This is a genomic window from Pseudomonas kilonensis, assembly GCF_001269885.1.
GTDB lineage: Bacteria > Pseudomonadota > Gammaproteobacteria > Pseudomonadales > Pseudomonadaceae > Aquipseudomonas > Aquipseudomonas kilonensis.
Map to the genome: position 1 here is coordinate 1 of NZ_LHVH01000025.1, position 57671 is coordinate 57671.

General features: G+C 63.9%; 18 protein-coding genes (1 of these 18 running past the window's edge). 10 read left to right on the forward strand and 8 right to left on the reverse strand.

Features of this window, described 5'->3' with window-relative positions:
- The first annotated feature begins 573 nt into the window (after positions 1 to 573).
- Positions 574 to 777 carry a DUF6124 family protein gene (locus tag AD662_RS30195; protein ID WP_408003942.1) on the forward strand — a complete coding sequence of 68 codons (204 nt, stop codon included), beginning with the start codon at positions 574 to 576 and terminating at the stop codon, positions 775 to 777.
- 186 nt (positions 778 to 963) lie between these two features.
- Here AD662_RS30195 and pvdP read toward each other — a convergent pair whose 3' ends face one another.
- On the reverse strand, positions 964 to 2580 hold the full coding sequence (gene pvdP, locus AD662_RS19565; RefSeq protein WP_074849746.1) for a pyoverdine maturation tyrosinase PvdP: 1617 nt from the start codon (positions 2578 to 2580) through the stop codon (positions 964 to 966).
- 326 nt (positions 2581 to 2906) lie between these two features.
- Between pvdP and pvdM the strand changes: the two genes are divergently transcribed.
- The 3 genes from pvdM to pvdO are packed head-to-tail and all read left to right on the forward strand — an operon-like array spanning position 2907 to position 6453.
- On the forward strand, positions 2907 to 4277 hold the full coding sequence (pvdM, locus tag AD662_RS19570; protein WP_053189519.1) for a pyoverdine-tailoring dipeptidase-like protein PvdM: 1371 nt from the start codon (positions 2907 to 2909) through the stop codon (positions 4275 to 4277).
- Positions 4274 to 5554 carry a pyoverdine-tailoring periplasmic protein PvdN gene (pvdN, locus tag AD662_RS19575; RefSeq protein WP_053189521.1) on the forward strand — a complete coding sequence of 427 codons (1281 nt, stop codon included), beginning with the start codon at positions 4274 to 4276 and terminating at the stop codon, positions 5552 to 5554. Before pvdM ends, pvdN begins: the two co-directional genes overlap by 4 nt.
- Positions 5555 to 5577: 23 nt before the next feature.
- Positions 5578 to 6453: a dihydropyoverdine dehydrogenase gene (gene pvdO / locus AD662_RS19580; protein WP_018613070.1), complete on the forward strand. Its 876-nt coding sequence runs from the start codon at positions 5578 to 5580 to the stop codon at positions 6451 to 6453.
- 1072 nt (positions 6454 to 7525) lie between these two features.
- On the opposite strand, the gene AD662_RS29365 is transcribed toward pvdO, so the two are convergent.
- Both AD662_RS29365 and AD662_RS19590 read right to left on the reverse strand, forming a co-directional pair.
- On the reverse strand, positions 7526 to 7690 hold the full coding sequence (locus tag AD662_RS29365; RefSeq protein ID WP_156334923.1) for a hypothetical protein: 165 nt from the start codon (positions 7688 to 7690) through the stop codon (positions 7526 to 7528).
- A 239-nt stretch (positions 7691 to 7929) separates the two neighbouring features.
- On the reverse strand, positions 7930 to 10404 hold the full coding sequence (locus AD662_RS19590; protein WP_053189525.1) for a TonB-dependent siderophore receptor: 2475 nt from the start codon (positions 10402 to 10404) through the stop codon (positions 7930 to 7932).
- Positions 10405 to 10948: 544 nt separating this feature from the next.
- Between AD662_RS19590 and AD662_RS19600 the strand changes: the two genes are divergently transcribed.
- Complete coding sequence (locus AD662_RS19600) at positions 10949 to 12598, forward strand: cyclic peptide export ABC transporter (protein ID WP_018613079.1); 1650 nt, start codon at positions 10949 to 10951, stop codon at positions 12596 to 12598.
- 103 nt (positions 12599 to 12701) lie between these two features.
- Positions 12702 to 15137 carry a TonB-dependent siderophore receptor gene (locus AD662_RS19605; protein WP_053189530.1) on the forward strand — a complete coding sequence of 812 codons (2436 nt, stop codon included), beginning with the start codon at positions 12702 to 12704 and terminating at the stop codon, positions 15135 to 15137.
- Positions 15138 to 15475: 338 nt separating this feature from the next.
- Here the strand turns inward: AD662_RS19605 and AD662_RS19610 are convergent, their stop codons facing one another.
- The 5 genes from AD662_RS19610 to AD662_RS19630 form a co-directional block, all read right to left on the reverse strand.
- Positions 15476 to 16438 (reverse strand): alpha/beta hydrolase, encoded by a 963-nt coding sequence (locus AD662_RS19610; RefSeq protein WP_053189532.1) that lies wholly within the window; start codon positions 16436 to 16438, stop codon positions 15476 to 15478.
- 213 nt (positions 16439 to 16651) lie between these two features.
- Complete coding sequence (locus AD662_RS19615) at positions 16652 to 29230, reverse strand: non-ribosomal peptide synthase/polyketide synthase (RefSeq protein WP_053189534.1); 12579 nt, start codon at positions 29228 to 29230, stop codon at positions 16652 to 16654.
- Positions 29230 to 40317 (reverse strand): non-ribosomal peptide synthetase, encoded by an 11088-nt coding sequence (locus AD662_RS19620; RefSeq protein ID WP_053189536.1) that lies wholly within the window; start codon positions 40315 to 40317, stop codon positions 29230 to 29232. Before AD662_RS19620 ends, AD662_RS19615 begins: the two co-directional genes overlap by 1 nt.
- Positions 40318 to 52902 carry a non-ribosomal peptide synthase/polyketide synthase gene (locus AD662_RS19625; protein WP_053189538.1) on the reverse strand — a complete coding sequence of 4195 codons (12585 nt, stop codon included), beginning with the start codon at positions 52900 to 52902 and terminating at the stop codon, positions 40318 to 40320. It abuts the gene before it with no gap.
- Between the two features lie 197 nt (positions 52903 to 53099).
- Positions 53100 to 53882 (reverse strand): thioesterase II family protein, encoded by a 783-nt coding sequence (locus AD662_RS19630; RefSeq protein WP_074849748.1) that lies wholly within the window; start codon positions 53880 to 53882, stop codon positions 53100 to 53102.
- Positions 53883 to 54098: 216 nt separating this feature from the next.
- Here AD662_RS19630 and tam point away from each other — a divergent pair, with 216 nt between their 5' ends.
- From tam to AD662_RS19650, 4 genes are all read left to right on the forward strand, one after another.
- Positions 54099 to 54869 carry a trans-aconitate 2-methyltransferase gene (gene tam / locus AD662_RS19635; protein WP_053180754.1) on the forward strand — a complete coding sequence of 257 codons (771 nt, stop codon included), beginning with the start codon at positions 54099 to 54101 and terminating at the stop codon, positions 54867 to 54869.
- Between the two features lie 91 nt (positions 54870 to 54960).
- The gene (locus AD662_RS19640; RefSeq protein ID WP_053189540.1) at positions 54961 to 56094 is read left to right on the forward strand and encodes a cupin-like domain-containing protein; all 1134 of its coding nucleotides are present in this window, start codon (positions 54961 to 54963) and stop codon (positions 56092 to 56094) included.
- A 242-nt stretch (positions 56095 to 56336) separates the two neighbouring features.
- Entirely contained in the window at positions 56337 to 57137 is an 801-nt protein-coding gene (locus AD662_RS19645) for an SDR family oxidoreductase (RefSeq protein ID WP_053189541.1), read from the forward strand.
- Positions 57130 to 57671 carry the 5' end (the start) of a glycoside hydrolase family 15 protein gene (locus AD662_RS19650; protein WP_053189543.1) on the forward strand. It continues 1282 nt past the right edge of the window, so only the first 542 of its 1824 coding nucleotides appear in the window; it begins with the start codon at positions 57130 to 57132; its stop codon lies off the right edge, out of view. Before AD662_RS19645 ends, AD662_RS19650 begins: the two co-directional genes overlap by 8 nt.

Here is a 57671-nt window from a genome sequence, read left to right on the forward strand (position 1 = left end):
CGCGATGCAGGCGACGCGGTTTCAGGGGGACCGAGGTGCCTGCATCGCGGGCAAGCCTTGCTCCCACAGATAAGTCCCACACTTCATAAACGGTGTCCGGCTTGGGCTCTGTTTATCGGGCCATGTAGGACTCCCGAGCGAGGCTACGCTGCCTTGCGTCATTGCCTACAACTACGCCAGAATCCGCCGGCTTGTGCGCTTGGCACCCCATCGATAACTTGTTTCCCGTCACTGCCCATCAGTGATCGGGTCTGCAAGCCCGACGAAATACCAGGCGCATAGCCACAAGCCAATCGACACACCCGTGTCGCTCAATGGCGGCTGTGTGCGGGAGACCTTCGGGTCTGCCGGGTTCCTGGTTTCCCGGTCTTGCAGACCCGCGCATAGCTGCCACCCATCATCTGCAAGTGATGTCTGGCAGCGCCTCATAAATAACCAGGAGCTGCACAATGTTCAAGATCACCCCCAATCCCCCCCGAAGACGAATCCAAAAAACTCAACGAAGCCGCCGACCGCGCCCTCGCCTTTTACCTCGATCCAAAGCCTGAAAAACCCACTCCACCACCGGGCCAGTTGTTCACTGTCGCGCAAGACGCGGACCTGGAATGCCTGCTGGCCAACCTCAGCGAAACCCTCGCCTCGGTCAATGTCATGGCCAACGAACTGGCCTTTGATTTGGAAGGCGCGCAACGGAGTTTTGCCCTGGGGATCCAGCAGATGGTCGAGCTGAGTGAGTTGCTGGCGAACCGCGCCCTGGACATCGCTGCGCCGCGATAAGCGCTCCCCTCCCTTCAAGCCAAGTGACAAATGAAGGAGAGGGAAACTTATCCCCTGTGGGAGCAAGGCTTGCCCGCGATGAAGGCGACACGGTTTCAGGGGGACCGAGGTGCCTGCATCGCGGGCAAGCCTTGCTCCCACAAATAAATCCCCTCGCCACAATGATGTTCATCCAGCTAGGAAGGGTTAAACCGGCTTGGATTTGAGATTACGCGCATACCACGGCCGCTGCGGCACGCGGCGGAACAGTTCGGAGAGCTTTTTGTCATCGCTGCCGAAGGTGATGCGCAGGGCCAGTTTCATGGTTTCCGGGTCCATCTCCACCGAGCGCCCAACCTGCAGCCCCGGCGTGGTGCTGCAACCGTGGGTGTCCGGGCCCAGCCAGGGGTCGCCGATTTCGACCCAGCGGCCCGGGGCGTACCAGGGCACGCCGTTGACGTCGAGCCGGCTCACTTCGCCCGGGTGGAAACGTTCGTGGGCGCGGAACCAGTCTTCGAGGCGGTCGTCGATCCAGCCGTGGAACGCCCAGAACACCGGGCTCACGTGGGAGGAAAACGGATCACCGAGGAAGTCGTTTTCCGCGGCGTACCAGCGCGCGGCGAAGTCGTCCGGGTCACGGGCGAACGGCACCGGGTGACCGTTGGAAGGGTCACGCGGCACCGAGGCCCAGCGCATGTGCAGCCAGTCGTGCAGGCCCAACTCCACTTCCGAACCGAACTGGCCCAAGGTCAATTTCGACAGGTAGCGCGGGTCGCGGTAGCGCGATTCCCAGACCTGGAAATTGCTGTGGTAGGTCTCGGCGGTCTTGATGTCGCTGACCCACTGGGCGTACTGCTCGTCGCCATCGGCCAACCAGGTCGGCGGCAAGGCCGTGCCATCGTGGTTATCGAGGTAGCGGGCAAACCCAAGGCGATCGCGTTCCAGCTCCGGTTGCGGCAAGGGAAAGCGCGGCCACGACGGCAGCGGCTGGAACGAACGGGCCGTGCCGAGCATGTGCCGGTGCATGAAAAAGAAGTCCACGCCCGAGCCGTTGCGATCCTTGCGCGGGCCGCGGGCATCACGCTCCTGGTCCCGTGGGCCGGGCTGCCAACCGATGCCGCGCAGGGCATTGCGTTTGTCCTCGTCCAGGGTGTGCCATTTGTCCCGCGTGGCGTGCCAGAGCTGGTGGAACAGCCGATGCTCGGGCGACACCAGCCAGGCCAGCAACGGCGGGCTCAGCGGCGTGCGCTCCCGGGCCTCGGGGAAGCGTTGCTTGAGGGCGATGAAATGATTGTCCTGTTCAGGCAGTGCCATGGGGCGGTCCAGGCGCAACACACGACCGCTGAGGGTGGCGCTGCCGGCATTGCCGAAACCGGCCCAGACTTCGTCCAGGGTCATGATGAACTCGTAGTCCGGCGCGTCCTGGCGAGCACTCATCAGCCGCCAGCTCAGTTGCTTCGGGTCGGTGCCGGCCAGGTCGCCCAACACCCGATAACGCGGCTCATCGGTAGCGCGCAAGCCTTCGGCGCTGTCGAGGTAGCCCACCAGGCCACGGCCCCTTTGGCCGATATCGAGCAATAGTTGCAGACCGTCCTGGGGCAAGCCTTCGAGACCGGCGTCGCGGCCGGTGAAACGGATCGTCCAGATGCCCCGCAACGTATCGGCCCGGCGCTGGCCCTCTACGTCAGCCACGTCGAACGAGGCCTCGCCGGGGGTAATGGTCGGGTCCGGCCGGGTCAGTTCGCGATGCCCGTAATACACCGCAGGCACGGCGGCACCGGTCAGCGCCAGGCCTGCCATGAACCATCGTCGAGAAATCGTCATTGCCTTACCTGTGTCCAGCCCTGGAGCGGGCTTTATCCAAGCTAGAACGATGGGTGGGCTGACAAATTTATAGGCAGATGTGAGGGCCTCATCGCGAGCAAGCTTTGCTCCCACAGGGGATCTGAATACATTCGCAAGAGATGGGTTGGTTTCAAGCAAGCTTTGCTCCCACAGGTGGAGCCCATTGCAGTTGCACTGTGGGAGCAAAGCTTGCTCGCGATGGCGGCCTCGAGAACACCTAAATTTCCCCGCCGATCACTCGTTCTCCCCAGATAGCAAAGGCCCCCGCGCCTGTCCTTCCAAGGCGAACCTGACTGAGATCGGCAATGACAACACCTCGTTCGAAAAAGGCTCTTTTCATCGGCCTGCCCCTGGCCCTGGCGTTGGCCGTCGGTGCTGGCGTCGCGGCTTGGGATCACTGGTGGCGGGACAATCCCGGCTACCCGGTCAAAGTCATGAACGAAGCCAGGGAGCTGCACGAACGCCTGCTGTCCTTCGACAGCCACATCACCGTACCGCTGGATTTCGGCACCGCGGGCAATGAAGCCTACAAGGACGGCAGCGGCCAGTTCGACCTGGTGAAAGCCAACCGCGGGCAGTTGTCCGGCGCGGCCCTGACGGTGTTTGGCTGGCCGGAGTTGTGGAACGGCCCCAACGCGCCGCACAAGCCCACCGCCGGCTTCGTCGAGGAAGCGCGCAACCAGCAGGAAGTGCGCTACAAAATCATCACCGGCCTGGTCCGCGACTTCCCCAACCAGGTCGCCATCGCCTACACCCCGGATGATTTCCGCCGCCTGCACGGCGAAGGCAAGTTCGCGATCTTCATCAGCATGCTCAACGCCTATCCCCTCGGCCACGACCTGAGCCTGTTGGACCTGTGGACCGCGCGAGGCATGCGCATGTTCGGCTTCAGCTACATCGGCAACAACGACTGGGCCGACTCCTCCCGTCCGCTGCCGTTCTTCAACGACTCGCCCGACGCCCTCGGCGGCCTGTCGGACATCGGCAAGCAAGCGGTGACGCGCCTGAACGACCTAGGCGTGATCATCGACGTGTCGCAGATGTCGACCCAGGCCCTGGAACAAGTCGCGCAACTGAGCCGCACGCCGCTGGTGGCCTCCCATTCGGCGCCACGGGCGATGGTCGACATTCCACGCAACCTCAGCGACAAGGAAATGCAACTGATCAAGGCCAGCGGCGGCGTGGTGCAGGTCGTCGGTTTCTCTCAATACCTGCGGCCGCTGACGCAAAAGACCCAGGACAAGCTCAACGCCCTGCGCGAACGCTTCGACCTGCCGCCGCTGCCCAACCTGGCGATGGCGCTGATGCCCGGCGACCCGATCATCGCCGCCTGGCCGGAACAGAAATTCGGCGAATACGCCGGCCAGCTCTACGGCATCCTCGAAGAAGAGCCCAAGGCCAGCCTCAAGGACCTGGGCGATGCCATCGACTACACCGTGCGCAAGATCGGCATCGACCACGTCGGCATCAGCTCGGACTTCAACGAAGGCGGCGGTGTGGAAGGCTGGGAGAACGTCGGCGACATCCGCAACGTCACCGCCGAACTGCTGACCCGCGGCTACTCCGAAGCCGACATCGCCAAACTGTGGGGCGGCAATTTCCTGCGGGTCTGGGACCAGGTCCAGAAAGCCGCCCGCCCCGCCCTCGCCTCGACCCAGAAGGCCGTCCAGCCATGAACGAGCGTCGCACCTTCCTGAAGCAGGCCGGGATCCTCGCCGCCGGCCTGCCGCTCGCTGCCAGCCTGCCCGTCACGGCCAGCGCCGATCCACTGCCACCGCTGTCCAAGGACAAATGGGTACAGTTGCGCTCGCTGTTCAACCAGGACCCGGACTATCTGCACTTCTCCAATTTCCTGGTCACCACCCACCCGCGCCCGGTGCGCGAGGCCATCGACCGGCACCGCGCCGCCCTGGATAAAAACCCGGGGCTGTTGATGGACTGGGACCTGGGTGTCACCGAAGAACGCGAGGAAAACGTCCGCACCTGGGCCGGCCGTTACCTGCAAGCGAGCCCGAAGCAGATCGCCCTCACCGGCAGCACCACCGAAGGCCTGTCGATGATTTACGGCGGCGCCCATGTCGCGGCCGACCAGGAAATCCTCACCACCGTCCACGAACACTACGCCACCCACACCATTCTCGACCTGCGCACCCAACGGACGGAAACACGGGTGCGCAAGATCAAGCTGTTCGACAACGCCCACGACGCCAGCCATGAACAGATCCTCACGGCCATCGACCGCAACATCCGCCCCGAGACCCGGGTGCTGGGCATGACCTGGGTGCACTCGGGCAGCGGTGTGAAACTGCCGATCGACAAGATCGGCGCCCTGGTGGACAAGTACAACCAGGGCCGCAGCGATGAACAGCGGATCATTTATGTGGTGGACGGCGTGCACGGCTTCGGCGTCGAAGACCTCAGTTTCCCCGCCATGAATTGCGACTTTTTCATCGCCGGCACCCACAAGTGGATGTTCGGCCCACGCGGCACGGGCCTGGTGTGCAGCCGCAGCGAAGAGCTCAAGTACGTCACGCCAATCATCCCGACCTTCTCCGAAGCCACGGCGTTTTCCACCACCATGACCCCAGGTGGTTATCACGCTTTCGAGCATCGCTGGGCGGCGGACGAGGCGTTCAAGTTGCACCTGCAATTGGGCAAGGCCGAGGTGCAGGCGCGCATCCATGCCCTCAATAGCTATTTGAAAAAACAGCTGCTGGCACAGCCGCAGATCGAACTGGTCACCCCGCTGAGCCCAGACCTGTCCGCCGGTTTCACCTTCTTCCGGGTCAAGGACCGCGACAGCGACGAGGTCGCCGCTTACCTGATGAAGAACCGCGTAATCGCCGACGCCGTGCATCGCGATGCGGGGCCGGTGGTCCGCACCGCGCCGGGGCTGCTCAACACCGAAGCCGAGATCGATCGCTTCATGGGCTTGCTGGGCAAGACACTCTGAACCTGACTTATCGAGAGAGATGGATGAACAGTTTTTTGTTGAAGCTATTCCCGGCACTGGCCGTCGCCGCCCTGCTGCCCTCCGGCGCCCAGGCGTCTCAAGCGGGCCAGGTCTTTCGCGACTGCAAGGACTGCCCGGAAATGGTCGTGCTGCCCACCGGCACCTTCCAGATGGGCACCCCGGAAGACGAAGTAGGCCGCGAGCCCGACGAAGGCCCGATGCACCCGGTGACGTTCGCCAAACCGCTGGCGATCAGTCGCTTCCAGGTGCTCAAGGGCGAATGGTTCGCCTACCTGCGCGATACCGGCTACACAATGCCCGACGGCGATGAGCGCCCCGGCCGGGCCTGCAAGGCCGGCATCCCCGACTACCAGGGCAGCGACCCACGCAAGCAATACACCGACCGGCACCCGGCGGTGTGCATGGACTTCGCCGAGGCCAATGCCTACGTCGCGTGGTTGTCGAAAAAAACCGGCAAGCAATACCGATTGGTCAGCGAATCCCTGCGCGAGTACGCAGCACGCGGCGGCAGCACCGGGCCGTTCCCCTTCCCGTTCGACGAGGGCAAGGAATACAGCATCGCCCAGCACGCCAACACCTACGGCGCGGCCGACGGCTACAACTTCACCGCCCCGGCCGGCAGCTTCGCACCCAACGCCTTCGGCGTGTATGACATGCACGGCAACATCTACGAATGGACCGCCGATTGCTACAACGAAAACTACGTGGGCGCCCCGAGCGACGGCAGCGCCTGGCTGACCGGCAAGTGCGAATTCAAACGCATCCGCGGCAACGACTGGGGCGAGGCGCCAGTGTTCTCCCGCTCCGGCAACCGCAACGCACTGGTGCCAGGCGACCGCGGCGACTGGATCGGTTTTCGGGTGGCGCGGGATATGTAGGCGCCCCCTGTGAGAGCAAAGCTTGCTCGCGAAGAGGCCGGCACATCCACCCTCTTCATCGACTGTAACCCCGCCTTCGCGAGCAAGCCCGCTCCCACATTGGATCTTCAGCAGCCACAAACTCCGTGTACACCCGGAGTCCTTCTGTGCGAGCTTGCTCGCGATGAGGCCGGCACATCCAATATCTTCATCGACTGTAACCCCGCCTTCGCGAGCAAGCCCGCTCCCACATTGGATCTTCAGCAGCCACAAACTCCGTGTACACCCGGAGTCCTTCTGTGCGAGCTTGCTCGCGATGAGGCCGGCACATCCAACATCTTCATCGACTGTAACCGCGCCTTCGCGAGCAGGCTCGCTCCCACATTGGATCTCCAGCAGCCACAATATCCGTGTGCACCCGGAGTCCTTCTGTGGGAGCGAGCTTGCTCGCGATGAGGCCAGCACATCCAACATCGTCGTTGACTGTAACCCCGCCTTCGCGAGCAAGCCCGCTCCCACATTGGATCTTCAGCAGCCACAATATCCGTGTGCACCCGGAGTCCTTCTGTGGGAGCGAGCTTGCTCGCGAAGAGGCCGGCCATCCACCCTCTTCATCGACTGTAACCCCGCCTTCGCGAGCAAGCCCGCTCCCACATTGGATCTTCAGCAGCCACAAACTCCGTGTACACCCGGAGTCCTTCTGTGCGAGCTTGCTCGCGATGAGGCCGGCACATCCAACATCTTCATCGACTGTAACTCCGCCTTCGCGAGCAAGCCCGCTCCCACATTGGATCTCCAGCAGCCACAAACTCCATGTGCACCCGGAGTCCTTCTGTGGGAGCGAGCTTGCTCGCGATGAGGCCAGCACATCCAACATCGTCGTTGACTGTAACCGCGCCTTCGCGAGCAGGCTCGCTCCCACATTGGATCTCCAGCAGCCACAATATCCGTGTGCACCCGGAGTCCTTCTGTGGTGGAGCTTGCTCGCGAAGAGGCAGGCACATCCACCCTCTTCATTGACTGTAACGCCGCCTTCGCGAGCAAGCCCGCTCCCACAGAAAAAACGCGATACCACTAAGAACCAGGTCGGCTATCAGGCCGCCTCGTTTCGGACGTTGATCTCGGGCGCCCCGTTAACCACGATGGCCGAATGCAGGCATTGCGCAGTGGGCATCCCGGCATGGATGCCGGGATAGCCGCGCTGGGCCATGGATGGCCCTTCGCGGCGGCCCACGGAGCAATGCCGGAGTGAGGGCATGCCGAGCCTAAGCGAGGCACCAAGTGGTGGGGCAGAAGCGCTTTGGTTACTTTCGCGCTTTTCGAAAGTGACTCGCCGTAAGGGCGAAACCATAAGCCGCCGTTACCGCAGCAACGGATATACACACCCCCCCATCCCAAAAAAACCCAAAAAAAACGGCGCGTCCCATTTCTGAAGAAGCACCGTTTTTGAGTGACCAACACTACCCACAAGGCGGGTCTCTTTCATTCCCGCAAGAATCAGAACTCCGGGGTGTACTTCACCGAGAACATCAGGTTCCGCGGATCACCGAAGTTATTGTTGCCATCGAGCTGGTTGTAAGCGGACGTTATGTACGTCTTGTCAAACAGGTTGTTGGCATTGAGCGCCAAAGCAATTTCCGGCGTCAGCTGGTAGCCAATACGAGCATTCCACACGGTATAACCCGGTATGTCGGTCTTTTCTTGGTAAACCAGTGTGTGGCTTTGGGTGGTAAAGCCCAGGCCAGCGCTGACGCGGCTCCAATCGCCGGTCAGTTGGTAGTTACCCCACACCCGCAGCATGTGTTTCGGCGTCCAGCTACTGAAGACAACACCTTCCTTCCCCGGCTCCTCCAGGTACTTGGTGGTGTTGTAGGTGTAGCCCGCGAACAACTGCAGATTGTCTACCACTTCACCACTGATTTCGGCATCGAAACCCTGGCTGCGCACTTTCCCCGAGGCAGCCGAGCAATACCCGCCCTCACATACCATCCCTCCGGCGGTGTCTTCGATAGCACGGTTCTCGTGATCGTAACGGAAGATGGCCAGGGAGGTATTGACCCGACCGTCCATCAGCTCACCCTTGAGGCCGACTTCGTAGTTGGTGCCAACGATGGGCTTGAGCACCGAACCGCTGGTATCGACCTCGGTCTGGGGCTGGAACACATCAGTGTAGCTGGCGTACACCGCCCACTCACGGCTCAGGTCATAGATGATACCGCCGTAGGGCGTGACCACTCCGGTTTCAGTTCCGGTGCTTGCCGTGTATGGGGTAATACCGGCTGAGTCTTCGGTTCTCGATTTGTAGCTGAAGTCATACCAGCTGACCCGGGAACCCAGCACCAGCGTCAGATCATCGATAGGCTTCACGCGCCAGGTGCCATACACACCCTTCTGGCGGATATCGTATTTGCTGAGGGTGCCCCGCCCGCCCGCAGCGATCAGACTCTCGTAGCTGATGTCCGGCCGGTCATTGTTCAGGTCGAAGATGGAGTCGCTGGTGGGGTTGAATGTACGGGCGAATTTATCATCCGTCTCCAACTGCGAGAAGTTGCCGCCGAGCATGACTTCCTGCTCCATCGACAAGGCTTCGAACTTGCCGGTCAGGTTCATGTCCAGACCGGACTTCGTGGACTGGAAATCAGTCACGAAGTCGGCATATTGCACGCCACTGCCATCAGGGTTGAGACCGCCAAGCCTTTGCACTCGCTGGTTTTTCGCCTGGTTGTCTTCGGTCATGTACACGGCACCCACCTTGAACGCCCAGTCCTCGTTGAACCGATGCTCCAGGTCGGTGTAGTAGGTAGTGACCTCGATTTCCGAACGGTTCCAACGCGCGCCCGTATAGGTCGAACGCGACACGTCCGGCATCGAACCGTTGGCGTAGCGTGGCAGGCCACGGATGTTGCCGCGCGATTCGCCATTCGATTGGCTGACCGCGAAGCCCAGGGTGGTGTCTTCGCTCAGATCGACGTCCAACGCACCGTACAGCGAGTGGGTCTTGTTCCACGCATAGTCGACAAACGAGTTGCTCTGGTCTTCATCGATGACGACGCGGCCGCGGATGTTGCCGGCCTGGTTCAGTGGGCCGCCAGCGTCCAATTGCAGACCGTAGTGATCCCAGGAACCGGCCTTGCCGGTCAGGGTAACGGTCGGTGCATGCTGGCCACGCTTGCGCACCAGGTTGACGGCACCACCGGGGCTGCCAGTGCCTTGCAGCAGGCCGGCCGCGCCGCGCATGATTTCCAGGCGGTCGAAGAAGATCAGGTCCTGGGTCGCCCAGTTGCCCAGCGAATAGTTGTTACGCAGGATCGGCACACCATCGTATTGCCAATCGTCGATCTGGAAACCGCGTGACGACAGGATCATGCCTTGGCCGACGCCCTGCAGACCGACGATGCCGGTGGTCTGGTTGACGGCGTCCTTGAGGCTGACCAGGTTCTGGTCATCCATCTGCTTGCGCGTCATCACGGTGATCGACTGGGGAATTTCCTTGAGGGTGTGAGTCCCCTTGCCAATGGTCACGGCGTTGCTGGTGTATGAGTTGCTGCCTTCGGTGGTCGCGTCCACCGACGCGGCACTGATGGTGGTCGCACCCAGCTCAAGGCCTCCCGTGGCAGGGCCGCGCATCAGCATCAGGGTATTGCCCTCGAGGCTGTAGCGCACGCCAGTGCCCTTGAGCAATTCGGCGATGGCCGCCTGCGGGCTCATTGTGCCGCTGACGCGGGTGCTTTTCAGCCCGGCCACGTCGCCAGCGTTGTAGATCACTTGCTGGTTAGTCTGCTGACCGAACGCTTGCAGTGCCTGCGGCAGCGGTTGCGCAGGAATGTTGATGCTGACGTCTTCTGCCATCACCTGAGCGCTGAGGGGCAGTACGCAGACCAACCCCAGACCGGCCAACACCCGCCGCGAGCGCAGGCCGCGGGACATGACGAGTGCCTTGAACAGAGGTTTCAACTCATGAATGGATGACATCGTGCTCTCTATTATTGGTCGAAGTAAAAGTCCATGGGGCCTAAGGGCCCGCCGCTCGCCAGCACCTGTGAACCCGAACGGTCGATTGCCTCAGGGCAATGTGTCAGTGCGTGGCCGACCCGATTTGCCCACATACCTAAGTAAGACGCAGCGTCTGCCAAAACCGGAATGACTTTACTTATCATTCGCGAAAAAGATAAAAAAAGGCCGGCTCTGTTAGGCGCCGGCCTTTTTAATCCTGGATTCCATGAACACAGCCAATACCAGGGTTGCGAACACAACGGTGGCGAGGGAGCTTGCTCCCGCTGGGCCGGTCCGACGCTTCGGGCGAAGCGGCCCCAAGATTTTGCGGTCGCTGCGCAACCGAGCGGGAGCAAGCTCCCCCGCCACAATAATGTGTGTCAGGCAGCTCCTCGCTAAATCCCCTTCCCATCCAATCGTTCTACAGGTGGGCGCGCTCCAACCCGGCGTGCCGCCGTCCTCCAGCCCATGCGGTGAATGCCCCGCGATGGCGTTCGCCCTTTTCATCTAGCAGGAAACCTCCATGAGCCAACCAAAACGCGGGGTGATCAATGAATTGTTCACCCTGCTCAAACCCTTCCGGCTGATTGTCATCGGCGCCATCCTGCTGGGCATGGTCGGTGGCCTCAGCGTGACCGTGCTGCTGGCGACCATCAACAAGGTGCTGCATGCCGAAAGCGGGCTGAGCCACACCGTGGTGGGGGTGTTCGCCGGGTTGTGCCTGCTGGCTCTGGTCAGTTCCATCTGTTCCGACATCGGCACCAACTACGTCGGCCAGAAGATCATCGCCAAGCTGCGCAAGGAGCTGGGGGAAAAAGTCCTGTCGGCGCCCATCCAGCAGATCGAACGCTACCGCAGCCATCGCCTGATCCCGGTGCTGACCCACGACGTCGACACCATCAGCGACTTCGCCTTCGCCTTCGCCCCGCTCGCCATTTCTCTGACCGTCACCCTCGGTTGCATGGGTTACCTGGCGATGCTGTCGTGGCCGATGTTCCTGATGATGGTCGTGGCAATCATCATCGGCACCGTGGTGCAGTACATCGCCCGCGGTCGTGGGATCAAGGGCTTCATGGAGGCTCGCGATTCCGAGGACGAATTGCAGAAGCACTACAACGCCATCGCCGAAGGCGCCAAGGAGCTGCGCATCCATCGCCCCCGTCGGCACCGCATGTTCGTCTCGGGCATCGAGCACACCGCCAACAAGATCTGCGACACGCAGATCCGCTCGGTGAACATTTTCGTGATCGCCAAGACCTTCGGCTCGATGCTGTTCTTCGTGGTGATCGGCCTGGCCCTGGCCCTGCAGTCGCTGTGGCCGAGCGCCGACAAAGCGGTGATGAGCGGTTTCGTGCTGGTGTTGCTGTACATGAAAGGCCCGCTGGAACACCTGATCGGCACCCTGCCCATCGTCAGTCGTGCGCAGATCGCCTTCCGTCGCATCGCCGAATTGTCGGAACAGTTTTCATCCCCGGAACCGCACTTGCTACTCAACGACCAGGGCCAGCCGAAAACGCCGGTGCAGACGCTGGAACTGAGCAATGTGGCCTACAGCTTCCCGGCGGTGGAAGGCGCCACGCCGTTCCGCCTGGGGCCGGTGAACCTGAAGATCAACCAGGGCGACATCGTCTTCATCGTCGGTGAAAACGGCTGTGGCAAGACCACGCTGATCAAGCTGCTGTTGGGCCTCTACGCGCCGCAGCAAGGGGAAATCCGTCTCAACGACCACGCCGTGACGGCCGTGACCCGCGATGACTATCGCCAGTTGTTCACGACGATTTTTGCCGACTACTACCTGTTCGACGACATCGTCCAGGGCGACACCCATATCCCGGACGACGCCAACCAATACCTGCAACGCCTGGAGATCGCCCACAAGGTCAGCGTGCGCGACGGCGCCTTCACCACCACCGACCTGTCCACCGGCCAGCGCAAGCGCCTGGCGCTGGTCAATGCATGGCTGGAAGAGCGTCCGGTGCTGGTCTTCGACGAATGGGCCGCCGACCAGGACCCGACCTTCCGGCGGATTTTCTACACGGAGTTGCTGCCGGATCTCAAGCGCCTGGGCAAGACCATCATCGTGATTTCCCACGACGATCGTTACTTCGACGTGGCCGACCAATTGGTGCGCATGGAAGCCGGCCGCGTCATCACCGAACTGCAACCCGCGTAAATAATCACGATTCTCATTCTGGTTTTTCTGGGGTGGTGCGTCCTAATTAAGAATTGATCACAACTACACCCTATTAAAACTAAAACCTGCAAGAGTGAAACACATGCCAGCAACTCCGGGGATTCCACGTTTTACCAAGGCACTGATCATGCGCCGCCTGTTGCAACCAGGCTTCAGCGCCACCGCGTTCAGCCTGGCACTGGCCATGCCGTTCAGCGCGCAGGTCCAGGCACAGGAAGTCGATCTGAACATTGCGGCGCAGTCGCTGGCGAGTGCCCTGCAGGCGTTGAGCAATCAAACGAACATGCAAGTGCTCTACAGCGCCGATGATGTCCAGGGCCTGCGCAGCCAGCCGGTCAGTGGCCGGTTGTCGCCGGCGCAAGCGTTGTCGCAGATGCTGGTGGGGACCGGCGTCATGTTCACTATCCAGGGCAACACGGCCAGCGTGCGCGCCAGGACGGCGGGCGATTCGCTGGAACTGGGCGCCACCACCATCACCGGTAAATCTGCGGAATCGGCCTACGGCCCGGTGGACGGCTACGTCGCCACCCGCAGCGCCACCGGCACCAAGACCGACACACCGATCCTGGAGATCCCGCAGACCATCAACGTGGTCACCGCCGACCAGATCGCCGTCCAGGGCGCACGCAACCTGACCCAGGCCTTGCGCTACACGCCGGGCCTGGACACCAGCGGCTTCACCGACCGCAACACCATCGCCGATGAAATCACCAGCCGCGGGTTCGCGCCGACACAGCTGTACCTCGACGGTGCCTACCTGCCCTATGCCGGCAGCCTGGGCGGCGCGCCGCAAATCGATCCGTATACCCTGGAGCGCATCGAAGTGCTCAAAGGCCCCTCATCGGTGCTGTACGGACAGAACCAGCCCGGCGGCTTGATCAACATGGTCTCCAAGCGACCGACCACTGAACAGCGCAGCCAGATCAAACTGGGCGCGGGCAGCTACGACCGGGTCAACGGCGCGTTCGACACCAGCGGCCCAATCGACGATCAAAAGGAATTCAGCTACCGCGTCATCGGCGTGGCGAAAAAAGGCAACCAACAAGTCGATCACACCCACAGCGAACGCATGCTGCTGGCGCCAAGCCTGACCTGGGCACCCAACGAAGACACTTCGTTGACGGTGCTGGCGCAGATCCAGCGCGATGACGGCCTGGAGGACTATCAAGCCCTGCCGATGATCGGCTCCCTGAAGCGCGGCCCCAACGGCCAGCGGATCGACCGGGACTTTTTTTCCGGCGACACGCGGTGGAACGACTACAAGCGTGAGCAGTTCGTTCTCGGCTACGACTTCAGCCACAACCTCACCGATGACCTGACGTTCCGCTCCACGGCTCGTTACACCGATGTGCGTGACCAGTATCGGGGCTTCTACCTGCGTGGTTTCGTTGGGAATGACCAGACCCAGGCCACTCGCAACAAACTCGACTGGCAGCAGCACAACACCGCCTACACCGTCGATAACAACCTGGAATACAAATTCAACACCGGCGCCCTCGAGCACACCACCCTGGCGGGCGTGGACTATCGCCACTTCAACCGTAAATACAAGGGCTACAACATCACAGGTGCGCCAATCGACCTGTACGGCAATAACAACAACTACGACACCAGCGACGTGACCCCGACGCTGGACACCCAATGGGACAACACCGTTCGCCAGACCGGCGTCTACCTGCAAGACCAGATCAAGCTGGACAAGTGGATCCTGACCGTGGGTGGCCGCCAGGACTGGGCCGAAGTGGACAACAAGGACCTGCTGGCAGGTACTGTTTCCTCACTGCGTGACAACAAGTTCACCGGCCGGATCGGCCTGACCTATGTCACCGATTTCGGCCTGGCGCCCTACATCAGCTACTCGGAATCCTTCCTGCCGACCACGGGCACGGACGCTAACAGCAATGTCTTCAAGCCGACCGAGGGTGAGCAATACGAAGTGGGCGTGAAGTACCAGCCGTTCGACAAAACCCTGATCACTGCCTCGGTGTTTCAGATCGAACAGAAGAACGTGAAGACTCAGGATTTGGACAACCCTGGGTACGAGTCTCAGACAGGTGAGATCCGCTCCCGCGGCGTTGAGCTGGAGGTCAAATCCGCGATCAACAATATTGATGTGATGGCTGCCGCGACCTACCTCGATTCGTTCTATACCAAAGATCAGTGGGGCTACCAGGACAACCGCAGCGAACAACAGGCTCCTGTCTCCGCCACCTTATGGGTTGACTACCACTTCATCCAAGCATCGCTCAATGGTCTGACCTTTGGCGCGGGGGTCCGCTATACCGGGCGTAAACCTGGCGACGCGGACAACTCGTTCGACGTCCCAGCCTACACCGTGTTCGACACCACCATCAGCTATGACATGGGCAAGGCCACCTCGAGCCTGCGTGGCGTCACCACCAGCCTGAACGTGCAGAACGTCTTCGACCGCGAATACGTGTCCAACTGCAACTACTCGTTCGGCTGCTACTACGGCCAGGAACGCGTGGCCTCGCTGGACGTGACCTACGACTTCTAAGCAACACCGCACACAAAAAAACCGGGCCTGGCCCGGTTTTTTTGTGCCTACCAATACGGTACATGGGCAATACCCTGTGGGAGCGAGCCTGCTCGCGATGCGGTGTTTCAGTCACTTCAGATGCCGGCTGCCCCACCGCTTTCGCGAGCAGGCTCGCTCCCACAAGGGATTTGTGGCGTATGCAAATCCTCAGACCACCCAAACACAACTGTGGGAGCGGGCTTGCTCGCGAAGACGACAGCACAGTCAACATCGATGTCGTTTGACCCACCGCTTTCGCGAGCAAGCCCGCTCCCACAGGGGGGCTGTGGCGTGACCCCACAGGGAATGGTGGGCCCTCAGGCGGTCAGTGCAATCCGCAGCGCCTGGCTCAACTGCCCATACACCTCGTCAATCTCCGGCACCACGCTCTGCAAGCGCAGGTAGTCGTGGATCAGGCCGGTGTATTCGATCAGTTCCACGCTCACCCCCTGCGCCTGCAAACGCCGGGCGTAGGCGCGACCTTCGTCGAGCAGCGGGTCATGGCCGGCCAGGGCGATCAGGGCCGGGGCCAGGCCTGGGCAACCGGGCGCCAGCAAGGGCGAGAAACGCCAGTCCAGGCGATCGGTGGGCTCATTGGCGTAGTGCCGGTAGAACCACTCGAGGGTTTCGCTCCCCAGCAGATAACCTTCGCCGAACAACTCGGTGGACGGGCTGCTGGCGGACGCATCGGTCACCGGGTAGCAGAGCAATTGAAAGCACGGCTTGACCGCCAGCAAGGCGGGTTCCAAGGCCGATTGCAGCGCCAGCACCGTCGCCAGGGTCGCGCCGACGCTGTCGCCGCCGAACGCCACGCGGCTCAGGTCCAGGCCTTCGGCGCCTGCCTTTCGGGCCAGCCAGTCGAGGGCGTCGGCGCCGTCGTTCAGCGGGGTCGGGAAGGTGTGTTCCGGGGCCAGGCGATAGCCCACCGACAACACCGCGCAGGGTGTCCGGGCACAGAATTCGCGGCAGACGCCGTCGTGGGAGTCCAGGCTGCCGACCACATAACCACCGCCGTGAAAGTACACCAGCACCGGCAGCGCCTGGGTCGAAGCCGTGGCGGGACGGTACAGCCGCAGCGCCAGCGTCGCGCCGTCACGGGTCGTGAATGAGTGCGCGGCGCACTGCACATCCGCCGGAGCGTTCCAGCGCAATTGTACCGTGGTGCGCTCGAACGCCTCACGGGCCTGGGCCGGCGTCGACAGGTAAAACGGCCCGGGACCCTCGGCCTGGCTTTCTTCGGCCAGGTCGAGGAAGGCATTGAGTTCCGGATGCAGGGACATCGCAGGGGTTCCTTATGAAAATCTCGGACGAAAGAACAATCGATGGAATCTGTGAAATGACACAGAACCCTGTGGGAGCGAGCTTGCTCGCGATAGCGTTGGTCCAGCCAACATCGAGTTGACTGATGCACCGCCATCGCGAGCAAGCTCGCTCCCACATGGGAATGGTGATGGGGCATGGCATGTGTAACTCCCACAGCCCCACCCCAAGGTTTAAGCCGCCTGCGCCACGCAGTGCTCGATCAACGCTTCCAGTTCTTCCTGGTACGCACGCATCAAGCCCTCGACAGTCTCGGCACGGTAGCGGCGGGTGCTGAAGATGCAACGCAGCGCCAGGCGCCCGTCGTACACCTGCCCCACCACTTCCAGCCAGTTGCCCAGCGCGGCATGGGGGCTGTAGCAACTGCCGTAGCTTTCCGCCGCCGGCACCAGCAATGCCTTGTCATCGAAGCTCTGGTCGAACTGCCCCAGGTAGTTGAACGTCACCCGTGCCTGAGGCGCACGCCCCAAGGTGGCGGCCATTGGCTCGCCGCTCATGTAGCGCAACACGCCGTAGCCCAAGCCCTTGTTCGGCACCGCGGCCAATTGCCGTTGCACCGCCCGCACCGACGTGCCGATATCGGCTTCAGGGTTCGGGGCCAGGCGCACCGGGAACATGCTGGTGAACCAGCCCAGGCTGCGGCTCAGGTCGATGTCCTTGAGCAGGTCCTCGCGACCATGCCCCTCCAACTGGATCAGCACCGAAGGCTGCTGGCTCCAACGGCACAACACCCGGCTCAGCGCCGCCAGCAACACGTCATTGATCTGCGTCTGGTAGACCGCCGGCACTTGTTTGAGCAACTGCTGGGTGTGCTGCTCCGACAGGCTCATGTGCGCGACCGACTGGTACTGCACCTGGTTCTTGCCCCGCAAGTTGTCACACGGCAACTCGCTGCCCGGTTGGTCGATCTGTTCCAGCCACCAGGCTTTTTCCTGCGCCGGATAATCCAGCGCATAGGCTTGCAGGCCCTCGGCCCAGGCCCGGTAGCTGCTGGTGCGAATCGGCAGGTTCGGCGCCTGGCCTTCACTGTAGGCCGTATAAGCCGTCTGCAAATCCTGCAGCAGCAAACGCCACGACACCGTGTCGATGACCAGGTGATGAATGACCATCAGCACGCGAATTTCACCGTTGCCCAAGGTCACCTGTGCCGTGCGCCACACCGGGCCGTTGTGCAGATCGAGGCTGCGTTGCACCTGTTCGGCGTACAACTCCAGCTCGGCTTCATCGGCCACGCTGTGCTGCCACAACAAGGGTTCGCTGGCCCACTGCGCCTGCATTTCTGCCAACGCCTGGTAATGCTGCAGATGACGCCCGCCAACTTCGCTGAAGCGCAGGCGCAAGGCGTCGTGCTGCTGCATCATGCCGCGCAATGCCAATTCCAGTGCCGTCAGGTTCAACCCCTGGCGGGCCCGCAGCATCAGTGCCTGGTTGTAGTGATGGGGTTCGTTCATGCGCTGGTCGAACCACCACTGCTGGATCGGAATCAGGTTGAACTGTCCTTCGGCGGCCACCTGGGTCACATCCTCGGCCGTCATGGCGAGCGTGTTCGAACGCTGGTCGAAAATCGCCTCGATGGTCTGGCCGCGCATCAGGTCCCGCAGCTTGAGCTCCATCTTCAGCTCGCCATGGTTGCGCACCCGCGAGACCACTTGCAGGCTGAGGATCGAGTCACCGCCCAACTCGAAGAAATTGTCGGTGATGCCCACCCGCTCGACTTGCAACACATCAGCCCAGACCTCGGCCAACAGTTGCTCATCGCGGTTGCGCCCCGGCACATACTCGGCGCCCTTGAACTCCGGCTCCGGCAGGGCCTGGCGATCGAGCTTACCGTTTGGCGTGACCGGCAACGCCTCCAGGCAGATAACCTGGGCCGGCACCATGTAGTCCGGCAATTGCACCCGCAGTTCAGCCTTGAGCCGATCGCCGATGGCCACACCGTCGGGGGTGACCACGTAGCCGATCAGTTGCTTGCCCGAGGCGCTGTCGCGGGCGATCACCAACGCATCGCTGACATCGTCCAGTTGCCGCAGGCTGGCCTCGACTTCCCCCAGTTCGATGCGGAAGCCCCGCACCTTGATCTGGTGGTCGATACGCCCGACGTAATCGAGCACGCCGTCGGCGCGCTGGCGCACCAGGTCGCCGCTGCGGTACAGGCGATCGCCCGGCTGGCCGAATGGGTCCGGCACGAAGCGCTCGGCACTCAGGTCCGGGCGACGATGATAACCACGGGCGATGCCCGCGCCACCGATGTACAACTCGCCGGCAATGCCCGGCGGCAACGGGTTGAGGTGGTCATCGAGCACATACAAGGCGCGCTCGCCCACCGCACGCCCGATCGGCGCGTAGGCGGCTTCGCAACGTTCGCTGGCCGGCACCTTCCACAGCATGGGGGTGACCACGGTTTCCGTCGGGCCGTAGCCGTTGGTGAAGAATTGCGGACGCAGCGCTGCCTTCACCTGCTCGAAGGTCTGGTCCGGCACCGCATCGCCACCGAAGCAGTACACCCGCACTGGCGGTGGCGCCAGTGGGCTGTTGGCGGCGAATTCGGCCAGTTGCTTGAGGTAGGCCGGCGGGAAGCAGGCGATGGTAATGCCATGGCGGTGCAAGGCGTCGAAGGTCTGCTCCGGCGTCCACAGCGCGCCGTCGCGAATCACCAGGGTGCCGCCGCGCAGCAACGTGCTCAACCAGCGTTCATGGGCGCCGTCGAAGGCGAACGACATGAAATGCAGCTCACGAGTGTGCTCGTCCATGTCATACAGCCCGGCGATGGCCTGGCAATGCATGCTCATCGGCCCGTGCGCCACGGCGACGCCTTTGGGTCGACCGGTGGAACCCGAGGTGTAGATCAGGTAGGCCAGGTTGCCGCCGAGCAAACCGCTACGCGGCGGCTGATCGCTGTAGCCACGGCTGTCGAAACCGTCGATGGCCAGGCGCGCCAAGCCGTCGAGATCCGGCAAGCGCCCCTGTACCCGGCTGTGGGTCAGCAACAGCGCCATGGCCGAATCTTCGATCATGAACGCCAGGCGCTCGGGTGGATAATCGATGTCCAGCGGCACATACGCCGAGCCGCTTTTCATCACTGCCAGCAGCGCCACGACCATGTCCACCGAACGCTCCAGGGCCACGCCGACCACCACTTCCGGGCCGGCGCCGAGTTCGATCAAGCGGTGGGCCAGGCGGTTGGCCCGGCGCTCCAGCTCGCCATAGTCCAGCGCGTCGTCGCCACACACCAGCGCCGTGGCCTGCGGACGCGACTGGGCATGGCGGCCAATCAGTTCCGGCAACAGCTGCGGCTGATAGTCGCCTTTCGGCGCCGCGCTCCATTGTTCGAAGGCCTGCCACTCTTGCACCGACAAACGTTGCAGATTGCCCAGGCGCGCGTGGGGTGCATGGATCATCGCTTCCAGGGTGTCTTCCATGGTCCGGCGGATGCGCTCCACCGCTTCGACGCTGAAGGCGTTGCGCAGGAACAGGTACTCGATGGACAGCGTTTCGCCCAGGTTGACCGCCAGGTCCATCGGGAAGTTGGTCACGTCATGATTGCGCGACTCGCCGAAGCTCAGGCCGGTGTCCTGCTGGTCGCCCAGGCGTTCGTCGATGGGGTAGTTCTCGAACACGATGATACTGTCGAACAAGCCCTGCCCGCCCAGGCCCGACCAGCGCTGGATGTCCGCCAGTGGCGCATGGGAATGCTCACGAAGGTCGAGGTTGTAGGCCTGCAACTGTTGCAGCCATTGATCCAGTGGCTGCTCGGGGTCCAGGGTCTGGATCACCGGCAAGGTGTTGATGAACAGGCCGAGAATGTTGTCGGCGTTGACCAGCCCCGCCGGACGCCCGGCGACGGTGGCGCCGAAGACCACGGTGTCCTGCCCGGTAAAGCGTTGCAGCAACAGCAGCCACGCCCCTTGGATCAAGGTATTCGGGGTGATCTGCAAGGCGCGACAGGCCTGTTGCAGGCGAGCGGTCTGCGTCACGTCCCAGCGCGAATACAGCGCCTCGTGCCCCGGCAATGCCTCGACATGCCGTGGGAACATCGCCTGGTTGAGAGAGGTCGCCTGTTCCAGGGCGTCGAGGCGGCTGCGCCAGAAGCGTTCCAGCGCACCCTGGTCCTGGCGTTGCAGCCATTCGATGAACTCGCGGTAGCGACCGTTGCGGCTGGGCACCTGCCCGTGGGCGTAGAACTGCAACACTTCACCGAACAACCGCGAACTGCTCCAGCCATCCATGAGGATGTGGTGGCAGGTCCAGATCATCTGATAGCGATCATCGTCCAGGCGCAGCAACAGCACCCGTTGCAGGGGCGCGCGGCTCAAGTCGAAACCGGCCAGGTAATCGGCAGTCGCCCGGGCGCTGATCGCCTGCTCGCTGATGTCCTGTCCACGCCAGTCTTCGACCTGCAACGGCAACTCAACCTGGCGATGGACGATTTGCACCGGTGCGCTCAAGCCATCCTGCCAGTGGAAACTGGTGCGCAGGATGTCCTCGCGCTCGATCACCGAGGTCCAGGCCCGGGCGAAACGCTCCGTGTCCAGGCCATGCACCGGCAGGCAGATCTGGTTGATGTACAAGCCGGAGCTGTCGTCGGCCAGGGTATGGAACAGCATGCCGTCCTGCATCGGCGACAGCGGATAGATGTCCTCCACCTGCGCCACCGGCACCGGCAGGCCGTTGAGTTGCGCCTGGCTCAGGCGCGCCAGCGGGAAGTCGGAAGGTGTCAGGCCCAAGTGCCCGTCGGTGCAGCAATGGTCGATCAGTTGCTGCAACGCCACCGCGTAGGCATCGGCCAACTGCTGGAGCGTGGCCTCGTCGAAGACATCGCCACTGAAGGTCCAATCGAGGGACAACTGACCATTGAAGATCCGACCATCGATGGTCAGCCAGTTGCCCAGCGCCACATCATCGCCATGCCCTGCGCCACTGCCCTCCTCACTCGGCACGAACAGCGCCTGCTCATCGAAGCTCTGGTCGAATTGCCCCAGGTAGTTGAAGGTGATGCGCGCTGGCGGCAGTTTTGCCAACCGCTGTTGGACCGCTTCGGCACCGAGGTAACGCAGCACGCCATAGCCCAAGCCCTTGTTCGGCACTGCGCGCAGTTGTTCCTTGACCCGCTTGATCGACTCGGCAGGATCGCTCGCCGGCGTCAGCAACACCGGGAACAGGCTGGTGAACCAACCGACGGTGCGGCTCAGGTCGATGCCCTCGAACAGTTCTTCGCGGCCATGGCCTTCGAGTTGCACCAGGCAGGCCGGTTGCCCGGTCCATTGGCAGACCACTTGCGCCAGTGCGCTGAGCAGCAAATCGTTGACCTGGGTGCGATAGGCCGTCGGCGCTTGCTTGAGCAAACGCTGGGTCTGGTTGGCATCCAGGCGCGTGCTCACCGAACGACCATGGGCCGCGGCCTGGCTGCCCTCGGGACGGGCCCGTGGCAACGGCGGCAAGGGCTGGTCCAGTTGCCCGACCCAGTAATCCAGTTCCTTGTTCAGGGTTTCGCTGTGGGCGTAGTCCTGCAACCGGGCGGCCCAGGCCTTGAACGCCGTGGACTTGCCCGGCAAGGCCGGCGCCTGGTTCGCCCGCAGTTGGCGATAGACGTTTTGCAGGTCTTCCAGCAGCACCCGCCACGACACGCCGTCCATGACCAGGTGATGAATCGCCAGGTGCAGGCGCGAACTGCCGTCCTGCACCGCGATCAGGCTGCAACGCAGCAACGGGCCGTGTTGCAGGTCGAGGCTGCGTTGCGCCTGGTCGGCGATGGCAATGATCCCGGCGGCGTCCTGCGCGGTGCGCTGCCAAATCTCCAGGGGCTGCTCATCCATGGCCTGATGGCTGGCGTGCCATCGGCCATCGTCGGCCTGGGTGAACCGCAGGCGCAGGGCATCGTGATGGGCCACCACGTGAGCGAGGGCCTGTTGCAGGTGCGCGATGTCCAGCGGTTCGCGCGGGGTCAGCAGGACCGATTGGTTCCAGTGGTCGCGGTGCGGGATATCGCTGGCGAAGAACCCGTGCTGCATCGGCACCAGCGGGCTGTCGCCGGTGACCGGCTCCTGGTCGATCAGCGCTTCATCGGCCGCCGTGGCGACCCGCGCCAGGGCCTGGATGTTCTGGTGCAGGAACAGGTCCTTGGGGGTCAGGCCAATGCCTTGGGCACGTGCCCGGCTGACCACTTGGATCGAGTTGATCGAGTCGCCGCCCAGGGCGAAGAAGTTGTCGGCGGTGCCCACCCGCTCGACGCCGAGCACCCCTTGCCAGATCTGCACCAGCGTCCGCTCGATGGCGTTGACCGGTGCGGTGAACGCCTCCTGGCGCTCGGCCAGGTCCGGCGCCGGCAGCGCCTTGCGGTCGAGCTTGCCGTTCGGGCTCAGTGGCATGTGTTCCAGGCGGGTCAGGTGCGTCGGCACCATGTGTTCCGGCAGGCTCAGGCGCAAATGGGCCAGGAGCGCTTCACGCAATTGCGTCCAATCGCCGATTGCCTCGGCCTGGGCGACCACGTAGCCGCTCAGCACCTTGCCACTGCGGCTGTCCTGGGCCACCACCACCGCTTCGCGCACCGCCCCGTGTTCGAGCAAGCGTGCTTCGATTTCCCCCAACTCGATACGGAACCCGCGGACCTTCACCTGATGGTCGATCCGACCGATGTAGTCGATCACCCCGTCCGGACGATAGCGCGCCAGGTCACCGGTGCGGTACAGCCGCTCCCCGGCCACGAACGGGCTGGCGACGAAACGCTCGGCCGTCAGTTCGGGACGACGGTGATAACCGCGGGCCAGCCCCTGGCCGCTGAGGTACAGCTCGCCGTTGACGCCGCTCGGTACCGGGTTCAGCTCATCGTCGAGGATGTAGGTCATCAGGTTGGCAATCGGCTCGCCAATCGGCACCGCATCGCGCCCTTCGTCACGGCAGGTCCAATGGGTCACGTCGATGGCCGCTTCGGTCGGACCGTAGAGGTTATACAACCGGGCATTGGGCAACTTGGCGAACACCTGTTGCTGGGCATCCACCGGCAAGGCTTCGCCGCTGCAGACGATGCGAGTCAGGCTGGTGCAACGGCTGACGTTGGCGTCGAGCACGAACGCTTGCAGCATCGACGGCACGAAATGCAGGGTGGTGATGGTTTCCCGTTCGATCAGGCTGACCAGTTTTTGCGGGTCACGATGATCGCCCGGTGCCGCGACGACCAGGCGCACGCCGGTCATCAACGGCCAGAAGAACTCCCAGACCGACACGTCGAAACTGAACGGTGTCTTCTGCAGGACGCTGTCACCGGCCCCCAGGCCATAGGCCTGTTGCATCCAGCACAAGCGGTTGGTCAGCGCGCCATGGCTGTTGCCAGCGCCCTTGGGCTTGCCGGTGGAGCCGGAGGTGTAGATCACGTAGGCGAGGTGTTCCGCATCCAACCGCGTCACGGGCGTCTCGCAGCTATAGCCGTCGAGCCAGTCGCCCTCCTGGTCCAATACCAGCGTGTTAACGCAAATTCCTGTGGGATCGAGCCTGTGGGAGCAAAGCTTGCTCGCGATAGCATCGGCACACCCACCATCACAATTGACTGAACTACCGCCATCGCGAGCAAGCTTTGCTCCCACAGGCTCGCTCCCACAGGGTGCCGAGAATTGATTGAGCAATGAGCTCTGGGTCAGCAGCAGCTCGATGCCACTGTCCTCGATCATGTAGGCCAGGCGTTCCGGCGGGTAGTCCGGGTCCAGCGGCACGTAGGCGCCACCGGCCTTGAGGATCGCCAGCAGGCCAACGACCATTTCCACGCTGCGCTGCACCGAGATGCCCACCAGCACATCCGGGCCGACGCCGCGGGCGATCAAGGCGTGGGCCAACGGGTTGGCGCGGGCGTTGAGCTGGGCATAGCTCAGCGACTGCCCTTCGAATACCAGCGCCTCGGCGTGGGGGTCACGCTCGACCTGGGCTTCGATCAACTGATGCACCGGGAGATGGTTCGGGTAATCGGCGTAGGTGCGGTTCCAGTCCTCGACGATCAAGCGCCGCTGCGCCCCGTCCAGCATCGGCAGTTCGGCGATGCGCTGCGTCGGGTTGGCAACGATGGCGCGCAACAGGTTCAGCCAGTGCTCGCCGAGGCGGGCGATGGTGCTCGGTTCGAACAAGTCGCTGGCATAGGTCAGCGCGGCGCTGAGGCCATCGGCGTATTCAAAAGTGTCCAGGGTCAGGTCGAATTGCGCAGTGCCTGAGTCCCAGGTCAGTGGCTCCAGGCTCAGGCCCGGCAACGCCGACAGGTCCCGGCGGGCATCGCTGGCATGGTTGAACATCACCTGGAACAACGGCGTGTGGCTCAGGTTACGCGCTGGCTCGAGCCGTTCCACCAATTGTTCGAACGGCAGGTCCTGGTGGGCCTGGGCGCCGAGGGCGCGTTGCTTGACCTGATCGAGCAACTGGTCGAACCGCAGGTTGCCGTCGATGTCGGCCTTGAGCACCTGGGTGTTGACGAAGAAGCCCAGCAGGCGCTCGGTTTCCACCCGGTTGCGGTTGGCGATCGGCACGCCGACGCGGATGTCGTCCTGGCCGCTGTAGCGGTGCAGCAAGGTCTGGAAGCCGGCGAGCAAGAGCATGAACAGCGTGCTGTTGTGCTGCTGGGCCAGGCGCTTGAGGCCTTCGGCCAGGGCCGGTTCGAGGGCGATGGGCAGCCGGGCGCCACGGTAGCTTTGCTGGGCCGGGCGCGGATGGTCGGTCGGCAGTTCGAGAATCGGTTGCTCGCCGCCCAACTGCGCGATCCAGTAGTCGAGTTGACGCTGCTGCTCCCCCGCCGCCAGCCAATGCCGCTGCCAGTGGCCGTAGTCGGCGTACTGGATCGGCAGCGGCGCCAGTTCCACCGCCTGGCCCTGGCTGAAACCTGCGTACAACTGCAGCAGGTCGTCGACCATGATCTGCATCGACCAGGCATCGGAGACAATGTGGTGCTGGGTCAGGATCAGTACATGGTCATCAGCCCCCAATTGCAGCCACTTGACCCGCAGCAACGGACCGCGCTGCAAATCGAACAGTTTTCGGGTTTCGGCTTCGATCAGGCTACGCAAGGCCTGTTCATCGATCCCGGCCTCGACCGATTCGGTCGCCAGGGCCAGCGGTGCCGGTTCGTCGATCACTTGCAGGGGGCGCTCGTTATCGAGCACGAAGCGGGTCCGCAGGCTCTCGTGACGTGCCACCAGTGCATCGAAGCTCCGTTGCAACGCGCCACGGTCGAGGGCACCGCGCAAACGCAGCGCTGCGGGAATGTGATAGGCGCTGCTGGTGGGTTCCAGTTGCCAGAGGAACCACTGCCGTTGCTGGGCGAACGAGAGCGCCAGCGGCTGGTCGCGAGCAATGCGTGGGATGCTCGCTTCATCGTGCGCCGATGCCGTGCCCATGGCCTCGACAAACGCCCGCAGGCTGTGATGGGCGAACAACAGGCGCAACGGCACTTGGATACTCAGTTGCTGGCGAATCCTCGACATCACCTGGGTGGCGAGCAAGGAATGGCCGCCCAGTTCGAAGAAGTTGTCGTCCAGGCCGACCCGCTGGACCTTGAGGATATCGGCCCAGATCGTCGCCACCGCCTGCTGCGTGGGCGTCTGCGGCGCGACATAAGTTTTCTGCCACTGGCTGGCATCGGGCTTGGGCAACTGCTTGCGATCCAGCTTGCCGTTGGGCGTCAGCGGGAAGCGCGGCAACAGCACCACGTGGGACGGCACCATGTAGTCGGGCAGGTTGACCTTGAGCCGTGCGCTGAGGCTGTCGCGCAGGCCGCTCTGGGCGGCGGCGTCCAGGTCATTCAGTTCGGCGACTGGAACGATGTACGCCACCAACGCCTGGCCGCCTGGCGCGTCCTGGGCCAGCACCGCCGCTTCGCGCACGCTGTCCTGTTCCAGCAGGCGCGCCTCGATCTCTCCCAACTCGATGCGAAAACCGCGGATCTTCACTTGATGGTCGATGCGCCCGAGGTATTCGAGGAGGCCGTCGGCACGCTGGCGCGCCAGGTCACCGGTGCGATACAGACGCTCGCCGGCGACAAACGGATGGGGCACGAAACGTTCGGCGGTCAGCGCCGGGCGCTGGAAATAACCACGGGCCAAGCCTTCGCCGCCGATCAGCAATTCCCCGGCCACGCCATAAGGCACCGGCATCAGGTCGGCACCGACAATGTACAGCGTGGTGTTGTCGATGGGCCCGCCGATCCACGGTTGTACGGCCTGGGTCTGCAACGGGTGCAAGGCCGACCAGATGGTGGTTTCCGTCGGGCCATAGAGGTTCCACACTTCACCGCCGAGGGCGAGCATGCGCACGGCCAGTTCCCGGGGCAACGCCTCGCCACCGCACAGGCATTTGCAGCCACGCAGACCCTGGGCGTTTTCATTGTCCAGCAACATGCGCCAGGTCGACGGCGTAGCTTGCAGCACATTGACCTGCTCGGCCGCGATCAATGCCAACACCGCGTACGGGTCCTGGGCGACGTGCTGGCCGGTCAGCACGATGCATGCGCCGACCATCAGCGGCACGTAGATCTCCAGGCCGAAAATATCGAACGAGAACGTGGTCAGCGACAACGCCCGGTCCTGGGCCGTCATGCCCGGTGCCTTGGCCATGCTCGCGACGAAGTTGGTCAGCGCGCCGTGGCGCACCATTACGCCCTTGGGCTTGCCGGTGGAGCCGGAGGTGTAGATCGCGTAGGCCAGGTGCTCCGCATCCAGGCGCGTCGCCGGCGCCTCGCAGCTATAGCCGTCGAGCCAGTCACCCTCCTGGTCCAACACCAATGTCTTAACGCCAACCCCGGCCCCTGTGGGAGCGAGCCCGTGGGAGCAAAGCTTGCTCGCGATAGCGTCGGCACACCCACCATCACCATTGACTGAACTACCGCCATCGCGAGCAAGCTTTGCTCCCACAGGCTCGCTCCCACAGGACAGCGGTAGCTGGTTGAGCAACGAGCTTTGGGTCAGCAGCAGCTCGATGCCGCTGTCTTCGATCATGTACGCCAGGCGGTCCTGGGGGAACGCCGGGTCCAGCGGCAGGTAGGCGCCGCCGGCCTTGAGAATCGCCAGCAGGCCCACCAGCATGTGCGCGCTGCGCTCCACGGCAATGCCCACAAGGACATCGGAGGTCACACCAAGGCTCTGCAGTTTCCCCGCCAGTTGATTGGCCCGGGCATTGAGTTGACCGTAGCTCCAGCGCTCGCCGTCGATCACCAGCGCCGGGGCGTCCGGGGTCCGCGCCGCTTGCCTTTCGAACAGTTGATGGACAAAACCCGCCTCGGGCGCTGGCGCCGCGGTGCGCTGGCTGTCGTCGAGCAGGGCCAGGCGCTCGGCCGCGTCGAGCAGCGGCAATTCACCGATACGCTGCCCCGGGTCGGCCACGATGGCCCGCAACAGGTTCTGCCAATGCCCGGCCATGCGCGCCATCGTCTCGGCGCCAAACAGGTCGGTGGCATAGATCAGTGCAGCCGAAAGGCCTTCGCCATGCTCGACGGTTTCGAGGGTGAGGTCGAATTGTGCCGTGTGAGAATCCCAGCTCAGCCCCTCGACTTTCAAGGCACCGACCGGCCCCTCGCCCGCCGGGCCTTGGGTCCGGTGGTTGAACATCACTTGGAACAGCGGGCTGTGGCTCAGGTTGCGCTCAGGCTGCAACGCTTCGACCAGTTGCTCGAACGGCAGCTCTTGATGGGCCTGGGCGCCCAGGGCTGTCTGTTTCACTTGTTGCAGCAAGGCGCCAAACGCATCCTCGCTCCGCACATCGCTGCCCTGTACCTGGGTGTTGACGAAAAAGCCAATCAGGCGCTCGGTCTCGACCCGGTTGCGGTTGGCCGTCGGCACGCCGACGCGGATATCGTTCTGGCCGCTGTAGCGATGCAGCAGCGCCTGGAACGACGCCAGCAAAATCATGAACAGGCTGACGCCCTCGCGCTGGGCCATGTGCTTGAGGTCGCCGGCCAGTACCGCGTCGATGGCGAGTTCCAGCCGCGCGCCGCGATAGCTCATCACCGCCGGACGGGGGAAGTCGGTCGGCAATTCCAGCACCGGTTGCTGGCCACCCAAGCGTGCGGTCCAGTATTCCAACTGGCGCTCGCGCTCACCCGCTTCCATCCAGTGCCGCTGCCAGATGGCGTAGTCGGCGTACTGGATCGGCAGCGCCGGCAGTTCCGGTGCGTGGCCCTGGCTGAAGGCGGCGTAGCCATTGACCAGTTCCTCGACCATCACCTGCATCGACCAGCCATCGGCAACGATGTGGTGCAAGGTCACGATCAGCACGTGATCATCCGCCGCCAATCGCAGCAGGCGCGTGCGCAGCAGCGGCCCCTGTTGCAGGTCGAAGAGCTGGCGGGTTTCTGCCTCGATCAACTGGCGCAGCTGCGTCTCGTCCGGCAATTGTTCCAGGGTGTCTGCCTGCAAATGCACTGGCGTCGCCGCGTGCACTTGCTGCACGACCTGCTCGCCTTGGATCTGGAAGGTGGTGCGCAGGCTCTCGTGACGCGCCACCAACGCCGTGAAACTCTGCTCCAGCGCAGCGATGTCCAGCGGCCCGCGCAAGCGCAGGGCCGTGGGCATGTGATAGGCCGCGCTGTCGGGGTCCAACTGCCAGAGGAACCATTGTCGTTCCTGGGCAAACGACAGCGACAACGTGTCGAACTCGGCACTGACAGGCGCAATGGGCAGGTTCGCCGGGGAAACGTTCTCTTCGAGCATTTTCTGCAAGTACAAGCGACGTTTTTCCAGCGGCAGCGTTATGAAGCGCCTGGCAATACGTTGTGCGACAGCGGTGTCCATCAAACCTCCTCAAATTCATCGAGCAGCGCTTCAAGCTTGCTCAATTTCGACGTACTCATGGGTTCGCCGGCAGGCTCGAGTTGCGCCACGAACGCGCCGAGCACCGGGAATTGGAAAATCAGTTGCGGGGTCAAGGTCAGGCCCAGTTCCAGTTGCAGGCGCGAGACCGCGCTCACCACCAGCAGCGAATGCCCGCCCAGTTCGAAGAAGTCGTCGCCCAGCCCGACCTGCTCGACCTTGAGCACGTCCTGCCAGATCGCCGCGACCCGGCATTCCAGATCGCTCTGCGGCGCCAGGTAAGCCGATTGCAGGGCACGGGTGTCCGGTGCCGGCAAGGCCTTGCGATCGAGCTTGCCGTTAGGGGTCAGCGGCAAGCGGTCGAGGAAGACCCAGTGGGTCGGCACCATGAAGTCCGGCACCTGGGCCGCCAGTCGCGCCTTGAGTCGGTCGCCCAGGCTGGCCGAGTCCAGGGAGCTGTCCTGGCCGACCAGGTAGGCCACCAGGTTCGGCCCGCTCACGTCGTCCCGCGCCAGCACCACTGCATCGCGCACATCGGCATCGGCTTGCAGGCGCGCTTCGATTTCCCCCAGCTCGATGCGCAAGCCACGGATCTTCACTTGGTGGTCGATCCGGCCGAGGTACTCGATCACACCGTCCGCGCCATAACGCGCCAGGTCACCGGTGCGATACAGGCGACCGCCCGCAACGGGGGCGAACGGATCGGGAATGAAGCGCTCGGCGGACAGTGCCGGTCGCTGGTGGTAACCACGGGCCAGGGAATCACCGGCGATGTGCAACTCGCCGACAGCGCCCACGGCGCAAGGCTGCAACGCCGCATCCAGCACGTAGGTGCGCACGTTATCGATGGGACGGCCGATGGCGATGATTCGCTCGGCGTCGTCTTCGCTGTCGCGCACCACGGCATGGCTACTGGTGTCGATGGTCGCTTCGGTCGGGCCATACAGGTTGCGCAGTTCGCCCTCGAACAGCGCCATGACCTGGCGCGACAGGTGCGCGCTGAGGGCTTCGCCACCGCACAGCAGCAGGCGCAGGGAGACCAGTTGTTCGCGGGTCGCCAGTGGCAGCAAGGCCTGCAACAGCGACGGCGCCATTTGCAGCACGCTGATGCGCCACCGCGCCACGTCGGCCCAAAGGGTGGTCAGGTCGAGGTTCAGGTGCGGGCTGGCGAGCACCAGCTGCGCACCGCTCATCAACGGCAGCCAGAACTCCCACACCGAGGCATCGAAACTGATCGCGGTTTTTTGCAGGACGCGGTCGGCGGTCGTCAGTTTCAAACAACCTTGCATCCACGCCATGTGGTTGCTCAGGGCGGCATGGCGCAAGGTCACGCCCTTGGGCTTGCCGGTGGAGCCGGAGGTGTAGATCACGTAGGCGAGGTTCTCGCCGTCGATGTCCACGCCAGGGTCGCGCTCGCTGTAGCTGGCCAGCCATTGCTCGGGTTGATCCAGCAGCAGCGCGGCCACGGCAGCGTCGCCGAACAGCGGCAGCACAGCGGTTTCAGTGAGCAGCAAGGCGATGCCGCTGTCCTCGACCATGTACGCCAGGCGATCCCGCGGATAGGCCGGGTCCAGCGGCACGTAGGCACCACCGGCCTTGAGCACCGCCAGCAAGCCGACGACCATCTGCACGCTGCGCGACAACGCCAGGCCCACCAATACATCGGGGCCAATGCCGCGTTCGATCAAGCCATGGGCCAGGCGATTGGCCCGGGCATTGAGCTCGGCGTAAGTGAGCGTTTCCTGTTCGCTGACCAGGGCGACCGCGTCGGGGCAGCGTTGGGCCTGGGCTTCGATCCATTGATGCACCAGGCGCCGAGGCGGCTCCACCACCGAAGTGGCGTTCCAGTCGCCCAGCAGCCTGTCGCGGGTCAGCGCATCCAGCAGTTGGATGTCGCCCACGCAACCGCCGGCCGGCAGGCTCACCATTTGCGCGAGCACGTGTGCCACCTGCTCAGCCAGGCGCTCGACGGTGTGTGTAGGGAAAGCAGCATGGGCATAGGTGAAGTGCAGGCTCAGGATGTCAGTTAGATTGACGGCCAGGGTCAACGGGAAATTAGTCTGTTCCTGGCTGGCCACGCTGCCGAAGCTCAAGCCCGAGGGTGCCTGCTCTTGCAGGGCCTGGGACACGGGGTAGTTTTCGAACACCAGCAAGGTGTCGAACAAACCGTCGCCGCCCTGCCCGGCCCAGCGCTGGATCTCGAACAGCGGCGTATGCTCGTGCTCGCGCAAGGCCACGTTCTGGCCCTGGACCTGTTGCAGCAGTTCGCTCAGCGCTTGCTCCGGACGCGGGCTGGCGATGACCGGCAAGGTGTTGATGAACAGGCCGATCTGCTGTTCGACCCCCTTGAGCTCACTCGGACGTCCCGACACGGTGGCGCCGAAGGCCACGGCGGCGTGTCCGGTGTAGTGCTGCAGCAGCAACAGCCAGGTCGCCTGGACGACGGTGTTGAGGGTGACCTTCTGCTGGCGGGCGAACTCGCTCAGGCGTTGGGTCTGCTCGGGCGTCAGGTCGTGATAGTGGCTGGCGTGGCCGCTTTCCAACGTCGATTGCAGCGGCGCGAAACGGGTCTCGGCCAGACGCGTCGGCGCCTCCAGCGGTTGCAGTTGCGCCAGCCAGAAGGTTTCGCTGGCCTGGGCGTCGCGGCCTTGCAGCCAGGCAATGTAGTCCCGATAGCGCCCGGCCGGGCGCGGCAGGGCCTGGCCGTCAGAACGTTGCAGCACCTCGCCGAGCAACTGCGAGTTGCTCCAGCCATCCATCAGGATGTGGTGATGGGTGTAGATCAGGTGATAACGCTGCTCACCCGTGTGCACCAGCACCAGGCGCAGTAACGGAGCGCAGGCCAGGTCGAAGCCCTGCTCGCGTTCGGCATCCGCCCGCACGTCCAGGGCCTGGCGGGCATCGGTGCGGGCGCTCCAGTCCAGCGAAGCGAACGGCACACGCACCTGCTTGTGCACCACCTGCACCGGACGCTCGCTGCCCTGCCAGATAAAACTGCTGCGCAGAATGTCATGGGCATCGACCGCCGCTTGCCAGGCTGCCTCGAACCGCCGTGGGTCGAGGCCTTCGATGTCCAGGCGCATCTGGTTGATGTACTGGCCGCTGCCCGCCTCGTAGAGGCTGTGGAACAACATGCCCTGCTGCATCGGCGCCAGCGGGTAAAGGTCTTCCACCCCGCGCGCCGACAGCGCCAGGCCATCGAGTTGCGCCTGGGTCAGGCCGGCCAGAGGGAAATCCGTTGGCGTCATGCCCTGGCTCGTCGGCTCGCAGCAATGGGCGATCAATAGCGCAAGCTCGCTGGCGTAGTCATCGGCCAATTGCTGGATGGTCGCCGGCTCGAACTGTTGCGCACTGAACGTCCAGCCCAACCGCAGCGCGCCCTCGAACACCTGGCCGTTGAGCGTCAGCCAGTTGCCCAGGGTGGTCAGCGGGCTTTGCTCGTCACCGGCGCTTTCACTGGCCGGGCTGAACAGCGCGCCTTGGTCCTGATCGAAACTGCCGTCGAACTGACCGAGGTAGTTGAACGTGATGCGCGGCACCGGCAGTGCTTCCAGGGCTGCCCGGCTGGCGTCGTCGCCCAAGTAACGCAGCGCACCGAAACCCACGCCTTTGTCGGGAATCGTCCGCAACCCTTGCTTGATCGACTTGATCGAGTCCGCCAGTTCGACGGCCGGCGACAACCGCACCGGGAACAGGCTGGTGAACCACCCCACCGTACGGGTCAGGTCGACATTGGCGAACAGCTCTTCGCGGCCATGGCCTTCGAGCTGCAGCAACAGGCTGTCGTGGCCGGTCCAGCGGCAGATCACCCGGGCCAGGGCCGTGAGCAACAAATCGTTGACCTGGGTGCGATAGGCCGCCGGCGCCTCTTGCAGCAACTGCCGGGTCACGTGCGCGTCGAGCCGTGTATGAACGGTGACGGCCTCGCGGTTTTGCGCGATCGCTTCGGGGTCGAGGCACGGCAGGTCGGTCGGTGCGTCATGCAGTTGCCCTTGCCAATAGGCCAATTGCTGCTGCAGTTCCGCGCTGCGGGCGTGGGCTTGCAACTGCTCGGCAAAGGCCTTGATCGAACTGGTCTTGGCCGGCAATTGCAGCGCTTGGCCGGCGAGCAACTGCTGGTAGGCGATTTGCAGGTCGTCGAACAGAATCCGCCACGACACACCGTCCACCGCCAAGTGATGAACCACCAGCAACAGGCGCTGGCTGCCATCGGTCAAGGTCGCCAGGACGCCGCGCAACAGCGGCCCGGCGTGCAGGTCGAGGCTGCGCTGGGCCTGATTGGCGAGGGTTTCCAGCGCGCTGGCATCGGCCACGTCACGCTGCCACAACAAACCGTTGCTTGCCCAAGCTTGCTGTTGCGCCGCCACCTCACGGTGCTCGGCGCGCCAACCTTCGGCGGTTTCACTGAAGGACAAACGCAAGGCGTCGTGGTGCAGCACCAACGCCTGCAAAGCCTGCTCCAGCACGGGCGCTTGCAGCGCACTGGCCGGTGTCAGCAGCACCGACTGGTTGTAGTGATGACGCTGGGGAATCGCCTCGGCGAAAAACGCCTGTTGGATCGGCAGCAGCGGCGTCGATCCTTGGCTCGGTGTCTGATCGACTGCCGGCGCCTGCCCACCGCTCTGGGCGACGCTCGCCAGCGCCTGCACGGTCTGGTGCTGGAACAAGTCCTTGGGGGTAAAGCGGATGCCCACCTGACGGGCGCGGCTGACCACCTGGATGGAGACAATCGAGTCGCCGCCCAACTCGAAGAAGTTGTCGCTCAAGCCGACCCGCGCCACCTTGAGCACGTCCTGCCAGATCGCGGCGATCTGTTGCTCCAGCTCACTTCGCGGCGCCACGTAATCCTGCTGGACCTGGCTGGCGTCGGCGGTCGTCAGGGCCTTGCGGTCGAGCTTGCCGTTGGCGGTCAGCGGCCATTGTTCGAGGAACAATAGGTGCGTCGGCACCATGTAGTCCGGCAGGTCGGCCTTGAGCTGGGTCTTGATCTCATCACGCTGGCCGGCCGGGTCCTCGCCGATGTGCGCCGGAATGACATAAGCCACCAGTTGCTGGCCACTCGGTCCTTCCTGGGCCAACACCAGTGCTTCGCGCACCGACGCCAGGTCGTTCAGGCGCGCTTCGATCTCGCCCAGTTCGATGCGGAAACCGCGGATCTTCACTTGATGGTCGATACGGCCGACGTACTCGATCACGCCATCGCTGCGGTACTGCGCCAGGTCGCCGGTGCGGTACAGGCGGGCACCGCATTCGCCGAACGGATCAGGGATGAACCGCAATGCGGTGAGGTCGCCGCGATTCAGATAACCACGGGCCAGGCCGGCGCGGCCGACGTACAGTTCACCGATGCAGCCTTTCGGCACTGGGTTGAGGTCGCCGTCCAGCAAGTACCACGACAGGTCGGCAATCGGTTCGCCGATGGGGCTGCTGGCGTCCTGTTCCAGGTCCGCCACTGACAGCGGACGGTAGGTCACGTGCACAGTGGTTTCGGTGATGCCGTACATGTTGATCAACTGCGGCGCCGCATCGCCGAAGCGCTCGAACCACGGGCGCAAGGACTTGACGTCCAGCGCCTCACCGCCGAACACCACGTAGCGCAAGGCGTTGGCCCGGTCATCGGTGCAGGCTTCGTGCATCAGTTGCTTGAACGCCGACGGTGTCTGGTTGAGCACCGTCACCCCGGCATCGCAGAGCAATTCGTGGAACTGCTGCGGTGAACGGCTGATGTCATACGGCACGATCAGTAACTCACCGCCATGCAGCAACGCGCCAAAGATTTCCCAGACCGAGAAGTCGAACGCGTAGGAATGGAACAGGCTCCAGACATCCTGCGCGCCGAAGCTGAACCAGGATTCGGTGGCCTCGAACAGGCGCAGCACGTTGTGGTGCGGCAGCAAGGTACCTTTCGGATTACCGGTGGAGCCGGAGGTGTAGATCACGTAGGCGAGGTTCGCAGCGTCCATTGCTACGTGCGGATCGCTGTCGGTGAAAGCACTGACATCAGCGTCCAACAGCAGCGTCTGCACGCCATCCGGCACTGGCAACTGATCGACCAGGGCCGCTTGGGTCAGCAGCAGTTGAATGCCGCTGTCCTGCATCATGTAGGCCAGACGATCCTGGGGGTAGGTCGGGTCCAGCGGCACGTAGGCGCCGCCGGCCTTGAGGATCGCCAGCAGGCCGACCAGCATGTCGAAGCCCCGCTCGACCGCCAATCCCACCAACACATCCGGGCCGACGCCGTGGGCGATCAACTGATGGGCGCGGCGGTTGGCCTGGGCGTTGAGTTCGCCGTAGGTCAGGGTTTGGGCGTTGCAACGCAAAGCGATGGCGTCGGGACGCAAGCGCGCCTGTTCGGCAATCCGCTGATGCAGGCACGCCTCGCCCGGGAAGCTGCGCGGCGCCGGGTTCCATTGGATGATGTGTTGCTGTTGCTCGGTGGCCGTCAGCAACGGCAGTTCGCCGATGGATTGGCGGGGATTGGCAACGATGCCGTGCAGCAGGTTCAGCCAGTGTTCGGCCAGGCGCTGCACCGTGCCGGCGTCGAACAAGTCAGTGGCATAAGTCAGCGCCGCACCGAGTTCACCCTCGGCTTCCAGGGTGTCGAGGGTCAGGTCGAACTGGGCGGTCTGGCTTTCCCATTCCTGGGCCTTGATCACCAGACCTGGCAACGCCGGCAGTGCCTGGCGAGCCACGCTCTGGTGGTTGTACAACACCTGGAACAACGGGCTGTGGCTCAGGTTGCGTTCAGGCCGCAGGGCTTCGACCAGTTGTTCGAACGGCAGGTCCTGATGGGCCTCGGCGCCGATGGCCGCCTGTTTGACCTGCGCCAGCAGTTCACTGAAACGCTGCTGCGGATCGACCTCGGCCTTGAGCACCTGGGTGTTGACGAAGAAGCCGATCAGGCCTTCGGTTTCCACTCGGTTGCGGTTGGCGATGGGCACGCCGACACGAATGTCCGACTGGCCGCTATAGCGGTGCAGCAAGGCGTGGAACGACGCCAGCAAGACCATGAACAGCGTGCTGCCTTCGCGCTGGGCCAACTGTCGCAGCTGTTGGCCCAAGGCCTGCGGCAAGTCGATCGCCAGGCGGGCGCCGGCAAAACTCTGCCGGGTCGGGCGCGGCCGGTCGGTGGGCAGTGCCAGCAACGGCTGCTCGCCCCCCAGCACCTCGGTCCAGTAGGCCAGTTGCCGTTCCCGCTCGCCGGCGTCCATCCATTGACGTTGCCATACCGCGTAATCGGCGTACTGGATCGGCAGCTCGGCCAAGGCCAAGGACTCACCCTCGCGGCACGCGGCATAACCTTGCATCAGTTCCTGCACCAGCAATTGCATCGACCAGCCATCGGAGACGATGTGGTGCTGGGTCAGCACCAGCACATGCTCGTCAGCCGCCACCCGCAACAGGCCGACCCGCAGCAGCGGGCCGTTTTGCAGGTCGAATGGCTGGGCGATCTGCTGGCGGACGAAGGCTTGGATCTGATCGTTGCCGCCGTCGAGCATCTGCGCAATTACGACCGGATTCATCTGTGGGTGAATGACCTGGAACGCTTGCTCATCGACCTGGACGAAGGTGGTACGCAGGCTTTCGTGGCGCTGCACCAGGGCGGCGAAACTCTGTTGCAGGGCCTGCAAGTCCAGGTCGCCCTGAATCCGCAGCGCCGCTGGAATGTGGTACGCCGCGCTGTCGGGCTCCATCTGCCAGAGGAACCACTGGCGTTGCTGGGCGTAGGACAACGGCAACGGTGCCGGGCCCCGGGAAAGACGCGGGATGCTCGCCGGCCGTGCCACTTCGCCGTCCATCAGCGCCGCCACACAGGCTTCAAGGCTGGCGTTTTCAAACAACTGGCGCAGTTGCAGGTTCAGGCCGAGGGCCTGGCGAATGCGCGACACCATCTGCGTCGCCAGCAGCGAGTGGCCACCCAGTTCGAAGAAGTTATCGCTCAAGCCGACCCGCGCCACCTTGAGCACGTCTTGCCAGATCGCGGCGATCTGTTGCTCCAGTTCACTTCGCGGCGCCACGTAGTCCTGCTGGACCTGGCTGGCGTCGGCGGTCGGCAGGGCCTTGCGGTCGAGCTTGCCGTTGGCGGTCAGCGGCCATTGTTCGAGGAACAATAGGTGCGTCGGCACCATGTAGTCCGGCAGATCGGCCTTGAGCTGGGTCTTGATCTGGTCGCGCAGGCCAGCTTCATCCTCGCCGATGTGCGCCGGAATGACATAAGCCACCAGTTGCTGGCCGCTCGGCCCTTCCTGGGCCAGCACCAACGCTTCGCGCACGGAATCCAGGTCGTTCAGGCGCGCTTCGATCTCGCCCAGTTCGATGCGGAAACCGCGGATCTTCACTTGATGGTCGATACGGCCGATGTACTCGATCACGCCATCGCTGCGGTACTGCGCCAGGTCGCCGGTGCGGTACAGGCGGGCACCGCTTTCGCCGAACGGGTCGGGGATGAACCGCAACGCGGTGAGGTCGCCACGATTCAGGTAACCCCGGGCCAGGCCGGCGCGACCGACGTACAGTTCACCGATGCAGCCTTTCGGCACTGGGTTGAGGTCGCCGTCCAGCAAGTACCACGACAGGTCGGCAATCGGTTCGCCGATGGGGCTGCTGGCGTCCTGTTCCAGGTCCGCCACTGACAGCGGACGGTAGGTGACGTGCACGGTGGTTTCGGTGATGCCGTACATGTTGATCAACTGCGGCGCCGCATCGCCGAAGCGCTCGAACCACGGGCGCAAGGACTTGACGTCCAGCGCCTCACCGCCGAACACCACGTAGCGCAAGGCGTTGGCCCGGTCATCGGTGCAGGCTTCGTGCATCAGTTGCTTGAACGCCGACGGTGTCTGGTTGAGCACCGTCACCCCGGCATCGCAGAGCAATTCGTGGAACTGCTGCGGTGAGCGGCTGATGTCATACGACATGATCAACAGCTCGCCACCGTGGAGCAACGCGCCAAAGATTTCCCAGACCGAGAAGTCGAATGCGTAGGAATGGAACAGGCTCCAGACATCCTGCGCGCCAAAATTGAACCAGGATTCGGTGGCCTCGAACAGCCGCAGCACGTTGTGGTGCGGCAGCAAGGTGCCTTTTGGATTACCGGTGGAGCCGGAGGTGTAGATCACGTAGGCGAGGTTCGCAGCGTCCATTGCTACGTGCGGATCGTTGTCAGTGAAAGCACTGACGTCAGCGTCCAACAGCAGCGTCTGCACGCCGTCCGGCACCGGTAATTGTTCGACCAGGGCCGCTTGGGTCAGCAGCAGTTGAATGCCGCTGTCCTGCATCATGTAGGCCAGACGATCCTGGGGATAGGTCGGGTCCAGCGGCACGTAGGCGCCGCCGGCCTTGAGGATCGCCAGCAGGCCCACCAGCATGTCGAAGCCCCGCTCGACCGCCAATCCCACCAGCACATCCGGGCCGACGCCGTGGGCGATCAACTGATGGGCGCGGCGGTTGGCCTGGGCGTTGAGTTCGCCGTAGGTCAGGGTTTGGGCGTTGCAACGCAAAGCGATAGCGTCGGGACGCAAGCGCGCCTGTTCGGCGATGCGCTGATGCAGGCATGCCTCGCCCGGGAAGCTGAGCGGCGCCGGGTTCCATTGGGTGATGTGTTGCTGTTGCTCGGCGGCCGTCAGCAGTGGCAGTTCGCCGATGGATTGGCGGGGATTGGCAACGATGCCGTGCAGCAGGTTCAGCCAGTGCCCGGCCAGGCGCTGCACGGTGCTGGCGTCGAACAGGTCGGTGGCGTAGCTCAGGGATGCGGCCAGTTCACCGTGGGTCTCGTGGGTGTCGAGGGTCAGGTCGAACTGGGCGGTATGGGAGCTCCAGTCGAGGCTCTCGACCTGCAACCCCGGCAATTGCAGGGCTTGGGCCGTGCCGCTGCCCTGGTGGTTGAACATCACCTGGAACAGCGGGCTGTGGCTCGCCTGCCGCTGGGGTGCCAGTGCCTGCACCAACTGCTCGAACGGCAGGTCTTGATGGGCTTGCGCCCCCAGCGAAGCCTGTTTGACCTGCGCCAGCAATTGCTCGAAAGGCAGGTCGCCGCGCACCTGGGCATTCAGCACTTGGGTGTTGACGAAAAAGCCGATCAGGCCTTCGGTTTCCGGGCGATTACGGTTGGCCACCGGTACGCCGACACGGATGTCCGACTGGCCGCTGTAGCGGTGCAACAAGGCCTGGAACGACGCCAGCAAGACCATGAACAGCGTCGAGGCTTCGCGCTGGGCCAGTTGCTTCAAGCCCTGGGTCAGCCCGGCGTCAACGGTCAGGTCCAGGCGTGCGCCGCGATGGCTCTGCACCGCCGGGCGCGGCCGGTCCGTTGGCAACGGCAGGACTTCGCCGCCATCGCCCAGCCGTTCGGTCCAATAGGCCAGTTGCCGCTCCAGTTCGCCGGCTTCCATCCATTTGCGCTGCCAGATCGCATAGTCGGCGTATTGGATCGGCAAAGGCGCCAGGCTCGGCGCTTGGCCGCTGCGGTGGGCGGCGTAGAGCTGGACCAGGTCATTGACCATGATCTGTGCGGACGCGCCATCGCAAATGATGTGGTGCTGGGTCAATACCAGTACATGGTCGCGCGCAGCGAGTTGCAGCAGCTTGACCCGCAGCAGCGGCCCCTGTTGCAGGTCGAACAATCCAGCGATTTCATCATCGACCTGGGCTTTGAGCGCAGCCTCATCCGCTGGCCCCGACACCACCTGGGGCTCGATCGCCAGGCTCAAGTGGGCCTGCACCACTTGTTGGGGGCCTTGCGGGCTGTCGATGAATACCGTGCGCAGCACGTCATGACGGGCCAGCAAGGCGTCGAAGCTGCGTTGCAGCGCCGGCAGGTCGAGGGCGCCGCGCAAGCGCAGCGCCGTGGGCACGTGGTAGGCCGCGCTGTGGCGGTCCAGTTGCCAGAGGAACCACTGGCGTTCCTGGGCGTAGGACAGGTCGAGCATCGCGAACTCGTCACGCATCGCCGGGATCGGCAACGTCGCCAGGCTCATGTTCTTGCTGTGCAGCTTGTGCAGGAACGCTTGCCGTTGGGCGAGCGGTAAACGGATGAATCGCTGAACCAGAGACAGGTTATCGAGCTGAGTCATTCAAAGGGTCTCCAGGTCTGCCAGGAAATCATGCATCTCACTCAGGTCGTCGCTGGAGTGAGGGGTCAGGTGGACCGCCAGTTGGGCGGCGTAGTCGGCCAGGGACGTGGTGCTGAACAGCAAGTCCAGGGGCACCGCGGCGCCTTGCTGCATTTGCAGGCGCGCCGTCGCTTGCGTCGCCAGCAGGGAATGCCCACCCAGTTCAAAGAAGTTGTCGTCGCGCCCTACTCGCTCGAGCTTGAGCACGTCTTGCCAGATGGCGGCGATGCCCTGCTCCAGCGCGCCCTCGGGCGCCACGTAGGCACGCAGCAGTTGCTGGGCGTCCGGCAGCGGCAAGGCCTTGCGGTCGAGCTTGCCGTTGGGGGTCAGCGGGAAGCGTTCGAGCAACAGCCAGTGCGCCGGCATCATGTAGTCGGGCAGCAACGGCGCGAGCTGGGCCTTGAGGGCTTCGCGCAGGGCCGCCGGTTCCGCTGTCTCTGGATGGGCAGCGATCAGGTACGCCACCAACTGCAGGCCGCCCGGCCCTTGCTGTGGCACCACCACCGCTTCGCGGATCGACGCCTGGGCCAGCAGGCAAGCTTCGATTTCCCCCAGCTCGATGCGGAAGCCGCGGATCTTCACCTGATGGTCGACCCGGCCGATGTACTCGATCACGCCGTCGCCACGCTGGCGCGCCAGGTCACCGGTGCGGTACACCCGTGCGCCGTTGCCGAACGGGTCCGGCAGGAATCGCTCGGCGGTAAGCGCCGCCCGCGCGTGGTAACCCCGGGCCAGGCCGTCGCCGCCAATCAGCAGTTCGCCGATTAACCCGACCGGGTTCGGCGCGAAGTGATCGCCGACGATGTACAGCGCGGTGTTGGCAATCGGTCGACCGAGGTACGGCAGGCGCTGCTCGGCGGTCAAGCGGTAGGCCGCCGACCAGATGGTGGTTTCGGTCGGGCCGTACAGGTTCCAGACTTCACCGGCGACAGCCAGCAGCCGCTCGGCCAGGTCCTCGGCCAACGCCTCGCCACCGCACAGGCATTTGCGCCCGGCCAGCAAGGCGGACGCCGGATGGTCGAGCAACATGCGCCAGGTCGATGGCGTGGCCTGGACCACGCTGACCTGCTGCCTATCGATGGTCTTGAGCAGCGCTTCGGGGTCGTGGGCGCTCTGCTTGTCCACCAGCACCACGCAGGCACCACTCAACAGCGCGCCGTAGAGTTCCAGGCCGAAGATATCGAACGAGAACGTGGTCAGCGAGAGCACTCGATCACTGGCCACGATGCCCGGTTCGCGGGCCATGCTGGCGACGAAATTCACCAGCGCCCCATGCCGCACCATCACGCCTTTGGGTTTGCCCGTGGAACCCGAGGTGTAGATGGCGTAGGCCAAGTGCTCCGCATCCAGGCGCGTCGCCGGCGCCTCGCAGGCATAACCGTCGAGCCAGTCACCCTCCTGGTCCAACACCAATGTCTTGACGCCAACCCCGGCCCCTGTGGGGGATAGCCTGTGGGAGCAAAGCTTGCTCGCGATAGCGTCGGCACACCCACCATCACCATTGACTGAACCACCGCCATCGCGAGCAAGCTTTGCTCCCACAGGCTCGCTCCCACAGGGTGCCGCGAATGGGTTGAGCTGCGAACGTTGGGTCAGCAGCAGTTCGATGCCGCTGTCTTCGATCATGTGCGCCAGCCGGTCGGCCGGGTATTGCGGGTCGAGCGGCACATAGGCGCCGCCGGCCTTGAGGATCGCCAGCAAGGCGACAATCATCTCCACGCCACGCTCCAGCGCGACGCCGACCAATTGATCGGGCCCCACGCCTTGTTCAATCAAGCGATGGGCCAGGCGGTTGGCCCGAACGTCGAGTTCGGCGTAGCTCAGCGCCTGCTCGGCGAACACCAGCGCGGTGGCATCCGGCGTTTGGCGGGCCTGGGCCTCGAACAGCCGGTGCACGCAACGCTCGTCCGGATAGTCGGCCGCGGTGGCGTTCCAGCCTTGCACCTGCTGGCGGGTTTCACCGCCGTCGAGCAAGCTCAGTTCCCCCAGGGGTCGTTGGGTACCGTCGGTCATTTGCAGCAGCAAGCGCCGCAAATGCACGCCGATCTGCTCGACCGAGGCCGGGGCGAAACTGGCGCACTGGTAGCTGAACTGCACCGCCAGCTCGGCACCGAGGCTGACCAGCAGGGTCAGCGGGTAGTGGGTCTGTTCCAGGTTATCCACGGTACCGAAACGCAAGCCTTCGGGCGCACCGTGCTCCAGGGCTTCGGAAATCGGGTAGTTCTCGAACACCAGGATGTTGTCGAACAACGCTTCGCCGCCCAGGCCGGCCCAGCGCTGGATGTCGAACAGCGCCGTGTGCTCGAACTCGCGCAAGGCCAGGTTCTGCGCCTGGACGCTGTGCAGCCAGTCGCCCAGCGCCTGTTCCGGACGCGGGCTGGCGATGACCGGCAAGGTGTTGATGAACAGGCCGATCTGGCCCTCGACACCCACCAGGTCCGCCGGCCGCCCCGCCACCGTCGCGCCGAACGCCACGCTGGCCTTACCGGTGTAGCGCTGCAACAGCAGCAGCCAGGCCGCTTGCACCAGGGTATTGACGGTCACTTTGGATTCGCGGGCGAACTCGGCCAGGCGTTGGGTCTGCTGCGCATCCAGTTGCACAAGATGATGACCGTACAGATTCGCCGAGACGTCCTGGGCCGGGCGCGCAAACACCTGGGCCAGGCGCACCGGCTCATCCAGCGTGCGCAATTGTTGCGTCCAGAACCTTTCGCCGAGGCTCGCGTCCTGGCGTTGCAGCCAGGCGATGTAGTCGCGATAACGTCCAGCCGGACGTGCTACCGCGTCGCCGCGGTAGTGCTGCAACACTTCGCCGAGCAACTGCGCACTGCTCCAGCCATCCATCAGGATGTGATGGTTGGTGTAGATCAGGTGATGCCGATCAGTCGCCGTGCGCACCAGCACCAGGCGCATCAGCGGTGCCTGGGTCAGGTCCACGCCTTGGTCCCGTTCTTCATCGGCGAGGGTTTGCAGGGCGCCATCAATATCAGCCCGCCCGTTCCAGTCGAGCATACGGAACGGCACCTCGACCTGACGCTGGACGATTTGCACCGGCTGCTCCAGGTCACCCTGCCAGAAGAAGCCGCTGCGCAGGATGTCATGGGCATCGACCACCGCTTGCCAGGCCGCGCGGAAACGCTGCGGATCGACGCCTTCGACGTCGAGGCGCATCTGGTTGATGTAGTCGCCGCCGCCCTGCCCGAGCAAGGAGTGAAACAGCATGCCCTGCTGCATCGGCGACAGCGGGTAGATGTCGTCGATGGCCTGTGGTGCTTGGACCAGGGTGTCCAGTTGCGCCTGGGTCAGCCGCGCCAGCGGGAAATCCGACGGCGTCACGCCACCACTGTGGCTGTCGCAGCAATGGCCGATGAGCGCAGTGAGCTCTTGCACGTAGTCATCGGCCAGGTGCTGGATGGTCGCGGTATTGAACAGCTCGCCGCTGAAGGTCCAGCTCAAGTCCAATTCACCGCCGAACACTTGGCCGTCAAGGGCCAGCGGGCTGCCCAGCGGACCTTGCAGGTTCACTTCCTCGCCACCGCGCTCTGTGGTCGGCACGAACAAGGCATCGGCGGCCGCATCGAAACTGCCGTCGAACTGACCAAGGTAATTGAAGGTCAGTTGCGGTTTCGCCAAGGCCTGCAGGGCTTCACGCGCAAGGTCATCGCCCAGGTGCGCCAAGGCCCCGAAACCGATGCCCTTATTGGGGATGGCGCGCAGTTGCTCCTTGATCTGCTTCAACGAAGCACCGAGGTCGGCGACCGGCGTCAGTCGGGCCGGGAACAGGCTGGTGAACCAGCCTACGGTACGGCTCAGGTCGACATGGGCGAACAGATCCTCACGGCCGTGGCCTTCGAGTTGCACCCACACACTGTCATCGCCGGTCCAGCGCACCATCACCCGCGCCAGCGCCGTCAGCAGCAGGTCGTTGACCTGGGTGCGATAGGCCGCCGGGGCTTGCTGCAGCAATTGCCGGGTGAGGTTTTTGTCCAGTGCCGTGCGAATCGTCACGGCTTGGCCCTGTTGCTGCCCGCCCTGGGGGTTGTCCCACGGCAAACCGGCCGGGGCGCCGTGCAACTGCTGCTGCCAGAAGCCCAGTTCGGCCTGCAAGGGTGCGCTGGCGGCATAGTCCTGCAACGCGGCGGTCCAGGCGTTGACCGCGCTGGTCTTGGCCGGCAGTTGCACCGCCGCGCCCGCGAGGGTCTGGCGATAAGCGCTTTGCAGGTCTTCGAACAGTATCCGCCAGGACACACCGTCCACCACCAGGTGATGGACAACCAGCAACAGCCGCTGCGTGCCATCGGCGAGGTTCGCCAGCAGCGCGCGGATCAGCGGCCCGCCCTCCAGTCGCAGGCTGCGCTGGGCCTGGTTGCCCAGCACTTGCAGTGCGGCGAGATCGTCGACGTCGGCTTGCCAGAGCAGCGTGTCGGCGGCCTGCGCCTCGACGTCACGGTAACGCGCGGTCCAGCGTTCGCCCTGCTCGATGAAGTCCAGGCGCAAGCTGTCGTGGTGCACGACCAGTGCGCCCAAGGCCTGTTCCAGCGCCTGCGCATCCAGCGCCTGGGTCGGCTTGAGCATCACCGACTGGTTCCAGTGATGGCGGTCGGGGATCGGCTGGGTGAAGAACCAATGATGAATCGGCAGCAGTGCGGTTTCGCCGGTCGCGGGTTGCTGGTCGATCAATTGCAGCGGCGCGCCCGTCTGTACCACGGCGGCCAGGGCCTCGATGGTCTGGTGCTGGAACAGGTCCTTCGGCGTGAAGTGCATACCGACCAACCGAGCACGACTGACCACCTGGATCGAGACGATGGAGTCGCCGCCCAGCTCGAAGAAGTTGTCCCGTAGGCCCACTTGCGCGAGCTTGAGCACGTCCTGCCAGATCGACACCAGTTGCTGTTCCAGCGTGCTGCGCGGGGCCACGTAGGTTTGCTGCAATTGGCTGACGTCGGGCTTGGGCAGGTTCTTGCGGTCGAGCTTGCCGTTGGGGGTCAACGGCAGGCGTTCGAGCAGCAGCAGATAAGCCGGGACCATGTGTGCCGGCAGGGTCGCCTTGAGCTGGTCACGCAAGTGCTCGGCGAAATCCTTTGGCACGGTTTCATTGGCCACCACATAGGCCACCAGGCGCTTGCCGCTGCCAGCAGCACCTTCCTGGGCTACGACAACCGCTTCGCGCACGCCTTCAAGGGCTTGCAGGCTGGCTTCGACTTCGCCCAGTTCGATGCGGAAGCCGCGGATTTTCACTTGATTGTCGATGCGGTCCAGGTAATCGAAAGTGCCATCGGCGCGTTGGCGCACCAGGTCGCCGGTGCGGTAGAGCAAACCGCCGCTGCTGAACGGGTCAGCGATAAATCGCTCGGCCGTCAGGCCCGGACGGTTCAGGTACCCCCGCGCCAGGCCGCTGCCGCCCAGGTACAGTTCGCCGGCCATGCCCTGGGGCAACAGGTTCAAATCAGCGTCGAGCACGTAGGCGCTGCGGTCGCCGATGCGGCTGCCGATGGGCGCATAGGCGGCGCCACACGCCACGTCGCGGCCAGCCTTCCAGATCAGCGGCGTGACCACGGTTTCGGTCGGGCCGTAGCCGTTGATGATGTAGTCCGGGTCGAGGGCGCGCTTGACCCGTTCGAAGCTGGCATTGGGCACCGCATCGCCGCCAAAGCAGTAGATGCGCACCTTCGGCGGGTTGCCCTCGCGCTCGGCGTGTTCGGCCAGTTGTTGCAGGTACACCGGCGGGAACGCCACCACCGTCACACCGTGTTCGCCCATGGCGTTGTAGGTCTGTTCCGGGGTCCACAGGCTGTCATCGCGAATCAGCAGCGAGGCACCGTGGGTCAGGCTGGTAAGCCAGCGTTCATGGGCACCGTCGAAGGCGAACGACATGAAATGGAATTCGCAATCGCTGTCGCGCATTTCATAGCGCTCACCGATGGCCTGGCAGTGCATCGCCAGCGGACCGTGGGCCACGCTCACGCCTTTCGGGTTGCCGGTGGAACCGGAGGTGTAGATGACGTAGGCGAGGTTCTGCGGATCGACGGTGATCGAAGGGGAATCGGCCGATTGCAGGCTCAGGTCCAGGTGATCGAGCTCCAGCACCTGGTTGGCGCCTTCCAGCGGCAGTTGCGCCGACACCCGGGAGTCGGTGAGCAACAGCGCCAGCCCGGAATCCTCGATCAGGTAGGCCAGGCGTTCCCGTGGGTAGCTGGTGTCCAGCGGCACATAGGCCGCGCCGGCCTTGAGCACCGCCAGCAGTGCGACGATCACCCCTTCACTGCGCGGCAGGGCCACGCCAACGCGGGTTTCCGGGCCCACGCCACGGGCAATCAGGGCGTGCGCCAACTGGTTGGCCCGCCGGTCGATCTCGCCATAGCTGAAGCGCTGGCCGTCGAAGATCACCGCCGTCGCGTCGGGCTTGTGCGTCGCCAGATGGGCGATGCGTTGGTGTACGGCCATGTCGGTCGGGTAGGACTGCGGGTGGTTGGCAGCCTGTTGCGCCCTGTGCTCCTCGTCATCGGCCAGGGCAATCTCGCCGAGGCGACGCTCGGCGGATTCGGCAAACCGCTCCAGCAGGAGCAACAGTTGCGCACTCAAGCGCTCAATGGTTGCAACGCTGAAATGCGCCTGGTCGAAACTCATGTGCAGCGCCAGCGTCTCGCCCAAGGTCACGCCCAGGGTCAGCGGGTAGTGGGTCTGATCCTGGTTGGCGACTTCGCCGAACACCACGCCTTGGGCGGTGCCGTGTTGCAACGCCGCGGAAATCGGGAAGTTCTCGAACACCAGCAGACTGTCGAACAGCGCTCCCCCGCCCTGCCCAGCCCAGCGCTGGATGCTCGCCAGCGGCGTGTGCTCGAACTCGCGCAGGCTCAGGTTCTGCGCCTGTACGGCGGCCAGCCAGGCCGCGACGGTCTGGTCCGGACGCGAGCCGGCGATCACCGGCAAGGTGTTGATGAACAGGCCGACCTGTTGTTCGATGCCAACCAGCTCCGCCGGCCGCCCGGCCACGGTGGTGCCAAACGCCACGCAGTCGCTGCCAGTGTAGCGCTGCAACAGCAGCAGCCACGCCGCTTGCACCAGGGTGTTGACGGTGACTTTCTGCTGGCGGGCGAACGCGTTGAGACGGCCAGTGCCCGGCGCATCCAGGTGGTAATGCCTGAGCGCATGAGCGCTTTCGCTGCGCACCTCGCCACCCGCCGCAGCGGCGTTCGCCAGTACCGTCGGCTCCTGGAGGTCGGCCAGTTGCCCCAGCCAGAACGCTTCGCTGAGGGCGGCGTCCTGGCGCTGCAACCATTGGATGTAATCGGCATAGCGGCTGACCGGTCGCGGCGGCTGCTGACCGGCATAGCGCTGCAGCACTTCACCGAGCATCTGCGCACTGCTCCAGCCATCCATCAGGATATGGTGGTTGGTAAAGATCAGGTGATGACGCTCATCGCTCAGTTGAATCAGCGTGACCCGCAGCAGCCCGGCCTGGGTCAGGTCAAACCCCATGGCCAGGTCAGCGGCAATGAAATCCTTGAGGGCCTGGGCGACGTCATGGCGTGCGCGCCAATCGAGCACGGTGTAGGGCAGCGCCAGACGGCGGTGGATGATCTGCAACTGTTGCTGCAACTCACCCTGCCAGATGAAGCCGCTGCGCAGGATCTCATGGGCGTCCAGGGTCGCCTGCCACGCCGCGCGGAAACGCTCGGGGTCCAGGCCATCGACATCCACGCACAATTGGTTGATGTAGGCACCGGTACCCTGCTCGTACAGGGTATGAAACAGCATGCCTTGCTGCATCGGCGACAGTGGATAAATGTCTTCGATGGCGGCAGCGGGCACCGGGATCGCGTCCAACTGCGCCTGGGTGATGCGCGCCAGCGGGAAGTCCGACGGCGTGGTACCCATGGAATGGGCCTGGCAACAATGGCCGATCAGCGCTTCCAGTTCGCGGGCATAGTCATCGGCCAGACGGGCGATGGTCGCCTCGTTGAATTGCTCAAGGCTGAACGTCCAACGCAAGTCGAGCTCGCCGTCGTAGACCTGGCCTTCGACACTCAGCCAGTTATCCAGTGGCGCATCAAGGCTCTGCTCGCGCCCGGCGCTTTCCCCCGCCGGGCTGAACAGCGCACCCTCCCGGGCATCGAAACTGCCGTCGAACTGGCCGAGGTAATTGAAGGTGATGCCCGGCAATGGCAAGGCCTTGAGACAGGCTTGCGCCGCATCGTCGCCGAGGTAGCGCAGCACACCGAAACCGATGCCCTTGTTCGGGATCGCCCGCAGTTGCTCCTTGATCTGCTTGATCGCGGCGCCCACGCCATCGGCCGGGGTCAGCCGCACCGGGAACAGGCTGGTGAACCAGCCGACCGTGCGGGTCAGATCGACGCCTTTGAACAACTCTTCGCGGCCATGGCCTTCGAGCTGGATCAAGGTGTCGGCGTGGCCGGTCCAGCGACAGATCACCCGCGCCAGGGCGGTCAGCAGCAGGTCGTTGACCTGGGTGCGATACGCCGCGGGAGCCTGTTGCAGCAGCTGTTGAGTGAGGGTTTTGTCGAGACGGCTGTGCAGCACTTTGGCGTAACGGCTTTGCCGGCTGCCTTGGGGGTTATCCCACGGCAGATCCACTCCCGCGCCTTGCAGTTGTTGCTGCCAGAACGTCAGTTCGGCCTGAACGTTTTCCGTGCTGGCGTAGGCCTGCAGATGTTCACCCCAGGCCTTGTAGGCGCTGGTCTTGGCCGGCAGCTTGATGGCGGTGCCGGCGCTGGCCTGTTGATAAGCCCGTTGCAGATCTTCCAGCAGGATGCGCCACGACACACCGTCCACGGCCAGATGGTGCACGGCCAATAACAGACGCTGGCTGCCATCGGCCATGCTCGCCAGCACCGCGCGCAGCAGCGGGCCATTGTGCAGGTCGAGGCTGCACTGAGCCTTGGCACACAGGTCTTGCAGCTCAGCGGCGCTCAGGTTGTCCGCCGTCCACAACAACTCAGGGTCGACCACCATCGGCACGACCTCGGCCCGCCAGCCTGCCGGGGTTTCGACGAAGCGTGAACGCAAGGCATCGTGATGCGCCAACACGGCGTTGAGGGCCTGCAGCAGCGCCGGGGCCTGCAACGGTAGATGGCTGCGCAACAAGACGGCCTGGTTCCAGTGGTGACGCTGGGCAATGGCGTCCTCGAAAAACACCTGCTGGATGGGCAGCAACGGCTGTTCGCCGCTGACCGGCCCCTGATCGATCTGCAGCCCGCTGCCGCCCTGTTGCGCGACGCTCGCCAGGCCTTGCACGGTTTGATGCTGGAACAGGTCACGGGGGGTGAAATGGATCCCGGCCTGCCGCGAGCGGCTGACCACCTGGATCGAGATGATCGAGTCGCCACCCAGCTCGAAAAAGTTGTCGGTCAAGCCGACCTGTTCAAGCTTGAGCACGTCCTGCCAGATGGCCGCGATGCCTCGCTCCAGTTCGCTGCGGGGGGCGATAAAGGCCTGCTGCAGTTGACTGGCATCCGCTGACGGCAAGGCCTTGCGGTCGAGCTTGCCGTTGGGGCTCAGCGGCAATTGCGCAAGGAACACCAGCTGGGTTGGCACCATGTAATCCGGCAGATGCTCCTTGAGTTGCGCCTTGAGGGTTTCCCGCGCAGCGCCCTGCTCATCAGCCGAGGCCGACACCAGCGATGCATCCTTGGGCACCACGTAACCCACCAGTTGCAAGCTGCTGCCACCCTGCACCGCCAGTACGACGGCTTCACTGACCGCCGCCAGTTCCAACAGGCGTGCTTCGACCTCGCCCAGCTCGATGCGCAAGCCGCGGATCTTCACTTGATGGTCAACGCGGCCCACGTATTCGATTTCGCCCAAGGCATTGAAGCGCGCCAAGTCGCCGGTGCGATACAGGCGCGCACCGCGGGTGGAGAACGGATCGGGGATGAAACGTTCGGCGGTCAAGGCCGGGCGTTGAAAGTAACCACGCGCCAGCAGCTCGCCGCCAATCAGCAGTTCGCCAGTCACCCCCACCGGCGTGGGCGCGAGGTGCGCATCCAGTAGATAGGTATGCCGGCCTGGAAGCGGTTGACCAATGGGCAAGGTCAGCGGCAGCGGCCGGCGATTGAAGACGTAATCGCTGCAATCAAGGGTGGTGGCCGTGACCGTGGCTTCGGTCGGGCCGTAGGTGTTGAGCAGCTTGACCTGCTCCAGCCCGGCCCGGCGCCAGGCCTGCACGCCTTCGGGCGGCATGGCTTCACCACCGCTGTGCACCTGGCGCAGCGCCGCATAGTCACGCGGCCCGACAGCGGCGAACTCCTTGGCGATCATGTTCCAGTAGGCGGTGGTCAAGTCCATGACCGTGATGCCCTGCTCGACGATCTGGCGGTACAGGGTTTCGCTGTCCCAGACCTCGTTGCCGCGCAGCACCACCGAGGCGCCGCAGGTCAGCGGGCCGAACAGTTGCTCGCCAAAGGCATCGAAGTTGAACGTCGCGAATTGCAGCACGCAGTCAGTGCTGCTCAAGCCGTAATAGTACTGCGAGGCGAACGCATGCTTGCTCAGCGCGCCGTGGCTGATACCGACGCCTTTCGGCCGCCCGGTCGAGCCGGAGGTGAACATGACGTAGGCCAGGCTGTCGGCCCACACCTTGCGCTGCAGGTTGCCTGGCTCGGCGTTTTCCCAGGACTCGGCCTGATCCAGGCACAGGCAACGCACGCCGTCGGGCACAGGCAGTCGTTCAAGCAAATGGCTTTGGCTCAGGAGCAAACGGCTGGCGCTGTCTTCGATCATGAATCGAAGGCGATCCACCGGGTACTGGGGGTCCAGCGGCACGTAGGCACCGCCGGCCTTGAGCACGGCAAGAATGGCCACCACCAGGTCCAGGCTCCGGTCGACAGCGATGCCCACCAGCACGTCAGGACCGACCCCCGCCGCCACCAATGTGCGCGCCAGGCGGTTGGATCGGGCATTGAGCTGGCCATAGCTCAATCGTTGTCCATCGCAGATCAAGGCGACGGCGTCCGGGCTACGTTGAGCTTGGGCCTCGAACAGTTCATGCACCGGGCGCTCACTCGGCCAGCTCGTGTCGTGGCGCGCCCACTCTGTCACCACCTGCCGATAGTCGGCCGGCGCCAACAACGCCAGCTCGCCGACGCGCTGCTGCGGGTCGTTGACGATGTTGCGCAACAGCAACGTCCAGTGCCGAGCCATGCGCTCGATGGTGTCGTGGCTGAACAAGTCACTGGCGTAGGTGAACGCCGCATGCAAGTGCCCGCCCTTTTCGTAGGTGTCCAGGCTCAAGTCGAACTGGGTGCTGCGGGTTTCCCACTCGATGACGCCCAACTCCAGACCGCTGCCGACTTTCAGCGTGGTGACGTCGGCCACTTCCGGCTGGTGGTTGTACATCACCTGGAACAATGGGTTGTAGCTCAGGCTGCGCTCAAGCTTCAGCGCCTCGACCAACCGTTCGAAGGGCAGGTCCTGGTGGGCCTGGGCGCCGAGGGCGGTTTCCTTGATGTCACGCAACAGGTCGCCGAGGCGAGTCTGGCCGTCCAGTTGCACCCGCAATACCTGGGTGTTGACGAAGAAACCGATCAGCCCTTCGATTTCCCGGCGGTTGCGATTGGCGATCGGGACGCCGACCCGCAAGTCATCTTGCCCGGTATAGCGGTACAGCAGGATATTGAAAGTCCCCAGCAACAGCATGAACAACGTGACCCCATGCTGGCGGGCAACGCCGCGCAGTTGCTCGACCAGCACGGCGTCCACCACCTGCTCCAGGCGGCGACCGCGATAGCTCGGCAGCACCGGGCGCGGATAGTCGATGGGCAGCTCCAGCACCGGATGCTCATCGCCCAGCTGCGCTTGCCAGTAATCGAGTTGACGCTGCAGCTCGCCCGCTTCCAGCCAGCGCCGCTGCCACAGGGCGTAGTCGCTGTACTGGATCGGCAAGTCGGCCAACTGAGGTTCCACGCCCGCTTCATGGGCGTCATAGCAGCGAATGAACTCGTCGATAAGCACGTTCATCGACCAACCGTCGGAGACGATGTGGTGCAAGGTCAGCAGCAGCACGTGCTCCTGATCATCGAGCTTGAGCAGTTCGACCCGCAGCAAAGGGCCGCTGGACAGGTCGAAGGGCCGCAGTGATTGTTCCTCGGCGGCCCGACGCACCGCTTGCTCGCGCTCGGCTGCCGGCATGGCGCTGAAGTCCCTGTGCTCGATCACCAGCGGCGTGTCGGTCGGCACTTGCAGGAGGCTGTCGTCGGCCTGGCGCTGGAACACCGTGCGCAGGGTTTCGTGACGGGCCACCAGGCTGGCGAAAGCTTGCTCCAGCGCTGGCAGGCTCAGCGCGCCCTTGAGCCGCACCGCTCCCGGCAGGTTGTAGGCACCGCTGTCCGGCTCCAGCTGCCAGAGAAACCACATGCGCTGCTGGGCATAGGACAACACCTGGCGATCCTCGGCCTCGACGCCCCGGGGGATGGGAAAACCGCTGAACTCCACGCCCTCCTTGTCCAGCGCGGCCAGGAACATCCGGCGCTTTTCCAGGGGCAACCCGATAAACCGGCGAGCAAGTTTCAAGGCGTCTTCAGCATTCATTTCTGGGGTATCCGGAATCAGTGGGCACAAGGCACAAAGGCAAGTCGTCCCTATGAAACGAATGCAAACCGGAAAAATTAGCGTTTGAGAACAAGTGTCAGGAAGAGCTTCCCGACAGGCAGGACAGTCACATTGTGGCGAGGGGATTTATCCCCGTTGGGCTGCGAAGCAGCCCCAAAAACCGAGGCGGTATTGCGTCAGGTAGTTTGAATGGGACCGCTTCGCGCCCCAACGGGGATAAATCCCCTCGCCACAGTGGCCAACCCATGCCGCCGATGATGCACGCTCAACTGATCCTTGATCAGCCGCAGCACCTTGGCCTCGTGCTCATGAATGAAGAAGTGCCCGCCCGCCAGCATGTCCACCGAAAAGCTGCCCGTGGTTTCCTGGCGCCAGCCCATCAGTTGCTCCGTGGTGGCCTTGTCGGCCGTGCCGCCGAACACGTGCACCGGACAGTTGAGCAGCGGCCGCGGCCGCGGCTGGAAATGTCCGCACAGCAAAAAATCGGCGCGCAGGACCGGCAAGGTCAAGGCCATCAGCTCTTCATTGGCCAGGATCTCCTCGCTCGTACCGTTGAGGGTGCGCAGTTGCTCGATCAACTCGGCGTCGGTTTTCGCCTTGGCGAAACCGCGGTCGTAGTCGGCCCGCATCGTCGGCGCCGCGGTGCCGGATGCAAACAACGCCACCGGTTCCGGGCAGCCAAGTTCACGCAGGGCATGGGCGATTTCACAGGCCAGCAGCGCGCCCAGGCTGTGGCCAAACAAGGCGTAAGGGGCCTGGAGCGACGGACGCAGCTCCCGCGCCAGCTGCATCGCCAACGGGCCCATGTCGGTATGCAGCGGCTCGTCGAAGCGCGCTCCGCGCCCCGGCAGTTCCACCGGTTGCACGTGCAGCCATTGCGGCAACGTGCGCCGCCAGCGGCTGTACACCATCGCGCTGGCGCCGGAATAAGGCAGGCACAGCAGGGTCAGTTGGGTCACTGCGGTTTTCTCCGATCGGTCGTGTAGGGAAGATAACGAAATCGTAACCCATGGAATTAGTCAAAACCGTGACGTTCGCCACGAGATGCCTGCCCCTTGTGGGAGCAAGGCTTGTGGGAGCAAGGCTTGCCCGCGATGAACGATAACGCGGTTCATCCTCCCACACGACCTTATACTGGCGGCACCTCGACTCACCGCACTGCACAGGAGAACGCCATGAGCTGGTCCGCCAAGCAATACGTCACCTTCGAACAGGAACGCACCCGTCCGTCCCGGGACCTGCTCGCCGCCATCCCCCCGACACAGGCCGGCTCGGTGATCGACCTGGGGTGCGGCCCGGGCAATTCCACCGAGCTGCTGGTGGAACATTTCAACAGCGCCACGGTGCGCGGCCTGGACAGTTCCAGCGACATGGTCGACGCCGCACGCAAACGCCTGCCCGCCGTGGCGTTCGACACTGCCGACATCGGCCAATGGGATGAGCCCGGGCCGTTCGACGTGATTTTCGCCAACGCCGTGCTGCAATGGCTGCCTGACCACGCCACCCTGCTGCCCTCGCTGGTGGGCAAGCTCGCTCCCGGTGGCAGCCTGGCAATCCAGATGCCCGACAACCTGCACCAGCCCTCCCACCGCTTGATGCGGGAAATCGCTGCCAACGGGCCTTGGGCCAGCCAACTGGCCGCGGCGGCTGATTCGCGTACCGAGATGGCGGATGCCAGCGCCTATTACTCGATCCTCAAGCCCCACTGCAGCCGCGTCGATGTGTGGCGCACCACCTACCATCACCCCTTGGCCGGCGGTGCCGCAGGCGTGGTGGAATGGTTCAAGGGCAGCGCCTTGCGGCCGTTTCTCGAGCCGCTGGACGAGGCGCAACGCGAGCAGTACCTGGCCCGCTACCTCAAGGCGATCGAACAGGCTTATCCCGCCCAGGACGATGGGACGGTGCTGCTGCCGTTTCCCCGGTTGTTCATGGTCGCGACGCGCTAGGGCGACGGTCGATGACGCAGCGACGGGGCCTAAATTTCTGATCCGGGCCCTCGTTACCTGCTAAGACCAAAAACCCGCAAGAGTGACCGCCGTGGACCTGCACACCATCCTGGGCAAGCTGTTCGCCAATGCCGGCGCCGTTGGTATCGAAGGCGTCTTCCAATTCGTGTTCGGCCCGCACCAGGCGTACTGGTCCGAGGTCAAGGCCAGCAGCCGCACCGAAGCTGGCCGCCACAGCAGCCCTGACGTGACCATCGAGGTGGCGGAAAAGGACTTCCTCGGGATCATGGCCGGCATGGCCAATGTCGAGGAACTGTTCGCCAGCGGGCGCCTGAAGATCGGCGGCAACATGGGCCTGGCGACGTTGCTGCCGCAGATCATCGACCATGCCCGGCATGGCGGTGGCGTGGTGGAAAAGGTCGACATGAACAAGCGCTACCCCACCCCGTCGCGCTTCAGCGAAAAACTCACCGCGAGCCTGCCGCCCCAACGCAGCGTGGAACGGCGGCCTCGCAGCGAGCTGTCGGTGCAGGAGTTTCAAGCGCGCTATTTACCCCACGGCATTCCGCTGGTCATCAGCGATGCCTTGCAGGACTGGCCGTTGTTCAAGCTCAGCCGCGAAGAATCCCTGGTGCATTTTGCCGAGCTGCAAGGCATCACCCGCCACGGCGACTACGTGAAGAAGACCTTCTCCACCGAGCGGGATTTCCGCTCCACGTCCATGGCCGACTTCATCGCCGCCCTCGACAGACCGGCGACCAAGGGCGCCGACGGCGAACCACCGGCCTACATGGGCAACAACATCCTGCCGGCGCAACTGATGGAGCAGATCAAGTACCCGCCCTACTTCGCCCCCTCGCTGTTCATCCCGCCGCGCATCTGGATCGGCCCCAAGGGCACCCTGACGCCGCTGCACCGCGACGACACCGACAACCTGTTCGCCCAGGTCTGGGGCCAGAAAACCTTCACCCTCGCCGCGCCTCACCACCGCGAAGCCCTGGGCACCTGGTCCACGGCGCCCCAAGGCGGGCTGGACGGTTGTGATTTCAACCCGGACGCGCCGGACTACCAACGCTTCCCCCACGCCCGCGACGTGACCTTCATGCGCGTGACATTGGAGGCTGGGGATTTGCTGTTTTTGCCTGAGGGTTGGTTCCATCAGGTGGAGTCGGTGTCTACGTCGTTGTCGGTGAATTTCTGGGTGAATTCGGGGCGGGGTTGGTAACAGCCGACCTGAAGCAAAATTCTTTGTGGCTGGAGGATTGTGGGGGCAAGGCTTGCCCGCGATGAAGGCAATGCGGTCTTTCAGAAATCGAGTCGCCTGTTTCGCGAGCAAGCTATGCTCCCACAGTCCCCTTGCCACAGGTTTGTGTTTGGACCTGGAATATGAAGACCGCTTCACCCAACTGAACTCTGCACGCCTCACGCCAGTCAGCAGGTAAGGCCCTCCATTCAAGGTGCTAGACCATGCAGATATCCCTCGCCCGACAGGTTGCCCTGGTCACCGGCGCCAGCTCCGGCATTGGCGCAGGCGCGGCCAGGGCGTTGGCAGACGCGGGTGCCGCAGTGGTGCTCAACTACCACTCCAGCGCCGGCCCGGCGCAAGACCTGGCCCGTGAAATCAACGCCAACGGCGGCCGCGCCATCGCCGTCGGGGCCGATGTGTCGAAGGAGCCGGACGTCGAGCGGCTGTTCGCCCAGACCCTCGAAGCCTTTGACGCGCTGGACATCCTGGTGGCCAACTCCGGCCTGCAAAAAGATGCCGCCACCGTCGACATGCGCCTGGAAGACTGGAACACCGTGATCGGCACCAACCTCACCGGCCAGTTCCTCTGCGCTCGCGCCGCCCTGCGGATTTTCACCCGCCAGGGTATTCGCCACGGCGTGTCCCGGGCCGCAGGCAAGATCATTCACATGAGTTCGGTGCACCAGCGCATTCCCTGGGCCGGCCACGCCAATTACGCCGCGTCCAAGGGCGGGGTCGATCTGCTGATGCAGAGCCTGGCCCAGGAAACCAGCCACCAGCGCATCCGCATCAACAGCATCGCCCCCGGCGCCATCCGCACGGCCATCAACCGCGAAGCCACCGAGGGCGAGCAGGAACAGAAACTGCTGGAGCTGATTCCTTACGGTCGCGTCGGCGCTGTGGAGGACGTCGCCAACGCGGTGGTCTGGCTGGCCTCGGACTTGTCCGATTATGTGGTGGGCACCACGTTGTTCATCGATGGCGGGATGAGCCTTTATCCGGGGTTTCGCGGCAATGGCTAACGATCACGAACCACAGAGCCCCATCGAGAACCACGGCATCATCGGCGACATGCGCAGCGCCGCGCTGGTCAATGACCAAGGCAGCATAGATTTTTTCTGCTGGCCGGAATTCGACAGCCCATCGATCTTCTGTTCGCTGCTGGATACGCCCGAAGCGGGCATTTTCCAACTGGCCCCGGACCTGCCGAATGCCCGCCGCCAGCAGATCTACCTGCCCGACACCAACGTGCTGCAAACCCGCTGGCTGAGCGACGGCGCCGTGGTGGAAGTCACCGACCTGCTGCCCATCGGCGACAGCGAGGATGATTTACCGGTGTTGATGCGCAAGGTGCACATGACCGTCGGCAGCGCGACGTTTCGCATGCGCTGCGCGGTGCGGCATGACTACGCCCGGGCCGCCACCACGGCGCGCCAGGACGCTGCCCACATCTGTTTCGAGGCGCCGGGGCAACCGAGCCTGCGCCTATGCTCCGACCAGCCCATGACGCTGGACGGCAATGCGGCGGTGGCCGAGTTCACCCTGGCGCAGGGCCA

What these genes read in the sequence shown, in the direction of transcription:
- pvdP (WP_074849746.1), bottom strand. Translation starts at nt 2,580, where the DNA reads ATGACGATTTCTCGACGATGGTTCATGGCAGGCCTGGCGCTGACCGGT.
- pvdM (WP_053189519.1), top strand. Translation starts at nt 2,907, where the DNA reads ATGACAACACCTCGTTCGAAAAAGGCTCTTTTCATCGGCCTGCCCCTG.
- pvdN (WP_053189521.1), top strand. Translation starts at nt 4,274, where the DNA reads ATGAACGAGCGTCGCACCTTCCTGAAGCAGGCCGGGATCCTCGCCGCC.
- pvdO (WP_018613070.1), top strand. Translation starts at nt 5,578, where the DNA reads ATGAACAGTTTTTTGTTGAAGCTATTCCCGGCACTGGCCGTCGCCGCC.
- AD662_RS29365 (WP_156334923.1), bottom strand. Translation starts at nt 7,690, where the DNA reads ATGCCCTCACTCCGGCATTGCTCCGTGGGCCGCCGCGAAGGGCCATCC.
- AD662_RS19590 (WP_053189525.1), bottom strand. Translation starts at nt 10,404, where the DNA reads ATGTCATCCATTCATGAGTTGAAACCTCTGTTCAAGGCACTCGTCATG.
- AD662_RS19600 (WP_018613079.1), top strand. Translation starts at nt 10,949, where the DNA reads ATGAGCCAACCAAAACGCGGGGTGATCAATGAATTGTTCACCCTGCTC.
- AD662_RS19605 (WP_053189530.1), top strand. Translation starts at nt 12,702, where the DNA reads ATGCCAGCAACTCCGGGGATTCCACGTTTTACCAAGGCACTGATCATG.
- AD662_RS19610 (WP_053189532.1), bottom strand. Translation starts at nt 16,438, where the DNA reads ATGTCCCTGCATCCGGAACTCAATGCCTTCCTCGACCTGGCCGAAGAA.
- AD662_RS19615 (WP_053189534.1), bottom strand. Translation starts at nt 29,230, where the DNA reads ATGGACACCGCTGTCGCACAACGTATTGCCAGGCGCTTCATAACGCTG.
- AD662_RS19620 (WP_053189536.1), bottom strand. Translation starts at nt 40,317, where the DNA reads ATGACTCAGCTCGATAACCTGTCTCTGGTTCAGCGATTCATCCGTTTA.
- AD662_RS19625 (WP_053189538.1), bottom strand. Translation starts at nt 52,902, where the DNA reads ATGAATGCTGAAGACGCCTTGAAACTTGCTCGCCGGTTTATCGGGTTG.
- tam (WP_053180754.1), top strand. Translation starts at nt 54,099, where the DNA reads ATGAGCTGGTCCGCCAAGCAATACGTCACCTTCGAACAGGAACGCACC.
- AD662_RS19645 (WP_053189541.1), top strand. Translation starts at nt 56,337, where the DNA reads ATGCAGATATCCCTCGCCCGACAGGTTGCCCTGGTCACCGGCGCCAGC.